Origin of the sequence: Enterococcus florum, assembly GCF_004309355.1 — a bacterium.
Taxonomy (GTDB): Bacteria; Bacillota; Bacilli; order Lactobacillales; family Enterococcaceae; genus Enterococcus_A; species Enterococcus_A florum.
Map to the genome: position 1 here is coordinate 1 of NZ_BJCC01000024.1, position 56801 is coordinate 56801.

62 protein-coding genes and 1 pseudogene (1 of these 63 running past the window's edge) are annotated in these 56801 nt (G+C 44.4%); 46 read left to right on the plus strand and 17 right to left on the minus strand.

Annotated features, from left to right (window positions below; genetic code table 11):
* From NRIC_RS13410 to NRIC_RS13430, 5 genes are all read right to left on the minus strand, one after another.
* Nucleotides 1–390 (minus strand): hypothetical protein (locus NRIC_RS13410; protein WP_146623215.1); only part of this gene is annotated, 390 nt, incomplete at its 3' end.
* 7 nt (nt 391–397) lie between these two features.
* Nucleotides 398–1390 (minus strand): DUF58 domain-containing protein, encoded by a 993-nt coding sequence (locus NRIC_RS13415; protein ID WP_146623216.1) that lies wholly within the window; start codon nt 1388–1390, stop codon nt 398–400.
* A 4-nt stretch (nt 1391–1394) separates the two neighbouring features.
* Nucleotides 1395–2321, minus strand: a complete 927-nt coding sequence (locus tag NRIC_RS13420; RefSeq protein ID WP_146623217.1) for an AAA family ATPase — start codon at nt 2319–2321, stop codon at nt 1395–1397.
* A gap of 131 nt (nt 2322–2452) precedes the next feature.
* A complete protein-coding gene (locus NRIC_RS13425; RefSeq protein ID WP_146623218.1) occupies nt 2453–2761 on the minus strand; it encodes an AzlD domain-containing protein in 309 nt (102 codons plus the stop codon).
* Nucleotides 2751–3512 (minus strand): AzlC family ABC transporter permease, encoded by a 762-nt coding sequence (locus tag NRIC_RS13430; protein WP_373862083.1) that lies wholly within the window; start codon nt 3510–3512, stop codon nt 2751–2753. Before NRIC_RS13430 ends, NRIC_RS13425 begins: the two co-directional genes overlap by 11 nt.
* 95 nt (nt 3513–3607) lie before the next feature.
* Here NRIC_RS13430 and NRIC_RS13435 point away from each other — a divergent pair, with 95 nt between their 5' ends.
* Both NRIC_RS13435 and NRIC_RS13440 read left to right on the plus strand, forming a co-directional pair.
* The gene (locus tag NRIC_RS13435; protein WP_146623219.1) at nt 3608–4525 is read left to right on the plus strand and encodes a LysR family transcriptional regulator; all 918 of its coding nucleotides are present in this window, start codon (nt 3608–3610) and stop codon (nt 4523–4525) included.
* Between the two features lies 1 nt (nt 4526).
* Nucleotides 4527–5072: a GNAT family N-acetyltransferase gene (locus NRIC_RS13440; RefSeq protein ID WP_146623220.1), complete on the plus strand. Its 546-nt coding sequence runs from the start codon at nt 4527–4529 to the stop codon at nt 5070–5072.
* A gap of 21 nt (nt 5073–5093) precedes the next feature.
* On the opposite strand, the gene NRIC_RS13445 is transcribed toward NRIC_RS13440, so the two are convergent.
* Entirely contained in the window at nt 5094–5528 is a 435-nt protein-coding gene (locus NRIC_RS13445) for a GNAT family N-acetyltransferase (RefSeq protein WP_227873806.1), read from the minus strand.
* Nucleotides 5529–5732: 204 nt separating this feature from the next.
* On the opposite strand from NRIC_RS13445, the gene NRIC_RS13450 reads away from it, so the two are divergent.
* From NRIC_RS13450 to NRIC_RS13475, 8 genes are all read left to right on the plus strand, one after another.
* Nucleotides 5733–6248, plus strand: coding sequence for a cyclophilin-like fold protein (locus NRIC_RS13450; protein ID WP_227873807.1), 516 nt, complete (start codon nt 5733–5735; stop codon nt 6246–6248).
* Nucleotides 6249–6318: 70 nt separating this feature from the next.
* Nucleotides 6319–7515, plus strand: coding sequence for a MalY/PatB family protein (locus NRIC_RS13455; protein ID WP_146623222.1), 1197 nt, complete (start codon nt 6319–6321; stop codon nt 7513–7515).
* Between the two features lie 24 nt (nt 7516–7539).
* Nucleotides 7540–7944, plus strand: coding sequence for a MerR family transcriptional regulator (locus tag NRIC_RS13460; RefSeq protein WP_146623223.1), 405 nt, complete (start codon nt 7540–7542; stop codon nt 7942–7944).
* 158 nt (nt 7945–8102) lie between these two features.
* Nucleotides 8103–8423 (plus strand): hypothetical protein, encoded by a 321-nt coding sequence (locus NRIC_RS13465; RefSeq protein ID WP_146623224.1) that lies wholly within the window; start codon nt 8103–8105, stop codon nt 8421–8423.
* Nucleotides 8424–8435: 12 nt separating this feature from the next.
* A complete protein-coding gene (locus NRIC_RS19735; RefSeq protein WP_265416116.1) occupies nt 8436–8561 on the plus strand; it encodes a hypothetical protein in 126 nt (41 codons plus the stop codon).
* A gap of 24 nt (nt 8562–8585) precedes the next feature.
* Nucleotides 8586–8765, plus strand: a complete 180-nt coding sequence (locus NRIC_RS19585; protein ID WP_227873808.1) for a hypothetical protein — start codon at nt 8586–8588, stop codon at nt 8763–8765.
* 384 nt (nt 8766–9149) lie between these two features.
* A complete protein-coding gene (locus NRIC_RS19325) occupies nt 9150–9320 on the plus strand; it encodes a hypothetical protein (protein ID WP_175580100.1) in 171 nt (56 codons plus the stop codon).
* A 156-nt stretch (nt 9321–9476) separates the two neighbouring features.
* Nucleotides 9477–10316 (plus strand): aldo/keto reductase, encoded by an 840-nt coding sequence (locus NRIC_RS13475; protein WP_146623225.1) that lies wholly within the window; start codon nt 9477–9479, stop codon nt 10314–10316.
* Nucleotides 10317–10357: 41 nt separating this feature from the next.
* Here NRIC_RS13475 and NRIC_RS13480 read toward each other — a convergent pair whose 3' ends face one another.
* Nucleotides 10358–11623: an acetylornithine deacetylase gene (locus NRIC_RS13480; protein WP_146623226.1), complete on the minus strand. Its 1266-nt coding sequence runs from the start codon at nt 11621–11623 to the stop codon at nt 10358–10360.
* A 269-nt stretch (nt 11624–11892) separates the two neighbouring features.
* Here NRIC_RS13480 and NRIC_RS13485 point away from each other — a divergent pair, with 269 nt between their 5' ends.
* Nucleotides 11893–12450, plus strand: coding sequence for a DUF3267 domain-containing protein (locus tag NRIC_RS13485; protein WP_146623227.1), 558 nt, complete (start codon nt 11893–11895; stop codon nt 12448–12450).
* A gap of 77 nt (nt 12451–12527) precedes the next feature.
* Here NRIC_RS13485 and NRIC_RS13490 read toward each other — a convergent pair whose 3' ends face one another.
* Nucleotides 12528–12950 (minus strand): hypothetical protein, encoded by a 423-nt coding sequence (locus NRIC_RS13490; protein WP_146623228.1) that lies wholly within the window; start codon nt 12948–12950, stop codon nt 12528–12530.
* Between the two features lie 394 nt (nt 12951–13344).
* Between NRIC_RS13490 and NRIC_RS13495 the strand changes: the two genes are divergently transcribed.
* The 5 genes from NRIC_RS13495 (at nt 13345) to NRIC_RS13515 (ending at nt 17858) form a co-directional block, all read left to right on the plus strand.
* A complete protein-coding gene (locus tag NRIC_RS13495; protein WP_146623229.1) occupies nt 13345–14010 on the plus strand; it encodes a response regulator transcription factor in 666 nt (221 codons plus the stop codon).
* 88 nt (nt 14011–14098) lie between these two features.
* Entirely contained in the window at nt 14099–15013 is a 915-nt protein-coding gene (locus NRIC_RS13500; RefSeq protein ID WP_146623230.1) for an ATP-binding cassette domain-containing protein, read from the plus strand.
* Nucleotides 15006–15752, plus strand: a complete 747-nt coding sequence (locus NRIC_RS13505) for an ABC transporter permease subunit (RefSeq protein ID WP_146623231.1) — start codon at nt 15006–15008, stop codon at nt 15750–15752. The genes NRIC_RS13500 and NRIC_RS13505 overlap by 8 nt, the downstream gene beginning before the upstream one ends.
* 14 nt (nt 15753–15766) lie before the next feature.
* The gene (locus NRIC_RS13510; protein ID WP_146623232.1) at nt 15767–16654 is read left to right on the plus strand and encodes a sensor histidine kinase; all 888 of its coding nucleotides are present in this window, start codon (nt 15767–15769) and stop codon (nt 16652–16654) included.
* A 208-nt stretch (nt 16655–16862) separates the two neighbouring features.
* A complete protein-coding gene (locus NRIC_RS13515) occupies nt 16863–17858 on the plus strand; it encodes a phosphotransferase enzyme family protein (protein WP_146623233.1) in 996 nt (331 codons plus the stop codon).
* Nucleotides 17859–17911: 53 nt separating this feature from the next.
* On the opposite strand, the gene NRIC_RS13520 is transcribed toward NRIC_RS13515, so the two are convergent.
* Nucleotides 17912–19090 (minus strand): MFS transporter, encoded by a 1179-nt coding sequence (locus tag NRIC_RS13520; RefSeq protein WP_146623234.1) that lies wholly within the window; start codon nt 19088–19090, stop codon nt 17912–17914.
* Between the two features lie 267 nt (nt 19091–19357).
* On the opposite strand from NRIC_RS13520, the gene NRIC_RS13525 reads away from it, so the two are divergent.
* The 4 genes and pseudogenes from NRIC_RS13525 to NRIC_RS13540 all read left to right on the plus strand — a co-directional run.
* Nucleotides 19358–20137: a transporter substrate-binding domain-containing protein gene (locus NRIC_RS13525; RefSeq protein WP_146623235.1), complete on the plus strand. Its 780-nt coding sequence runs from the start codon at nt 19358–19360 to the stop codon at nt 20135–20137.
* A gap of 15 nt (nt 20138–20152) precedes the next feature.
* A complete protein-coding gene (locus tag NRIC_RS13530; protein ID WP_146623236.1) occupies nt 20153–20812 on the plus strand; it encodes an amino acid ABC transporter permease in 660 nt (219 codons plus the stop codon).
* 10 nt (nt 20813–20822) lie between these two features.
* Nucleotides 20823–21554 carry an amino acid ABC transporter ATP-binding protein gene (locus tag NRIC_RS13535; protein WP_146623237.1) on the plus strand — a complete coding sequence of 244 codons (732 nt, stop codon included), beginning with the start codon at nt 20823–20825 and terminating at the stop codon, nt 21552–21554.
* A gap of 266 nt (nt 21555–21820) precedes the next feature.
* Nucleotides 21821–22144, plus strand: a pseudogene (locus NRIC_RS13540) (family 1 glycosylhydrolase); the annotation flags it as partial.
* Here the strand turns inward: NRIC_RS13540 and NRIC_RS13545 are convergent.
* Both NRIC_RS13545 and NRIC_RS13550 read right to left on the minus strand, forming a co-directional pair.
* Nucleotides 22119–22748, minus strand: a complete 630-nt coding sequence (locus tag NRIC_RS13545) for a GyrI-like domain-containing protein (protein WP_146623238.1) — start codon at nt 22746–22748, stop codon at nt 22119–22121. The pseudogene NRIC_RS13540 and the gene NRIC_RS13545 overlap by 26 nt on opposite strands.
* 64 nt (nt 22749–22812) lie before the next feature.
* Nucleotides 22813–23700 carry a helix-turn-helix transcriptional regulator gene (locus tag NRIC_RS13550; protein WP_146623239.1) on the minus strand — a complete coding sequence of 296 codons (888 nt, stop codon included), beginning with the start codon at nt 23698–23700 and terminating at the stop codon, nt 22813–22815.
* A gap of 262 nt (nt 23701–23962) precedes the next feature.
* Here NRIC_RS13550 and NRIC_RS13555 point away from each other — a divergent pair, with 262 nt between their 5' ends.
* The 4 genes from NRIC_RS13555 (at nt 23963) to NRIC_RS13570 (ending at nt 26073) form a co-directional block, all read left to right on the plus strand.
* A complete protein-coding gene (locus NRIC_RS13555; protein WP_146623240.1) occupies nt 23963–24313 on the plus strand; it encodes an HIRAN domain-containing protein in 351 nt (116 codons plus the stop codon).
* 181 nt (nt 24314–24494) lie between these two features.
* Nucleotides 24495–25331, plus strand: a complete 837-nt coding sequence (locus tag NRIC_RS13560) for an HAD family hydrolase (protein WP_146623241.1) — start codon at nt 24495–24497, stop codon at nt 25329–25331.
* A gap of 277 nt (nt 25332–25608) precedes the next feature.
* Nucleotides 25609–25797, plus strand: coding sequence for a DeoR/GlpR family DNA-binding transcription regulator (locus NRIC_RS19900; RefSeq protein ID WP_146623242.1), 189 nt, complete (start codon nt 25609–25611; stop codon nt 25795–25797).
* A 24-nt stretch (nt 25798–25821) separates the two neighbouring features.
* Entirely contained in the window at nt 25822–26073 is a 252-nt protein-coding gene (locus NRIC_RS13570) for a DeoR/GlpR family DNA-binding transcription regulator (RefSeq protein ID WP_146623243.1), read from the plus strand.
* A gap of 50 nt (nt 26074–26123) precedes the next feature.
* Here NRIC_RS13570 and NRIC_RS13575 read toward each other — a convergent pair whose 3' ends face one another.
* A complete protein-coding gene (locus NRIC_RS13575; RefSeq protein WP_146623244.1) occupies nt 26124–26888 on the minus strand; it encodes a MurR/RpiR family transcriptional regulator in 765 nt (254 codons plus the stop codon).
* A gap of 120 nt (nt 26889–27008) precedes the next feature.
* Here NRIC_RS13575 and NRIC_RS13580 point away from each other — a divergent pair, with 120 nt between their 5' ends.
* The 12 genes from NRIC_RS13580 (at nt 27009) to NRIC_RS13635 (ending at nt 41297) form a co-directional block, all read left to right on the plus strand.
* Nucleotides 27009–27884, plus strand: a complete 876-nt coding sequence (locus NRIC_RS13580; RefSeq protein ID WP_146623245.1) for an aldose 1-epimerase family protein — start codon at nt 27009–27011, stop codon at nt 27882–27884.
* Between the two features lie 24 nt (nt 27885–27908).
* Nucleotides 27909–29294, plus strand: a complete 1386-nt coding sequence (locus NRIC_RS13585) for a 6-phospho-beta-glucosidase (protein ID WP_146623246.1) — start codon at nt 27909–27911, stop codon at nt 29292–29294.
* A 3-nt stretch (nt 29295–29297) separates the two neighbouring features.
* Nucleotides 29298–30917, plus strand: a complete 1620-nt coding sequence (locus tag NRIC_RS13590; protein WP_146623247.1) for a PTS transporter subunit EIIC — start codon at nt 29298–29300, stop codon at nt 30915–30917.
* A gap of 233 nt (nt 30918–31150) precedes the next feature.
* Nucleotides 31151–31645, plus strand: coding sequence for a PTS sugar transporter subunit IIA (locus NRIC_RS13595; protein WP_227873809.1), 495 nt, complete (start codon nt 31151–31153; stop codon nt 31643–31645).
* Between the two features lie 20 nt (nt 31646–31665).
* The gene (locus NRIC_RS13600) at nt 31666–32499 is read left to right on the plus strand and encodes a PRD domain-containing protein (RefSeq protein ID WP_146623248.1); all 834 of its coding nucleotides are present in this window, start codon (nt 31666–31668) and stop codon (nt 32497–32499) included.
* 127 nt (nt 32500–32626) lie between these two features.
* Nucleotides 32627–34006: a PTS transporter subunit EIIC gene (locus NRIC_RS13605; protein WP_146623249.1), complete on the plus strand. Its 1380-nt coding sequence runs from the start codon at nt 32627–32629 to the stop codon at nt 34004–34006.
* Nucleotides 34006–35433, plus strand: a complete 1428-nt coding sequence (locus NRIC_RS13610) for a 6-phospho-beta-glucosidase (RefSeq protein ID WP_146623325.1) — start codon at nt 34006–34008, stop codon at nt 35431–35433. Before NRIC_RS13605 ends, NRIC_RS13610 begins: the two co-directional genes overlap by 1 nt.
* 90 nt (nt 35434–35523) lie before the next feature.
* Nucleotides 35524–36414: a MurR/RpiR family transcriptional regulator gene (locus NRIC_RS13615; protein WP_146623250.1), complete on the plus strand. Its 891-nt coding sequence runs from the start codon at nt 35524–35526 to the stop codon at nt 36412–36414.
* 171 nt (nt 36415–36585) lie between these two features.
* Nucleotides 36586–38439 (plus strand): beta-glucoside-specific PTS transporter subunit IIABC, encoded by a 1854-nt coding sequence (locus NRIC_RS13620; protein WP_146623251.1) that lies wholly within the window; start codon nt 36586–36588, stop codon nt 38437–38439.
* Between the two features lie 14 nt (nt 38440–38453).
* Entirely contained in the window at nt 38454–39896 is a 1443-nt protein-coding gene (locus NRIC_RS13625) for a glycoside hydrolase family 1 protein (RefSeq protein ID WP_146623252.1), read from the plus strand.
* Nucleotides 39877–40521 carry a cytidylate kinase-like family protein gene (locus tag NRIC_RS13630; protein WP_146623253.1) on the plus strand — a complete coding sequence of 215 codons (645 nt, stop codon included), beginning with the start codon at nt 39877–39879 and terminating at the stop codon, nt 40519–40521. The genes NRIC_RS13625 and NRIC_RS13630 overlap by 20 nt, the downstream gene beginning before the upstream one ends.
* Nucleotides 40521–41297 (plus strand): sulfite exporter TauE/SafE family protein, encoded by a 777-nt coding sequence (locus tag NRIC_RS13635; protein WP_146623254.1) that lies wholly within the window; start codon nt 40521–40523, stop codon nt 41295–41297. The genes NRIC_RS13630 and NRIC_RS13635 overlap by 1 nt, the downstream gene beginning before the upstream one ends.
* A 327-nt stretch (nt 41298–41624) precedes the next feature.
* On the opposite strand, the gene NRIC_RS13640 is transcribed toward NRIC_RS13635, so the two are convergent.
* Nucleotides 41625–42182 carry a sugar O-acetyltransferase gene (locus tag NRIC_RS13640; protein ID WP_146623255.1) on the minus strand — a complete coding sequence of 186 codons (558 nt, stop codon included), beginning with the start codon at nt 42180–42182 and terminating at the stop codon, nt 41625–41627.
* 205 nt (nt 42183–42387) lie between these two features.
* Here NRIC_RS13640 and NRIC_RS13645 point away from each other — a divergent pair, with 205 nt between their 5' ends.
* From NRIC_RS13645 to NRIC_RS13665, 5 genes are all read left to right on the plus strand, one after another.
* Nucleotides 42388–43680, plus strand: coding sequence for a Y-family DNA polymerase (locus NRIC_RS13645; protein ID WP_146623256.1), 1293 nt, complete (start codon nt 42388–42390; stop codon nt 43678–43680).
* Nucleotides 43681–43740: 60 nt separating this feature from the next.
* The gene (locus NRIC_RS13650) at nt 43741–44163 is read left to right on the plus strand and encodes a hypothetical protein (protein ID WP_146623257.1); all 423 of its coding nucleotides are present in this window, start codon (nt 43741–43743) and stop codon (nt 44161–44163) included.
* Nucleotides 44156–44422 carry a DUF5960 family protein gene (locus NRIC_RS13655; protein ID WP_146623258.1) on the plus strand — a complete coding sequence of 89 codons (267 nt, stop codon included), beginning with the start codon at nt 44156–44158 and terminating at the stop codon, nt 44420–44422. Before NRIC_RS13650 ends, NRIC_RS13655 begins: the two co-directional genes overlap by 8 nt.
* 880 nt (nt 44423–45302) lie before the next feature.
* Nucleotides 45303–46046, plus strand: coding sequence for a hypothetical protein (locus NRIC_RS13660; protein ID WP_146623326.1), 744 nt, complete (start codon nt 45303–45305; stop codon nt 46044–46046).
* Nucleotides 46047–46485: 439 nt separating this feature from the next.
* The gene (locus NRIC_RS13665) at nt 46486–47499 is read left to right on the plus strand and encodes a LacI family DNA-binding transcriptional regulator (protein ID WP_146623259.1); all 1014 of its coding nucleotides are present in this window, start codon (nt 46486–46488) and stop codon (nt 47497–47499) included.
* Between the two features lie 449 nt (nt 47500–47948).
* Here NRIC_RS13665 and NRIC_RS13670 read toward each other — a convergent pair whose 3' ends face one another.
* Nucleotides 47949–48536, minus strand: a complete 588-nt coding sequence (locus NRIC_RS13670) for a sugar O-acetyltransferase (protein WP_146623260.1) — start codon at nt 48534–48536, stop codon at nt 47949–47951.
* A 185-nt stretch (nt 48537–48721) separates the two neighbouring features.
* Between NRIC_RS13670 and NRIC_RS13675 the strand changes: the two genes are divergently transcribed.
* The 4 genes from NRIC_RS13675 to NRIC_RS13690 all read left to right on the plus strand — a co-directional run bounded on the left by NRIC_RS13675 (nt 48722) and on the right by NRIC_RS13690 (nt 53298).
* Nucleotides 48722–50926, plus strand: a complete 2205-nt coding sequence (locus NRIC_RS13675; RefSeq protein ID WP_146623261.1) for an alpha-galactosidase — start codon at nt 48722–48724, stop codon at nt 50924–50926.
* A gap of 12 nt (nt 50927–50938) precedes the next feature.
* Entirely contained in the window at nt 50939–52132 is a 1194-nt protein-coding gene (locus NRIC_RS13680; RefSeq protein ID WP_146623262.1) for an MFS transporter, read from the plus strand.
* A 113-nt stretch (nt 52133–52245) separates the two neighbouring features.
* Complete coding sequence (locus NRIC_RS13685) at nt 52246–52620, plus strand: DUF2255 family protein (protein ID WP_175580103.1); 375 nt, start codon at nt 52246–52248, stop codon at nt 52618–52620.
* Nucleotides 52621–52638: 18 nt separating this feature from the next.
* On the plus strand, nt 52639–53298 hold the full coding sequence (locus tag NRIC_RS13690) for an SDR family oxidoreductase (RefSeq protein WP_146623264.1): 660 nt from the start codon (nt 52639–52641) through the stop codon (nt 53296–53298).
* 370 nt (nt 53299–53668) lie between these two features.
* Here NRIC_RS13690 and NRIC_RS13695 read toward each other — a convergent pair whose 3' ends face one another.
* The 3 genes from NRIC_RS13695 to NRIC_RS13705 are packed head-to-tail and all read right to left on the minus strand — an operon-like array spanning nt 53669 to nt 55303.
* Nucleotides 53669–53893, minus strand: a complete 225-nt coding sequence (locus NRIC_RS13695) for a hypothetical protein (protein ID WP_146623265.1) — start codon at nt 53891–53893, stop codon at nt 53669–53671.
* A gap of 5 nt (nt 53894–53898) precedes the next feature.
* Nucleotides 53899–54534, minus strand: a complete 636-nt coding sequence (locus NRIC_RS13700) for an HAD family hydrolase (RefSeq protein ID WP_146623266.1) — start codon at nt 54532–54534, stop codon at nt 53899–53901.
* Nucleotides 54527–55303 (minus strand): DeoR/GlpR family DNA-binding transcription regulator, encoded by a 777-nt coding sequence (locus tag NRIC_RS13705; RefSeq protein WP_146623267.1) that lies wholly within the window; start codon nt 55301–55303, stop codon nt 54527–54529. Before NRIC_RS13705 ends, NRIC_RS13700 begins: the two co-directional genes overlap by 8 nt.
* Before the next feature lie 226 nt (nt 55304–55529).
* Here NRIC_RS13705 and NRIC_RS13710 point away from each other — a divergent pair, with 226 nt between their 5' ends.
* Nucleotides 55530–56801: the 5' portion of a 6-phospho-alpha-glucosidase gene (locus tag NRIC_RS13710; protein WP_146623268.1), read on the plus strand. Its footprint extends 60 nt past the window's final position; the window shows 1272 of its 1332 coding nt (coding positions 1–1272); the start codon lies at nt 55530–55532; the stop codon falls past the right edge of the window.

Genomic DNA, 56801 nt, shown 5'->3' on the forward strand with positions numbered 1-56801 from the left:
AGAGGAGTGGATTTCTCCACTCCAAAAAAAGTCTAACTTTTTGGGGTCACTACAGATCTCGGATACGAACTGGTTGAATCCGCTGAAAAATTGCTGGTACTCCAAAAGCATTCGCTGCCAAAGGGTCAGAAGCCAATCGACTGACAGTGGGCGATTCAAGGGAAGCAGGGCATAAAGTCCTAGGATGTAACCGAGGACGCAAACGATCACTTTGAGTCCATTTGCTTGAAAAAAGCCTAGACTCAAACAAAGCAGGGCGATTATTCCCCAGACCAATGACGGTGTTGTCAGATCATAAGCATGCAGGGCTTGAGGAAACACCACACTCAAGCTGATAAAACTAAATAACAAAAACGGCCATTTTTCTTTTAAACGTTGAATGGGGTTCACCTTCCTTTTACATGTTTTGCCATTGAGTCAATGTCAGATGATCGAAGACACTGACCTGATTATTTTCCTGAAGTCGTCGGATTTCCTGTTGTACGAGGGCATCCTTTTTGACAACCACTAAGACGATTTGTTTTTCCTTGAAAGCCGGCAGTTTCGGCGGGTCAGTAAAGGGTTGAAGCTCTGCGAACGCTTGCTCGGTAGGCTGAGCATAAAGTTGACTCCCCAACAAATATTGTTCAAAGAAATCGACGCCTTTGTACCAATCCTGCAAGGAATAATACAAGCTCAAAGTTTCCTCAAACAAAGGAGAAGCAGCGCCATAAAATAACCAAACCATCGTAGTGGTCCGCTGGGTCTCATGTTCTCGATACATTAGCTCCGACTGCTTGCTGGAGAGCTTCCAATCAATATTTTTTGGAATGTCGCCGCTGCGGTAAGGCCGGTAATTTTTGATCGTGAAGGTGGATTCCCCGAAAAGCGATCGCTGGGAAAGCTGCTGCAGGGTCATTTTTTTGTTGAAACGCTGGTATTCTGGCAATACCACCAATTTGGTTTTCAAGCTGGTATTATAGGTTTTACGAAAGAGCAGATCACTGCTGCTGTATTGGACAGGCAGTGAATGAAAAACTCCACGTTGTCTTGCTGGCCAATCGAAGGTGGCTGACCGTGTTCCGCGTAAAAACAGGAACGTAGACACTGGGAGCGCCGAGTCTGCCAAAAGCGCCAGCTGAAACTGAAAGAAGGGCAGAAACAGCGGCTGTACAACTGTTACCGGCAGCTTGATTGTCTTACCAACATTGGTTGTCAGGCGCTCAGTCGTTTTCACTTGGACTCTTTTTGAAGGTGTCAAGAAATGGACGAGGCTGGATAATAGAAGAAAGCTCATCAGAAAAAACAGTGTCCAGCCAATATTAGTATTAAAGACTGCCCCATACAGTAAAACCGCTGCGTAAATAAGCAGGAAGATAAAAATTTTAAAAAAAATTTTGCTAAAACGCATAGGTCTATCTCCTCACTGGAACAGGGACACTATCAATGATCTCATGCAATACTTCTGACATCTCCGCACCGCCTGTGAGAATCAAGCGATGAGAAAAAACGAACGGCAGTAATTTTTGCAGATCTCCCGGGGTGACGAATGAGCGATTTTCCGTAAGGGCATAGGCTTTTGCCCCCTGGAGAAAGGCCATCGCGCCGCGAGGGCTGACACCTAATTCGACAGAAGGATGCTGGCGAGAAGTCGTTACCAGCTGCAGGGCATAGCGAGCCACCACCTCATCTACATAGACCTTGTCCACTTGCTTTTTCAATGCAGTTAGCTCTTCCAAAGAAAGAAACGAATGGATCAGCTTCAACGACTGCTCTCGTTCACCAGTCAGCAGCTCCAGCTCATCCGCAAAATCTGGGTAGCCAATATGTAAGCGAAACAAGAAGCGATCCAGCTGAGCTTCCGGAAGTGGATAGGTTCCTGCGTAGCTGACCGGATTTTGGGTCGCAAGGACAAAAAAATGAGGGTTTAGGGCATACGTGTGGTTGTCGATGGTGACATGGCGTTCTGACATTGCCTCCAGCAAGGCGGCTTGGGTTCTTGGTGTGGTTCGGTTGATCTCATCTGCCAGTAAAATCGTTGTGAAGATCGGGCCAGAACGAAATTCAAACTGATTGGCTTGGGCATTAAAAATCGATACCCCTAAAATATCGCTGGGCAGCAGGTCAGGTGTGAATTGGATACGGGAAAAGTCACTATGGATCGCTTTTGCCAATGATTTGACCAGCATAGTTTTTCCGACTCCTGGAATGTCTTCAAATAAAACATGGCCCCCGGCAAGTAAGGCCGTAACTGTTAATTGGATGACGTCTTTTTTTCCCAAAATCACTTTTTCGATCTCTTGGATCAGTGCGGTGATTTTAGCGGTATTCGGCTCAGGCATAGCATCGTGCTCCTTTGGTTGGTTTTCTTTATTGTAATAGAATAACAGAACAAATGGCAGTTATACGCATTTTTCTTCAAAAAAAAGAAAAAAGCCGTGAGCCAAATTGGTATCACAGCTTCAACTACTATCTAAAAAGGGAACCTTTCCACCAAAAATACCACTACACAGCAGATTGTCGAAACCTTGAACAAATTTGCGCCGTTCCAGGCCGCTGTCATTCCAACAGCTAGTGCCAGCAAGCCGGAAAATGGAGAGCGGGTAGCTTCTACGATTGCCGGAAAAGTCATCACTGCCAATGTCACATAAGGAACGTAGTACAAAAAGGATTGAATGAACGAATTGTTAATGGGATTTCGGATCAAAGTCAGCGGGAGTACCCGAATGCCGTAGGTCACCAGCGACATGATTGCGATATATACATAGATGTTAGACTTCATGATACCCCTCCTCCTGATCGATTGGGAAAAGGACCGCAGCAGCCAAAGAAAGGATAATTGTCAACACAATGGTTTGCGTTCCGCTAGAAAAGATATGCAGCTGTTGAACGGCAAAGCTGGCTAGAAAACTAATGACCACTAACCCGCGAATGACTTTGCTTTGTCTCATCGGTGGAACGATCACCGCTAGAAACATGCCATAAAGCGCGACACTTAAGGCGTTAACAATACTGGTAGGCAAAAGATTTCCAGCCGTGATCCCAATCGCAGTTCCGACCGCCCAGCAAGGAGCAGCCATCAAAATCGCGCCATACGTATAAAATGGATTAATGTAACCCGCTTGTGCGATTGTAATGCCAAACAGTTCGTCTGCCACATCATAGCCTAAAAGCAGACGGTGGTAGAAGGGTGTATCCGGAGAAAGCCGCTGACTCAAGGCACAGCTCATCAGCATGTAGCGAGCATTGGCAACTAGTGTGACAATCGCAAGCTCTAGATAGCTGGCCTGAGCAGAGATTGACATCAGTGCGGCATATTGACCGGCCGAGGCGTTATTCAGAATACTTTGTAAAAAGCCTTGAAACGGAGTCAATCCAGCTTTTCGTGCGGCGATCCCCAAGGAAAAGGAAACTGCGAAATACCCCAAGCCGATGGGAATTCCATCCCGCATGCCGCGGGCAAATACTTCTTTTGAAAAAAGACCGCTTTTGGTCGATGCATTGATCCATTTTTCTTTTTCCAACAGCCTCACGCCTCCTCTTTTTGAAATTATTATAGCAATCCTCTATACTAAGTAAAACGAATGATCGTGATGGATCCATAAGAAAAACTAATGGAGGTGAACGCATGTTATCAAAATACGGTATTTTTTGCCGTGTGGTAGAGCTTGGCAGCTTCACACAGGTTGCTCGAGAGATCGGGTATTCGCAAAGTGCGGTCAGCCAAATTGTCAAATCATTAGAGAGCGAATTGGCGGTCACTCTGGTCAACCGCAGGAAAGAAGGACTGACCTTAACAAAGGACGGAGAACAATTTTTCCCTTACCTGCAGGCGATTCAGATTGCCGAAGAGGAACTGAAACAAAAGCAAAAAGAAGTTCACGGTTTAGAAAAAAGCACGATCCGCATCGGGACCTTTACCAGCATCAGCCAAAATTTTTTGCCACCTTTGATGAAAAGCTTTAAGGAGCGCTATCCGAAAGTAAATTTTGAACTGCTGCAAGGCGAGTACACCAGTATTACAAACTGGATCGAGACCAATGTCGTTGATTTTGGTTTTACTTACAACCAGAATTTGCGAATGGAGGGCAAAGATCTGTACACTGACAAAATGCTGGCGATCTTGCCCAAAGAGCATCCGCTGACTGAACAGAAGGTCGTCAGTTTGGCTGATTTGGCTAAGGAACCGTTGATTTTGCTGGACGAAGGGGAGTTCAGTGTTGCATTAAAGGCTTTCGAACAAGCCCAGCTGCAGCCTAAGGTCGAGTACAAAATTTACGACGATTATTCCATTTTAGCGATGGTCCAGCAAAATTTAGGAGTGTCGCTGATGTACAGTTTGGTTTTGTCCGGCCACGAGGACCAGGTCGAGATTCGGCCGATTAAGGAGAATCCGGAACGAACCGTGACTCTGGCCTGGCGCAATTGGCAAACCATGTCGCTAGCTTCGCGGCGATTTGCCGAGTTCATCATTGATCACATTGCGGAGACACGAAAAGACGACCCCAAGATCGTCGCCGGATTAAGATTTACGAAGGAGAATTAGGATGGAAAAGAATGAAGACAGGCCGCTTATCATCCGTCAAGCCCAAAAGGCAGATGAGCAGAGAATCGCAGAATTTTACCAGCGAGTCATCCCCAGCATTGACCAGGAGCTGACCAGCTGGATTCCCGGGGTTTACCCATCTATCAAGAGCGCGCTCGAAGCGATCGGGGAAGGAACATTTTATCTGGCGGCAATAGGGGAGTACGTCGCAGGTACTGTGATCTTGAATCATATCTTTGATGAAGAATATTCACTGATCCAATGGCAAGATCCTCAGCTAAAAACACCAGAAATTATGATCATCCACACGTTGGTGACGGATCCAGCCATTCGCAAAAAGGGAATCGCTCAGCAGCTGTTGGATTTCACAGTGGAACTGGCAAAAGAACAAAAAGTCAAAGTGATTCGCCTCGATGTATTGGAACGAAACATCCCAGCAAAAACGCTGTATGAAAAGAAAGGCTTCGTGTATCGAGGAACCACAGATTTGGTGGCCTGGGACGGAGAAGGAGCCGATCGCTGCGATTTTTATGAACGAACGATTTAAACGCTTGGCGGGATTATCTCGCTAAGCGTTTTTCAACATATCAAGATGGGGAATACCGTCCTCCAGATAAATTTCAGAGGTTGCTTTAAAGCCGAAACGGCTATAAAAATCCTGCAAATACGATTGTGCCGAGATCTTGATCGGCATTTTAGGAAACCGTTGCCGAATATCAGCTAATACCGCCTGAACCAGCTGTTCTCCCAATCCCTGCCTGCGAAATTTATCGACCACCAGCACTCGGCCGAATGTCACATGATCCTCTCGAAGCATCACCCGTGCATAAGCCTTCAGTTGATCATTCTCACACAGTGAAACATGCCAAGCGTCTCGATCGTCTGCATCCACTTCCTGATACGGACACTGCTGCTCTACTACAAACACTGCAACACGCTCTTGAAAAATCGTGAGTAGTTCTGATACGGAGAGTTCATTTGTTTTTTTGATACGGATTTCCACTGGAATACCTCCATTTTCTTGAAATAGGTAGTTTTACTATACGCTTAGCTGCAGGAAAAAGAAAGAGGCTATCTATTCTAGAAAAATCAGGTTGAATGATTTAACTTCGATGTATTGAAAGAAGTCCGGAAGAACATAGAATTCCTACTTGACTTAACCTCAGGGTGAAGGCGTATTGTAGAGAAAAGACGGGAGGATGGAGGAATGAAACCCAGTGTTAGTCTTATATTCCTGCTGATCCTACTGACAGGCTGCAACTCGGGTTTCAGTGAGCCCGCTCAAACAAGTCTCAATTCAGACAGCTCCCATGTCAGGACGATCCCAGAAACCAATCAGCATCCCTTTGAAAGTGAGGAAAATCAATCCATGAATCGATTAACGATCACCATCGGAAGGCAAACATTTTATGCAACTTTCGCAGAGAACATGACTGCAGAGGCCTTCAAGGAACGGTTACCAATGACAGTATCTATGGATGAATTGAACGGCAATGAAAAATATTATTATTTGCCTGAGCGCTATCCTAGCAACAGTGAGCGAGTAGGAGCAATCAATAATGGTGATTTGATGTTGTATGGCTCGGATTGCTTGGTTCTCTTTTACAAAAGCTTTTCGACTTCATTTTCTTACAGCCGTATCGCAAAAATCGATGATCCAAACGGATTTGCTGAGGCGGTGGGACGACGCGGGGTGGAAGTGGCGTTTGCTTTGGCAGAATGATAAAGGATTTCCTTGACTTAACGTTAAGGTGGAGGTCTATACTCCAAGAAAACGAACCGAGGAGACGAGTATGGAACATTTTGATCAAGAAACTCAGCGATTTCACACGAACGCTTACAAGTGGGGTATTTCTGAGGGGGAGCTGCCGATGTGGGTGGCGGATATGGATTTTCAGACAGCTCCTGCAATTATTGAAGCGATTGAGACACGGACCGCACATGGTGTTTTTGGGTATAACGGTATTCCGCAGGCTTTTTATCAGGCTGTAGCGGAGTGGTGGAACCGTCGTCATGGATTGGATCTTGAAGAAGAGTGGGTCCTCTTTTGCACCGGAGTAGTTCCAGCGATTTCGTCGATCGTTCGCAAGGTGACTAAGGTTGGAGACAAGGTAGTGATCTTTTCGCCCGTGTACAATATTTTCTACAACTCGATCGTGAATAACCATCGCAATGTTCTCTCCAGTGATTTGGTGCATCAAGAAGGACACTATGCGATCGACTTTGAAGATCTGGAAAAGAAATTGGCAGATGCACATACCTCGCTGCTGGTTTTCTGCAATCCTCATAATCCGATCGGTAAGATCTGGGAGACAGATACATTGGAAAAAATTGGTCGTTTGTGCTTAAAATACCAGGTGACGATCGTTAGTGATGAAATTCATTGTGATCTGACATTCCCTGGAATACGGTATAATTCCTTTTACTCAGTTTCTGACGAAGTACGGGAAAACGTGATTCTGTGCTGTGCACCTACTAAAGCCTTCAACATTGCTGGTCTGCAGACAGCAGCAATCGTCGTCAAAAATCAGCGGCTGCGCAGTTTAGTCAATCGCGGGATCAACACTGACGAAGTGGCGGAACCGAACAGCTTCGCGATCCAAGCTGCCATTGCCGCGTTTACCAAAGGCGAAAGCTGGCTGGAGGAGTTGAATCACTACCTGTATCAAAACCGTGAATACATCAGCTTTTTCCTTGATCACCGACTTCCGGAAATTCATCTAGTGGCGAGTCAAGCAACTTATTTAGCCTGGCTGGATTGTTCGCAGCTGACTGAAGACGCGGATGAATTGTGCCGATTTATTCGTAAACAGACTGGATTGTATTTAACCGCAGGCTCGATTTTTGGAGAGAATGCTCAAGATTTTATCCGCTTGAATTATGCAACCAATCGTGCAAGAGTAGAGGATGGACTGCGGCGTCTGGAAAAAGGCGTTCAACTGTATAAAGAGACAGAAGGATTTATGAAAAGACATTCAGACATGGTATAGTAAAACTAGAAAGAGGTTGAGGATATGAATATTTCAGAAGCCGCAAAATTAATGGACGTGACTGCAGTGACGCTGCGTTACTACGAACGGGTAGGGCTGATTCCCCCAGTTACTCGAAAAAACGGAGGTGTCAGAGATTTTCAGCAGGAGGATCTAAACTGGATCGAATTTATCAAATGCATGCGCAGTGCCGGACTCTCTGTAGAATCGTTGATCGAATACACCAGCCTGTATCAGCAAGGCGATGCCACATTGGAAGAACGCAAAAGCTTGTTGCAGGAAGAAAGAGACCAACTGGCTGCGAAGTATGAAGAAATCGGGGCTACGTTAAGACGCTTGGACAGCAAGATCGAAGATTACGAAAACGGAAAATTTCAAGCAGCTGAGAAACGTTTGCCGGACTGGACACCAAAGGAAGGAATAAATTGATCGTCATTGTGTAAAGCAGTATAGGTGTTGGATTATTCCACTCTATACTGTTTTTTTGTTGAATCCACTGGACTTATCCAATGAACAGCTTTGATTGTTTTTACTGTTGATTTTGTAAATTATCAAGAGGATAATAGTTGAAAAAGGGATGATAAAAAATGAGCAAAAAAGTGATTTGGATTTGGTCACTCAACAGTCACCAGCAAACAGTCACCTCTCTTGCTGGGATGAATGTAACGATGCGACCCTATAAATTTCAAAGAGAATTGAAAGAAGCACTGGCTCCCGAATGGACCATTGACTTTATCAGCGATGATCTTTCAAAGGAGCTGCCAACAGCAGACGTAGTCGTTATTCCTAGAACAGGCAAAGCACTTTACGCCGAGCGCGCAAAACAAGCGAAGGTCATATGGGTCTCAGGAAATGAGGTCTTGGAGAACGACTACGAAGGAATTAAGAAAAAAATAGCAGAGGCTTAAAGAAAGCCGGGAATGACCGTGATTACATTAGAACACTTTGATGAAGTGGAGATGCGCGTGGGTACAGTGACCAATGCCTCGCTGAATAAGCGAGCAAGAAAGCCCGCATACAAGGTAATGGTGGATTTAGGAGAATAGGGCACGAAGCACAGCTCTGCCCAATTGGCCAATTATACTCCAGAAGAATTGATCGGAAAACAGGTTGTCTGTGTCTGTAATTTTGACCCGATCCGCATCGGTGATGTTAAAAGTGAAGTGCGCATTTTAGGCAGTGACACGGAAGCAGGCTGTATTTTGTTAACTTCATTGAGTCCGGTTGAAAATGGAGCTAAAGTATTTTGAAACGGAGATGCTGTAAGAATAAGATCATTCATTTCAAACTATTATGATGGCAGCTTCTGCAGGATTTGATAAAAAAACCCATTGATCTCTTAACGAAATAAGAGCGCAGTGGGTTATTCGTTTTATGTCAAAAGCCGAAATTAAATCGTTAGCAGTTTTGCGTCCGTGTGGCCTTTGTATTTCAGACTTTCTTGAACGGGCTCTGGCAGACGGTTTGGCTGGAGCAAGTCGATTAAAAACATATTCAAACCTTCAAATTCCACATCAACACTCGAAAAGCTTCAGTGGAAAATGATGGTTGGGAGATGACGGTCAGACAGAGGATGGCTGGGGTTATACTTCTTCAGCCGATGAAGGGAATATGAAGAGGAATACCGACGAGTCGTGGAAACGATCTACCAATCCAGTGTGTTGCACGGCTATTGCTATACTCAGCTGGCAGGTGTTGAGCAAGAAATCACCGTTCTGTTGACTTATGATCAGAAACCAAAATGTGAGTTGTCGCTTATCAAGGCGGTCAATAATCAAGCGGTAAATCCGGTCATAGTTTCTTAACTAAACTGGTTAAGGCAAAAACTGAAAACTTCTTCCAAAACAACAAACTTAACGAATCCCTCCAACCGTGATACAGTAAAAGAGACGGCAGATCGTCCGAATAAGTGCACGCTATTTGAGACCTTGCCAATTCGTATATCAAGGAGGAATTCGAGTATGACAGCACCAAAATTAGTTTTGAATGATGGGCATTATTTACCGGCACTAGGATTTGGCACGGTAGGGATTCGTGGAAATCATGGGATGAATCAAATGATCGCAGCGATTCAAAGCGGCTATCGGTTGATCGATTCTTCGACCAACTACGACAACGAAGGCGTCGTAGGTGAAGCGATTCGTCGTTCAGGTGTTCCTCGGGCTGAGCTTTTTGTAACATCAAAATTGCCTGGAAAGTATCACCATTATGATGATGCCTTGATGATGATCCAAGAATCATTGTGTCGCATGGGATTGGATTATTTTGACCTGTATCTGATCCACTGGCCGTTGCCAAAACGGGATCATTATGTGGAAGCATGGAAAGCTTTGGTTACAGCACAGAAAATGGGTTTGATCCGTTCAATCGGTGTCTCCAATTTCGAATCTGAGCATTTGGATCGAATTATCGATGCAACAGGTGTAACTCCTGCAGTCAATCAAATCGAAATCCATCCTTACTGGGTACAAGAACGGATGCTGGAAGAAAATCGAAAGCGTGGAATCGTCACTGAGGCTTGGAGCCCGCTGGGACGAGGCAGTGAATCTTTGAAGGAAGAAACGATTAAAGAACTCGCTGATAAATATAGTAAATCTACAGGTCAAATCATTTTGCGTTGGCATTTGGAGCGCGGTATTTTACCAGTGGTTCGTTCGGGCAATCCTGCGCATCAACGAGACAATCTGAATGTGTTTGATTTCCATTTGAACGAAGAAGAAGTTGCAGCAATCAATCAGCTGAACAAACCAGACGGACGGGTAGACGGACAGGATCCAAATGAATATGAAGAATTTGAATAAAGCAAAAGAACCGGCATTGAAGTGTGATGTCGGTTCTTTCTTTAGCTGCACCAATCGAATAGAAAGCCACCGATAACTTTGCAGTAATCCAACAGCTGCTTGGCGGAAACCCCTTCATTGGTACTGTGGGCTTGGATCAATTCTCCCGGTCCGTAAATGACTGCCGGTATGCCGTAGTAATCGAACCAGCCGCCATCTGTTACAGTCGTGGACATATTGACTACCGGGGCTTGCTGGAGCTGTGCTTCATGATTTTTTGCTAAAAGTTTCATTGCCGGATGTGTTGTATCCAAAGACAGCGGAGGAAAAACTTCGCCTTTTTCCTCGAGCATGGAATCGCCGCCCCATTTGAAGGCTGGCAGGTTGTTTTTCAACCACGGATCTGCCTTAGCCGTCGCGAGAATATGTTCTTCGATCTCAGCGATCACTTCATCAACCGTTTCATTTGGATAAAAATGAACAGTGATCCACAACCGTGCTTGATTGGCGACAAAAGCGGGGTGGATGCCGCCTTCTACATAGGCCGGATTGATCGTATTGGTGCCTGGAGGAAACCCCTCGCAGGTTTTAGTAATGCCCCAATAGCGCTCTAGCTTTTGCAGCGCATCAATGATCACTGCCATCTTTTCGACCATACTTGCGGCTTTCAATCCGCCGCCGGTATGGACCATCGAAATTCGATTGCCATCGTGATAGGTTTTTGGACTTTCCAAGGTGATCCAACCTGTGATGACACCGCCTTGGCCTTGAAAGCTTAGATTAGAGGTATCACCCACGATGGCAAAGTCAGCCTCATGATGCTCCTGCAATAATTGCTTCGTACCGGCTTCGCCAGCTTCTTCCCCGACGACTGATTGAAAGCAAATCTCGCCTGAAAACTCGAGCTTCAAACGGGAAACCAACCGGAATAAATACAAGAAGCAGGCAACTGCCCCTTTCATATCACTGACACCACGACCTACCAGCCAGTCTCCCTGTTGCACCAATTCAAAAGGATCTGTCTGCCACTTCTCTTGATCCTCTACCGTGGCAACATCCACGTGCCCATTTAAAATTAAGCGGTTCCGTTCCGCAGGCTTCGCTCCTTTAAGTGAGCCATATACCAGCAGATCCTTTTCGTAAAATGGTTTCTGATGAACATCAAAGTTTGCTTGTTCCAGTTCTTGGCTGATAAATTCCTGCAAAGGTATGGTATTGCGGGCAGGAGGCGAAACGGTATTGAAGGCAACCAGTTTGCCAAGCAGCTCGATCAATTCCTCCTGATGCTGGTCGATGGCTTCGATGAGTCTGATTTTTTGCTGATTCATGGGTGTCCTCTTTTCTTGGGTTATTGTGTGAATGACAAGTTTTTTAGCAAAATAGGTGAGCTTATTTTTTCTAACGATAGATGATTTTTCTATTTTATCATACATTTTGCTTGATTTATGTGTTATCTTCGATGAAAAGGATCCCTTTCATCGAAGCTGGTTGAGCATTTTGTCTCAGAAACGGTTTCATTGTTTCCAGCAGAGTAGACAAATCCTTCGCCACCGTTTTCTCTACATGTTACGATGGTTCAAACAGGAAGGAGACTAGAATGAAACTTCTTAAATCAATCGATCTATTGAATGACCAGCAAGCTGCTTTACGTCTGAACCTTGCTGCAATCCCCTTGATGCTGGTCTTTTATTTTGCCTTCAATGCCCTGACCAACGCGATTTCTGTTGATGGACCTGAACGAAATCGTTCGCTCGCCGGCTTTTTGTTGGAATTTCTGGTGTTTTTGTTCCTGATCGTACTTCATGAGCTGATCCACGGTTTGTTTTTTAAAGTCTTTGCACCGAATCAGAAAGTCAAGTTCGGTTTCAAAAACGGGTTAGCCTATGCTACGGCACCAGGATCGATTTACTCCAAAGGAACATTCGCCTGGATTTCACTTGCGCCTTTCGTATTGATCACCCTCGGCTTATTTGGAGCTTACCTAGCCAGCGGATTATCAAGAGGGGCATTTGTGCTGATTGCCGCCATCCATGCCGGTGCCTGTGTCGGGGATTTTTATTGGATTTATTTGCTGCTCAAAGCCCCAGCCAAAACGTTGGTGAAGGATACTGAAGTTGGGTTGAATTTATATAAAAAGGAAACAACTTCTGAATAAGAGTATTAAAGAGCTGCCACAAAATACCAAAACGGTATTTGTGACAGCTCCTTTTCATTGAATCATAGATACTCACTCTAAAACTTTTTAAACGTCAACACAGAAATGACGGTTTCCTTCGCCAACTGTTTCGCACTGTCGATCACTTGGTCACTGTCATTATTTCTAAGGCCCTTTACTGCATGATTCACTTGTTTAGTTGCAAATTCCACCGTATTTAAGACACTGTGTTTGGTTTGATCGGCGGCCTCTGCCAACTGATCGATTCCGTCATTGACTTTATCCTCTTGGCAGTCGATCGTGCCGACGACTGCTTCGATGCAGCCATCCAAGGTTTGACCAACCAACTTCCCCACGGTTTTATTGCGTTTCAACACCTCGGGACCCACTTGCCGTAATGCATCATTGTCGATCAATTCTGCCGCAAAATTCGTCACCCCGCTGATCAATCCGCCGCGAACGGCACCAATTCCTTGCCCAATTTCTTTAAAAATCGCCATACGAACACCTTCCTTTTTTCTTAGTATACCACGAGGTGACGCTGATGAAATCTCATCTCGGAGGCAAATCAGAAGAGGCAGCGAAGTAAGTATTTTCTTAATTTCACTAACAACGTTTAATTCAAGACCTTCCAGAAGCAGCAAAGACTTCGCAGGTGAGAGTTATCAACAAATGAAGCCGCAAAAAAACGCATCATTCACCATTTTTAACGCCAGAAGTGACATCTGTAAGAATATATTTTCATTTGCAATAAAACCATTCACAACGTATAAAATAAGCAACTGGCTCTACTGCATCAACGAACACAGAAATAATTGCAGGTCTCGAGAACATAACTAGAAAAGTCTGATATAATTTTAATGATTCAGTTCACAAAGAAAGGCGGGAAAACGCTTGAAACAGATTTTAATCATTGATGACGATGTGCACATCGGCAATCTTTTAGAAGAAGCGCTTGAGAGAGAAGGGTATCGTACGTTGCGTGCTTACTCGGGAACTGAAGCTCTGCTGGTATTAAGGCAAAGCCGACCGGATCTAGTGTTATTGGATTTGATGCTGCCAGGTTTAAATGGGGAAGACCTCCTGCCACAAATAAAGGGAATTCCAGTGATTGTTTTAAGCGCTAAAGTGGATATAGAGAATAAGGTGGCGTTGCTGCTGAATGGGGCAGTAGATTATGTAATGAAGCCCTTCAGCATCCAGGAGCTTTTGGCAAGAATTACTGTTCAATTTCGTCAACAGGCTGGAAAAACGACCACTGAGGTGTTAATTTTTGATCAGATTAGGCTTGATTTGGCTCAGCATCAGGTGACCGTCGCTGATCAATTCGTCAAACTAACTCGGACCGAATTTGCAATTTTGAAACTGCTGCTGCAACATGACTCACAGGTCCTCACTAAGTCGGTTTTGCTGGACCGTATCAGTGTAGATACCCCAGACTGCACCGAAGCTTCTTTAAAGATGCACATTAGTAATTTAAGGAAAAAGCTGAGGACAGCCAGCGGTCGCGAATACATCGAGGCCGTTTGGGGCATCGGCTTTAAATTAAAGAGTGAATAAATCTTTACTGGATCTTTACGGTTTCCTTTACCGGTTTCTAGCCTTTTTACCGGTAGGATAGCTGTAACAAGTAAAGGAGACGATGATCATGAATAATGTTCTTGAAACCAAGGGGCTGTCTAAAAGTTATGGGTCTTTCAAAGCGCTGAATCGGTTGAGTATGACGGTGCCGAAGGGGGCTATTTACGGTTTTGTCGGAAAAAATGGTTCGGGAAAAACCACCTTGATTCGCTTAATATGCGGGCTGCAATACCCGACTGCTGGAGAATTTACTCTATATGGTAAGAAAAGCAGTGATCAAGAAATTGCACGAGCACGTCGCCGAATCGGCGCAGTGGTGGAGACGCCATCGATTTATTTAAACATGACTGCCAAAAATAATTTGAAGCAGCAATACCGTATTTTAGGCTTGCCGTCTTATGAGGGGCTGGAGGATATTCTGCGTCTGGTAGGGCTGGAAAATACTGGCAAGCGCAAGGCGAAAAACTTCTCGTTAGGTATGCGCCAGCGGCTGGGCATTGCTTTGGCTTTAGTGGGTGATCCGGACTTTTTGGTGCTGGATGAGCCGGTGAATGGACTGGATCCGCAGGGAATTATCGAAATCCGAGAGTTGATTTTGAAACTTAATCGGGAAAATCAGATCACCGTACTAATTTCCAGTCATATGCTGGATGAGCTGTCTAAACTGGCTACTCATTATGGCTTTATTGATAGTGGACGGATTGTTAAGGAAATGAGCGCGGCCGAATTGGAGGCGGCCTGCCGCAAATGTATGCGGCTTGAGGTGACCAATATGGGCGGGCTGATTCAGGTGCTGGAGGAGCAGAATTTGGATTACACTGTTTTGTCGGATACACAGGTGGATTTGTTTGCCAAGGTAAATGTCACCCAACTGGTGCTGTCGCTGGCTGAAGTGAATTCTGAGGTGCTGTCGCTGCAGGAGAGGGATGAAAGTTTGGAAAGCTACTATGTCAGCTTGGTAGGAGGTGGCCCTCATGCGTAAATTATTGTACGCGAATCTGCAGCGTCTTTGGCTGGACAGCACGTTCTGGCTGATGGTTTTGGCCGTGATTGGGCTGGAAAGTGTTTTCTGCATCAATCTGCGGCGTCAGGGCACGTTGCCGATGGATCTGGTGTTGTTCGTATTTCTACAGTGCATGGGAATTTTGATCGCCATCTTGTTGAGTTTGTATTATGGAACCGATTATCAGGAGGGAACGATAAGAAATAAATTAGTGGTAGGTCACAAACGCAGTAGCATTTATTTAGCCAATCTGCTGGCTGGCTTCATTGCAGTGACAGTTCTTTTTCTGATCGGCGTCTTGGTCGGCGGGGTGCTGGGGGCAGTGATGTATGAACCGCTGGAAAACGACCTGTTGCAAATCATTTTGGTAGGTGTGGTGGGCTGGCTGGCTTGTTTAAGCTTCGCGGCAATTTTCAATCTGGTGGGGATGCTTTCCAACAGTAAGTCGGTCTCGGCCATTGTCTGTATTTTAGGAGCGTTTGGCTTGTTGTTCACTTCCTTGTACATTTATCAGCGGCTAGCACAGCCAGGGAGATTAACTGGAACGACACGAACCCTTTATGAATTCTTATTTGAAGTCAATCCTAATGGTCAAATTCTGCAGGCGATGTCCTACAACATCGATTCGTCGATTCAGATGATGCTTTACTCATTCGGGTTAATCATGGTTTTCAGCTTGGTAGGACTGTTTTTCTTCAAACGCAAAGATTTAAAATAAACGAGGTGAATAAGATGCTGTCTTGGCTTCTGTGTCTGGTTTTGCTGGCGGTGGTTGCAGGGTTGGTCATAAAAATCGGATTCTTGAAAAAGAGCATAGCAGAACTCCGTCAGGAGCTGACAGAGCATTTTGCTGAAGAAACCAATACGCTGCTGGTTACGTCTTCTGGTGATAAGCACGTTCGTCAGCTGACGGCGGAACTGAATGTGCAGTTGCGCCTGCTGCGCCATCAGCGGCAGCGCTATTTGGCCGGCAATCAGGAACTCCACGCAGCAGTGACCAATATTTCCCATGATTTACGTACACCACTGACGGCTGTATTGGGCTATTTGGATTTGTTGGAGCAGGAAGAAAAATCGGAAACCGTCGCACGCTATCTGGCAGTGATCAGCAATCGAGCAGAATTGCTAAAAGAGCTAACGGAAGAATTCTTCCGTTATTCCGTGGTTCTTTCACCGGAGCAGCAAATCGATATTGAACCAATCGTATTGAATCAACTGCTGGAGGAAAGCTTAGCTGATGCTTATGTAGAGCTGAGTGGCCGCAGGATTACCCCGACTGTTCAGCTGCCGACAGAAAAAGTAATACGCAAGCTTCATCGAGCTCAGGTCGTTCGGATTTTTTCTAATTTGATCAACAATGCGATCAAATACAGCGATGGTGACTTAATGGTCACCCTCACGACGGAAGGAACCGTTACGTTTGTGAACACAGCTGCCGGTCTGAATGAGATTCAAGCCGGAAAGCTGTTGGACCGTTTTTATACTGTAGAAACGGGAGCGAAATCGACAGGTCTTGGGTTGACAATCGCTAAAGGATTAATGGAACAAATCGGTGGTGAAATCACTGTGAATTACCAAAAGCCGCTCTTGTCTATTCAGATCAAGTTTCCACCAAGCTGAAAGGATGCTCAGGAAAGCTTGTAGATGAAGAAAACAGTATTGTTGTTGAGAGGATTCAGACTGGCCTGTAGTTGAAGTGAATAGAATGCAGAAATTATTTTTCGATTTTTCACCGGCAGGTAAAGCTTTCTGAACAAGGAGAGACCTGTTCTATAAATCAGGATGACGGATACACAACGTTCGTCAGAACGCAAAGGAGAATACATCCATGAATAACATTTTGACACAGGCAGCACAACTTTATGGTATCAGAGTAGTGAAAGAAATAACTCGTGGAAACTCTGGAAGCAGAGTGTTTGAGGTACAGTCCGATGAGCAGTCTTACATAATGAAAATCATAGAAGGAACAAGAGAGAACCAAAAGCATCTTGATTTTGAAACACGATGGACAGAATACTTAACCGATCGAATGAGGGGAATCGCCAAACCAATGCGAAGCAAACACTATCGACTTTATGAGATCGTTGAAACCGACAAGCGAAGCGTCTTGCTGCATTTGCAGGAAAAAGCACCGGGGAATACCATCGATGGTCCTCACTCAACGCATTTTAATGCAACGCTCTTTTCTAGGCTTGGTGTGTTGATGGGACAAATGCATCGTTTGACGATCGATTATCCTGAGAATATCATCCGTCATGAGTTTGAATGGAATGGACCGAATACTTGGCGCAGCTCGATTGCTATTTTAGATGAAGAAGTCCGTCGAAGCGAGGAACAATTGCTCGATCGCTTGAATGAACTGCCGAAAGAAAAAGACAATTATGGCATCGTTCATTTCGATATTCATACTGACAATTTTTTAGTTGAGCGCGATCAGATTACGCTGATCGATTTTGATGCTTGTCAGTTTAATTGGTATGCTGCCGATATCGCCAGTGCCTTGTTTTTTATGGCCCAAGCAGCAGCCAATCCGTTCGACCGACTCCATGAAACACAGCGTTCTGAATTTGCGGAGATGTATCTGACTGCTTTTTTGAAGGGGTATCTTCAAACGAATGGATTAATGAAAGACTGGTTCGATCAGATAGACCTGTTCATGCGCTATCAAATGATTGATGAATATGTTTCTGCTGAATATTTTTGGACAGAAGAAGAGTATCCTGAGCGTCAATGGTATCTGACCTGGTTCAAAGACCGAATCTGCACAGATCAGCCGTATGTTTCAATTAATTATGAAAATGTGTGGAACAATCGAATAAACTGAAAAATAGACCGTAACGAGACTCGTTGCGGTCTATTGCATAGAACTGAAAGTTATTATTCCTTCACAGCAACTGCTTGCTCGATTGTTTTTCCCAGTGAATTTCTGAGAATGATTGAACCAATACATAATAGTAAGAAGGCAATCGCCCCAATCAAAGTAAAACGTGTGTCAAAGGCAGTGATCAGCACGCCGCAGATAAAAGGTCCGAAAGTAGTACCCAGATTGGCTGCCGTTAAGAATAATCCATTAGAAAAATCGGGAGCCTCAGAGCCAAATTCCGTAATCAAGTATTGGTTGACATTGGCTGCAATCCCGGCCAAGATCCCTAGAACGTTGATTAAAACAGTCGCCGCAATCGTCATATTGCCTAAGAAAAACAGCAGGATATAGGTGGTGATCAAAGCAAAAGGTAAAGCGAAAATCGTTTTTTTCGCATGGGTTGTCAAGACTTTCCCTGCAATCACATTTCCGACAATATTAGTTAGCCCGTAAACCAGCAAAATCAAGCTAATACTTCGGCTGGACAGCTGAGTAATGGTTTCCAGAAAATCAGACAAGTAGCTGTAAAAACCGAAAATTGCGCCGTTTAGCAAAATAACCGTAAGAATTGAAACCAGCATTTGCGGCCTCTTCAGCACGCCGATTTGCTTTCCGTAAGACAGGCGGGTCGTCACTGGAATCGATGGGACAAAGAATAAGGTTGCCAGCAGAACTAGTCCGTTGACTGCCGCAAAGAATACCATCGACAGGGCGAAGGAAACTTCTGTGGCAATAAAGCTGGTGACTGGAACACCCAGTACAATGCCAGCAGAAACACCGATAAAGACTCTCGACACAGCTTTAGCCGATTCATTAGCTGAGACTGAGGTTCCCGCGACGGTTAAGGCCATTGATACATAGATGGGATGAAAGGCCGCAGGGACCACCCGAGCCAGCAGCAGGATAGTAAAGTTTGGTGCGAAAACCGACACGATGTTGCTGACGGTAAAAATACCTAAAGCCAGTACCATGACCGTTTTACGATTGACCTTGGAGAACACCAGCGGCATCGTAGGACCCGCAATCGCCACAATCAAGGCAAAGGCACTCACCAGCAAGCTGGCAGTTGGCACGCTGACACTGAATTCTTCCGCAATCAAAGGCAAAATACCAATAATCCCCATTTCCGTGTTCATAATCCCAAACACCCCGATTGTCAAAATCAGGATTAATAAACGTTGATTCTTTTTCAAATAGATCGCCCCTTTAAAAGTTGTAGTCTGAGCATAAGCCTTCACCTTGAGATCAAGTCAAGCTGAAAAAGCAAAAAAAGTTTTTCTTTCCCAAACGAATTCGGCCGTAGCTTTGGCGCAAAATTAGATTCATATATAGAAGAAAAATATTTGAGGAGTCTGATAATCGGTAAATAAAAAGATTTTTCTGCAATATGTTGAAAAAAATCCCTTGACTTAAAGTGCAGGTGAAGGAATAGAATCAATGCAAGAAGTGGAGGAATCAAAATGAAAAAAATAAGTGCAGCAATTGCCTTGCTGGCGACCCTCTTTTTAGTCGGCTGCAGCAATGGAGCAGATAATCAAAGCGCCTCCTCCAATCGTGAGGAGCGCAAGGTTTTACGGGTAGGAACGGAAGGTTCGTATCGGCCCTTTTCTTATCACAATGATCAAGACGAATTGGTCGGTTACGATGTGGAGGTGGCTCAAGCAGTCGCTGAAAGAATGGGGTACGAGGTGGAATTTCATGAAGCGGCTTGGGATGCGATGCTGGCGGCCTTTGATGCAAATCGCACCGATGCCATCTTCAATCAAGTAAGTATCACGGAGGAGCGTCAGGAAAAATACGACTTCAGCGAGCCTTACAGCGTGGCTCACATTGCTCTGATTGTACATGAGGACAACAACGAGATCCAAGCTTTTTCGGATTTAGCCGGTAAAGGCGTCGCTCAAACCATCACTAGCAATTTCGCCCTCATGTCAGAAGAAGAGTATGGTGCCGAGGTAGTCAGTGTTGAAACCTTTAACAATTCCTTTGACCTGGTAATGAATGAGCGGGCCGATGCCACCTTGAATGACGATGTGATCTTTTACGATTATTTGAATCAACAGCCGGATACACCGTTAAAAATTGCGGCAACGCTAGACGAAGGAGTTTCAGCAGCTGTGTTGCTGCATAAGGATGCCGTCTTGGTGGAAGAAATTAATGCAGCTTTAGCTGAACTGCACGAGGACGGTACTTTGACAGAAATTTCCGAGAAATATTTTAACCGCGACATCACCCAATAACAGAGGAGGGATTTGATGGAACGATCTATTGAAATTGTGCAAAGCTCGCTGCTGCCGTTGCTGTGGGCCTTCCTGGAGGCAACGATCCCCCTGACCATTATTTCTTTTGTGTTGGGCGTACTGATTGCGGTTATTACAGCCCTGGCCCGAATTTCAAAAAAACGGCTGCTGAACAGTGTGTTCTATCTGTATGTTTGGATTTTCCGCGGGACGCCGTTATTGGTGCAGCTGTTTATTATATTTTTCGGTTTGCCATCGGTGGGCATTCAGCTGGAGGCTTGGAGCGCAGCGGTCATTGCGTTTTCCTTAAACACCGGGGCTTACGCTTCGGAAACGATTCGTTCCGCAATCCTGGCAATTTCGACTGGACAATATGAATCGGCGGCTTCCTTAGGGATGAGCCAGCGGCAGATTTTTACCCGAATCATTGCCCCCCAGGCTTTGAAAATTGCGCTGCCACCCTTGTCCAATAACTTTGTCAGCTTAGTCAAGGATACTTCACTAGCAGCCAGTATTACGATTGTTGAGGTGTTTCTAACGGCGCAACGAATCGCTGCGCGCACCTATGAGCCACTGCTACTGTATTGTTTAGTGGCAGTGTACTATTTAGTTTTTTGTACCTTGTTGAATTATTTGCAGTCGGTGTTGGAACATCGCATGGCTCTTTATGAATAGGAGGCAAAACATGTTAACCATTCAAAATTTAACCAAGTCTTTTGCTGGCCAACCGGTATTGAAGAATATCCATGCCATCTTTCGCGATGGAGAAACTACCGCCATTTTAGGTCCTTCGGGCTCCGGCAAAAGCACCTTGTTGCGTTCCATTGATCTGCTGGAACTGCCGGAGACCGGTCAGATCGTCATAAATGACATTCGTTTGACCTTTCCCAGCAATCCCAGCTTCAAGGAAAAGAAGAATTATCGCCGTTATTTCAGTATCGTTTTCCAGTCGTATAATTTATTTCCTCATTTTACGGTCCTGCAAAATATTATGGAGGGACCGATGCAGGTAAAGGGCGAAAGCAAGACACAAGCCAAGCAGAAAGCTTTGGAGCTCCTGACTAGAATCGGTTTGGCTGACAAACAAACGGCTTATCCGGCTCAGCTTTCCGGTGGTCAGCAGCAGCGGGTGGCAATTGCTCGCGCGTTGGCGATGGAACCAGCTTTTATTTTATATGACGAACCTACCAGTGCTTTGGATCCCGAACTGTCTAATGAAGTTTTATTGACGATTCAACAACTGGCAGACGCCGGCAACTCGCAAATTGTGGTGACTCATAACTTGGAGTTTGCCCGCAAAGCAGCTGATCGCGTGTTATTTATGGATCAAGGAAAAATTTTATTTGACGGTTCTACTCAGATGTTTTTCCGCAACAAGGACGATCGAATCCAACAATTTATTCAACAAATTGCTTAGGGGGCAGGTAATGCAAGGTTGTTCTTTCATATTAGTGATGGTCATCGGGATGAAAAAAATCAGTATGCTTCACAGTTAAAACAACGAGCGTTTGACTATTTCACCATGATGTACAAGTCAGAGGCTATTCTCCATCTTACCTAAAGCAATTATTGAAGGAGTAAGACGCCCGAGCGCTAAGATGACAAAGGGGATTTAAAACTGCTGAAGCAAACTACTGCCGACTATTTTGGGTTCAGTTATTCGATGAGTATGCTGATCAACAAGGTCAAATCATAGATGATTACCGGATCGACTATATGCAAAAACATATTGCGGCGATGCATGATGCAGTTGAGAATGGGGTTGATCTAATGGGTAACACACCTTGACGGTGCATTGATCTAGCAGCCTCAGCAGGAGAAATGAGCAAATGCTGCGGCTTTATTTACGTTGATCTAGAGGATGTCGGCAATGGAACTTTGAAGCGCAGCAAGGAAAAATTATTTGAAGAAATTAAGCAAAGACCAATGACAACGAGCACTTGGCTTTCAATAAGCCAAGTGCTCGTTGTCATCTTATCGTTTATTCTACTTGGTAGCGCAAAATAGTTCGGCGTTTTTCCGGTGCTGTTTTTCGCGCGTCGTTAAGATAGATCTCCCGGTGGTTATGGCAGTAGCGAGTCAGCCCATTGGCTTCAACGTATTGATCCATCTTTTGGAAAGAGGAAGGTTCGTCATCGAAGGAACCAAGGTGCATGATCTGTACACACTTGCCGTCCTCGATCGTTTCGAAGTGGATGTTCTGCAGCAGCTCGTTTGGCTCTTTTTTAGCCACAGCGGCAAGAGAAGCATCCACCATTTCCTGTGTGATCCAGTCCGGCTGGCGCAGCATGATCGTATACTCAAAGCTGTCTTTGTCTGTTGTATCTGCCGTGTTCTTTGTCGTCCAGATGCCCTCTAAAGGAAAAATCGCAAATTCAGAATAGTCGAAGTCCGCCTGCAGTTCAGGATGGGCGTTGTAGAATTTCTTAAAGCCCATTTTGATACTCCAAGCGACGGAGTACAGAATACCTACACGGTCTGAAAAGTCCTGATTGTTTGGATTTCCTTCGCCGCTAAGGGTAATAAATTTTTGCGCAGGGACTGACACGAGCTGCGGGTCCTTTTTCGCTCCGTATAAATGCGTTTCTTGTTTCTTCCAATCAAATTTCATTGTTTTTCCTCCTCACTTAGTGGACTTCATTGTAGCAGGAGAAACCTACAACCTCGTGTCAGGTTTAATAAATAATTTGCATTTGTGCTATTTTTTCTTTGATTTTGTTTCGGATGTGTTCGGGAGCCAACACTTCCACTTGACCGCCAAAGGATAAAAGAAAGCTATACAAACTGTCATTCTCTGGATATTCAGCTGTGACCAGCAGGCGTCCATCTTGGCTTTTTTCAACGCTGTCAAAATTTTCGTAAACACGATAAGCCAATTCAGGCGCAAAGGCCATTTTAACAGAGTACCGCTTTGTCGTGTAGAGTTTTTCTGGCGCTAGTACTTTCTCAAGTGCTTCTCGCTTAAATACTTCCTCAGTCATTTGAACATCACTGATTCGTTTTAATTTGAACAGACGGTAAGCTTGTCTTTCACAGCAATAGGCATGTAAATACCATTCTCTGGCTTTAAAAACCAATTTGAGCGGTTCCACCTTGCGATCGGTCGCTGTTTTTTCTCGGCTAAAATAGTGAAAAAGCATCCGCTTTTTTTGAAAAATAGCTGACTTCAGTGTTTGAAACAGCTCTTCATGTTGTGGATGCCAATCTGAAAAATCAATTTCGATCCAGTTGGTGGTTTGCTTTTGAAAGACGCTGCCCATTTTTTTCAACAGCGCACGATTTCGTTCTTCATCTACCCCAGTTAAACTTTGCAAAGCTGTCAATATCTGCTGCTGCTCTTCTTCAGAGATCAATGAGCGATTCAATACGAAATTTCTAGGCAGGAAAATGCCACCGCCTTTTCCTTGTGTCGTATAGACGGGGATGCCTACTGAGCTCAAAATGTCGATATCCCGATAAATCGTACGAATGGACACCTCAAATTCTTCTGCCAGTTCTGGTGCTGTCGTGCTTCCTTTATCCATCAAATAATAAACCATTCGAAACAAACGATATTCTACCATCTTTTTCACCTCTCCTTAACAGTATAGCACCTAAAACATGAAACTTGATGTCAGGTTAGGGAAATAGACAGCAGTCTTTTATTCATAGGTGATTGACTCACTGCGCGAAAAACGCACTCTCTAGAAGGAACAAAGATAAAGATAGGTAAGTCAGAAAATAGAATTTTTAGTACATCTTTTGAAATTCAGTTACTTCATTTATCTAGTCACCGCCAATAGGTATTGTTAAAATAGAGGTATCAAACAAAAAGGAGGGGATACCATGGCAGCACAAAGACACACCTTTGAAAGAAGTCGGCATTTAGTCGATTTCCATTTGGCAGGCTTTGCCTACCATGACGGACTGGAGGTAATTGAGAAATTGACATTAGGAAAATCCGTTACTTTGGCAGCCGAACCAGATAATCCTCATGATCCTTATGCGGTCGCTGTTTTCTTCCGAGGATATAAATTGGGCTATGTGCCAAGTGGGAAAAATGAACATTTAAGTCAGTTGCTTTATTTTGGCTATGACGATATCTTTGAAGCTCGAATTCAATCCGTGAATATGGAGAACCATCCTGAACGACAGTTTCGAGTCGTGGTAAGGCTCAAGGACAGGCGGGAGATGTAACGATTAAGACTAATTTTACGGGACAATCATGATAAACAGAATTCCTAAAGCATGAAATGGATGTTTTTGACCTTTCATGTTTTTTGTTTAAGTAACAAAAAAATGTTATTAGGCACACATTAAACAAAAAAAATTGGGTTATAATTGGTTTTGTGTTAGTTGAGACTCGAGGGGGGATTGCATGACAATCAAAATGGTGGTATGTGATTTAGACAATACATTGCTGAATGAGGAGGGACGTGTATCGAAGGAAAATTTGGCTGCGATTCATTCATTGATGACGCAAGGTGGTCACTTTGTGGCTGCCAGTGGACGAACGATCAACCAGATGGAACAAGTGCTGGTCAATCTGGGCACGATCAATCGAGAAAACTGCTATTCGATTACTATGAATGGGGGCGTCGTGATCGAAAACAAAAAGAATCGAAAATTGGCTCACTCCTATTTTACTTATCGAGAACTCTATCAGTTGTTTGCGTTTGCGCAACGTGAAGGGGTGTGTTTGCATTTTCAAACGGATGAATTGATTTATTTATTCCACCCGTCTGCTGCCGAATTGAAGTATCTCGACACGCAGCAATTGGATTATGTAGTTATTGAAGAGGATCAATTGACCTATCTAAAGAATGAAAAAGTTGGCAAAGTGCTTTACCAACATGATGACATTGACTATCTGAAAGATTTGTCCGTGATATTAAAGGATTACTGCGAAGGAGACTTAACGATCAGCTATTCGGCCAATCGATATATGGAGATCAACTGCGGCCGCGACATCAGCAAAGCACAGGGAATCAAGCTTTTGGCAGGTCATTTAAAAATCTCATTGACTGAAGTATTAGCGATCGGAGATAACTACAACGACCTTGAGATGGTTGAGCTGGCAGGATTTTCCGCTTGCCCCAGCAATGCGATCGCCGAATTGCGTCAGCATTGTGATTACATCAGTAAAAAATCCTGCAATCAACATGCTGTTGCCGATATTTTGTCCCATTATCGACAAATCAATCAGCTGAAATGAGGGACATGATGTGAAGAAAAACAGCAAAACACGCCAAAAGGAAATGCTGTTCTATGTCATGAAAAAAGAAGAAATGGCCATCAGTGAACGAGCCAAACAATTTTAAGCAACGATGGAAACGGTTCGTAAAGATGTCAACATGCTAGAAGTAAAAAATCTTTTGACTAAAAACACGACTTTTTCTTGGGACCAAGCCCTATGATGAAGCGCGAAGAAAACAAGAAGTAAAAAATCAAGATTGCTGAATATGCCTTGTAGCTGATCCTCCGAAAAAGCGTTGATCGTTTTGGGTGCAGGCTCAACAACGCTGCATTTAGCTAGATTACTGTTGAGTCAAAAGGATTTGATTATTTTTACCAACTCCATCCCGATCGTTGAAGCCCTAACACCTTCAGAAAATAGAATCTTTATGCTTGATGGTTCACTGCGAAATCCTTCATTGGTACGTGGACCGAGGAGCTCCTGAAGCAAATTTCGGTGGGCATTGCCTTTGTCAGCTGCAATGGTTTTTCTAAAGAAGGCTAAGATTCATTTTCAAGGCGAACTGGGTGTTAAACGGCGGATGGTGGAAAAAGCTGTAAAGACGGTTTTACTATCGGATACCAGCAAACTGTCTCGATCAGGGGGTTATGGTTATGCGGATTTTTCAGCGATTGATGTCATGGTCACCGAACGGCCATTGACAGAAACTGAAAGACAGCAGTTGTCGGAGGATTTGCTGCTGGCTTATCCGGAAGAATAGAAGATAAGAAAAGAAGCGGATCGATCATAATAAAGTCGATCCGCTTTTGCTTATTGCAAATTTTTATGTTCTAAATAACCAAAAACCAAAGCTTCGATCACAACATAAAATAATGAATTAGATTGCAACGAATACTCAGAAAGCTTGGTATTGTTTAAACTAGCTGCGTAAAGACGATGGTCGACTCTTTGAGATAAAAGATTGTCGGAATGGCCGGTCAATGAAATGATCTTGACTCTTTTCAACGAGAGTAGATTCAAAATATCATTTAGATTTTGGTTATTGCCAGACAGGGAAACGATAAAGATCAAGTCCTTTGGTTTCAACACATTAAAGAAATGTTTGAATTCGTAGGATTCTTTGTCTGCTGGGATGGAAAGGACAGGCTTTCCAATGAAAAGAAACAGGCGCTCCATTTCCATAGTTTGATTTTTTTGTGACACACCTGTATACATCACGTATATTTTTTCACTTTCATCGATCAATTGATAAATGTCATCCCACTTTGTGTTATTTAAATAATCGATCGTCTGTTGCAGGGAAGTCACGATACTGGCTTTAGAAGTATACGTTAGTTTTTCTGGTATATTTTTGTCTCCCCACATGAAAAAACTTTTTAGTTCAGTAAACCCCTTAAAGCCCAGCTTTTGCGACAAACGAACAATGGATGCCTTCGAAGAGGTGGTTTTTTCTGCTAGTTTGGTGATCGACAAGGTTTTCAGCTCGTCTTTGTGGTTTGCGATATATTCTGCGATCGATCGTTCGGTGGGGCTTAAATACTGGTATTGTTCGTTGATCATCTCTTCAATATTCATTGGTTACCTCTTTTTGTTTATTTTACTGAAACCAGTTTCAGAAACTGGAACCATCTATTTTGATTTACATGCTAGTATTGCTGTAACGAATCGATTCTAAAAAAATAGAAAGGAGGAGCAATGATCATTCAACTAGCAAATGCTTGGTGCAACGTTAGGATTTCACCGCATGGGGCAGAATTAAAAAGTTTGCAGTCGGTTGCAGCAAAACAGGAATACATCTGGCAAGCAGATCCGGCTATCTGGGAGCGCAGTGCACCGTTTTTGTTTCCTAATGTCGGTCGACTGAAAGAGAATACCTACTTCTATCAAAACAAAAAGTATCACTTAGGTCAACATGGATTTTTACGGGATCAGGATTTTCAGCTGGTAGAGCATACGGAAAATCAAGCAGTTTTACAATTTGAAAGCACGGAGGAGACGCAAAAGAACTATCCTTTTACGTTTCGAACGACCGTCACTTATACCCTGCGCGACAATACATTAGTTGTGGCATTTACTGTGAAAAATCTTGGTGATAAGAAAATGTATTTTTCTTACGGGAATCATGCCGGCTTTTGTGCACCAATTAATCCTGATCTGACCTTTGAGGATTATGCCATTGAACTGCTTCCGCACCAGCGCAGGAAGCGGATCCGCTTAACCAAAGAAAAGCAGTCCGATCTAGAGCATCCGCTTTTAGAGGAGTCTAATCGCATTGCATTGACACATGAAAAGTTCAAAAAAGATGCACTGATCTATCAAACGGAAGGGGAAACACAGATCCGGCTGTATTCGGACAAAGACCCGCGACAATTGATTGTGTCTTACGAGGGATTTTCCTATGTTGGTATCTGGTCGCCTTATCCTACCACAGGAGATTTTGTTTGTATCCAGCCTTGGTGCGGGATTGCTGATCCAATCGCTGCGACACAGCAGTGGACACAGAAACCAGCGAGCCAAGAGTTAGCGGCGAATCAGGAGTTTACTCGGGAATTTCGTTTGACGATTGATTAAAGTGAAGAAAGAGGCGTTTTCAAAATGGTAAAAATTGCAACGATTGGTGGCGGCAGCAGCTATACACCAGAATTGATGGAAGGCTTTATCAAACGGTATGAACAGCTTCCTATCAAAGAAATTTGGTTTACAGATATTCAAGCAGGTAAAGAAAAACTTGAGATTATCGGTGAGATGGCCCAAAGAATGTGGGATGCCTCCCCTTATGAGGTTAAAATCCACACTACGTTAGACCGCGCAGAAGCTCTGACGAATGCTGATTTTGTCACGACACAGTTTCGTGTGGGATTTCTAAATGCGCGCATCAAGGATGAACGGATTCCTTTATCCTATGGGATGCTGGGTCAAGAAACCAATGGCGCTGGTGGAATTTTGAAAGCCTTCAGAACAATCCCAGTGATGTTGGATATTGTGGAGGACATGAAAAAATATTGTCCTCGCGCATGGTTGATCAATTTTACCAATCCTAGTGGGATGGTCACCGAAGCGGTTGTTCGTTATGGCAAATGGGAGAAAGTTATTGGCTTATGCAATATTCCATTAATTGCTACGATGGAGGAGCCTGGATTGATTGACAAGCAGCAAAAAGAGTTGGTCTATCAATTTGCTGGATTGAACCATTTCCATTGGCATAAGGTTTTTGATCTGCAAGGAAACAATGTGACCAGAAGAATACTTAAGGAAATGATGGAAAAAGATGCTGGATTGCCTAAAAATATTTTCAGCGTCCCATTTTTTGAGGAACAGCTGGACAATATCAATATGATCCCTTGTGGATACCACCGTTACTATTATCGTCAAGAGGAGATGCTGTCTCACAGCTTAAAAGAGTATCAAACCATTGGAACAAGGGGAGAACAGGTCAAAGAAACCGAGTCTCAGCTATTCGAACTATATAAGAATCCTGAGCTACATGTGAAGCCGGAGCAACTGGCCAAGCGTGGAGGCGCCTATTATTCTGATGCAGCCTGTGCTACGATTGCGGCTATTCACTCCAATAGTCAAACCCAGATAGTGGTCTCTACCATTAATCGAGGAGCGGTGCCGGATTTGCCGGCGGATTGCGTCGTTGAAGTATCTGCGAATATCGGCTCTACTGGGGCCATCCCTCAGGCATTTGGGTGTTTTAACGCACCAGAAAAAGGCTGGCTGCAATTGATGAAAAATATGGAATTGGCCATTTGTGAGGCTGCAGTCACAGGAAATTACGGATTAGCTTTGCAATCATTTATTATGAATCCGTTAATTCCTTCAGGCGCAACAGCCAAGCGTGTTTTAGATGAGTTATTGATTGCTCATCAATCGTATTTGCCACAATTTGAAGCTACGATTCGAGAACTAGAGGCACAAGGTGTAGAGGTAAAAGATGAGGTATCTAGACAGATAATGCTTGAAGAACAGGGAGGATGACAGATGAAAAATAAAGGTGAAAGTGTTGTTTTTGCAACGATTCAGAAGGTTGGGCGTTCGTTTTTCCTGCCGGTTTCCATTTTACCGATCGCGGGTTTATTACTAGGGATAGGCGCTTCATTGACCAACCAGGGAACGATCGAAGCCTATAATCTCGAAGGTCTTTTAGGGAATGGCACAGCACTGCACGTATTATTTTCGATTTTTTCTCAAGTAGGGACGGTCATTTTTGGCAATTTACCGATTATCTTTGCGATTTCGGTGGCGATCGGGATGGCCAAGCAAGAGAAGGCTGTAGCTGCTTTGTCGGCTGCGATTTCATTTTTTGTGATGCATACAACGATCAATGCTTTGCTGAAAGCCGATGGAAGCATTTTGCCAGATGGTAGTTTCGGTGAAGGAATTCTGGATGGTGCATTAACCAGTGTCGTTGGGATTACTTCGTTGGAAATGGGAGTATTCGGCGGGATCGTTGTGGGATTAGGTGTCGCCGCGCTGCACAATCGATTCTACAAACAGCAGCTGCCTAATGCCTTGTCTTTCTTTGCTGGTGTCCGGTTTGTTCCGATTATTTCTGTGTTGGTCTATATTTTTGTAGGGATCGCTTTTTACTTTGTATGGCCAGTAATTCAGTCAGCGATTTTCTCCGCGGGCGGTCTGGTAATGAAATCAGGTTATTTTGGAACATTTATTTTTGGTTTCATGGAACGAGCGCTGATTCCGTTCGGGCTGCACCATGTTTTCTATATTCCATTCTGGCAAACAGGATTGGGTGGTACGGCGATCATCGATGGTGTAACTGTAGCAGGTGCACAAAATATTTATTTCGCCGAATTGGCTTCAGCTAGTACAACAAGATTTAGTGTGGAGGCTTGCCGTTTCATGACTGGGAAATATCCGTTCATGATGGCTGGTTTGCCTGCAGCGGCGTATGCGATGTATAAAACGGCGAAACCTGAAAACCGTAAATTGGTTGGAGGCCTGCTTTTCTCAGCTGCTTTAACCTCTTTCTTAACCGGAATCACGGAACCGATCGAATTTACGTTCCTGTTCGTTGCACCGTTCTTATTCCTGCTGCATTGTGCCTTCGCCGGTCTTTCTTTTGTCCTTATGCACTTATTGCAGATTTGTATTGGAACGACTTTCTCCTGCGGACTGATCGATTTCTTATTGTATGGGCCGCTGCAAGGAAATGCGAAAACCAATTGGCTCATGATTCTGCCTGTTTTCGTTGGCTATGCGGTATTGTACTTCTTTGTTTTCAAGTTTTTGATTCAAACATTTAATATTCCAACACCTGGAAGAGAAGATGGAGAAGCCAAGTTGTATACGAAAGACGATTTCCAAAAGAAATCTAGTGGCGAAAACCAAGCTGATGACGAGTTGTCTGACGTGATTCTGACAGCTATTGGCGGGTTGACTAATTTAGTTGATATCGATGCTTGTGCGACTCGACTGCGCCTGACGGTCAATGATCCAGAGGCGGTAGATGATGAGCTGCTGAAACAGCACGGCGCAAAAGGCGTGATCAAAAAAGGTAGTGGACTTCAAATCATTTATGGTCCGCAGGTGAGTATTATTAAAAGTAATTTTGAAGAATATGTCGAAGGATTGACGGTATAAAAAGATCTATTTTAGGGTAGACAGGTGATCACAACACACCTGTCTATCTTTGAGTAAAATGAAAACGGTTGTTGACAGTCAGAAACCAAGATGCTATTATTTGTCTATAAATATGAATAGGATTGTTACTTCTTCCGAAGGCATTACCTATAAAGCTGACTCGTTGTCCGTTTTTTAGAGGGTTTGTTTTGGGATTTTTTTGTGTCCTGTTTGCTAGAGGAGGAGTAGATAGAGTGTTTTCATTTTTGAAAAAGAAAAAAGAACCTGGTTTACAAGACATGGTGCTGTATGCACCAGTTAGTGGAGAAGCAGTCGAGTTGGGTCAGGTACCTGATCAAGTTTTTGCCAGCAAAATGATGGGAGAAGGAGTTGCTTTTGAATTCTCAGGGCAAACCATTGCAGCTCCCTGTGATGCTGAAGTTACTTTAATTGCCAATACTCTGCATGCAGTCGGACTACTGGCAGATAATGGGGCGGAAATTTTGATTCACATTGGACTTGATACGACAGAATTGAATGGAGAAGGGTTTGAAGCTAGGGTTTCAGTTGGGCAAAGGGTAAAAAGGGGCGACCGATTGATAACTTTTGATCGTTCCTTTATTGAGGGGAAAGGCTATAGTTTGATCACACCTATGGTCATCACAAACAGCAGTGATTTTTCAGTCGAAGTGTTAAAAACTGCAGCGACTTTCGAAGAAGCGCAATCTCCTATCATCAAGCTTGGATAACGTCTGGAGGTGTTTGATTCATGTTGGTCATTAAAAAAATCAATAACAATGTGGCAATTTGCCGAGACAGCAAACAGCATGAGTTGATTGCCTTTGGAAAAGGGATTGGTTTCCCTGAAATTCCTTACGAGCTAGAGGATCTGAGCATCATTCGGCGAACCTATTACGGAGTAGATGACAATTATTTGAATCTGATTCACTCTGTGCCGGAAGAAATTTTCGAAGTAGCTTCTGAGGTCGTTGATCTGGCAATCGCGAAAATCGATTCGGAGCTGAGTCCGAATATCGTCTTTACCTTGGCCGATCACATTCATTTTGCAGTGGAGAGAATCCGAAAGAATATCAACATCAGCAATCCACTGCAATATGAGGTTCAACATATGTATGAAACAGAGTACGAAATCGGTATGCAAGCAATCCAACTGATGAAAAAAAGACTGAATGTATTTTTTCCAAAAGCGGAGGCAACCAATCTTGCGCTGCATCTAGTCAACGCTCAGGAGAAGCTGATGACGTCTGCAGACCAAGTCAACAGTGAGGAAATCCTTCATGACATCACAGATTTGATAAGTCAACATTTCAATATGTATATCGACAAAAACAGCTTCAATTATGCAAGATTTGTTTCGCATATTCAGTACTTGCTGAAGCGGAAGGAAGCAAAGCAATCTATTGATACCTTGAACAAGAAAATGTTTGAATCAATGATTGAAGAGTACCCGAAGACATATACTTGTGTTGGAAAAATCAGCGATTATTTGGCCGACAGTATTGATTGGACGCTTAGTCAAGAAGAAGAATTGTATTTGATGCTGCATGTAAATCGGCTTTGTGTCAGAGAAGATGCTGAATAACTGAATAACTCTTTGTGCTTGTGAGGCTTGTTACGAGAAAATCGGCATTACCCACCGCAAAAAACATGGATCAACATGTTTTTGTGGTGGGTATTTTTGCGAAAAAATTAGAAAAGGAGTTTTTAAGATGGGAAAATACGATGAACTAGCAGATAAGATCATGAATTTGATCGGCGGGAAAGAAAATGTGAGCTTTTTCACGCATTGTGTGACTCGATTGCGTTTTAACTTGAAGGACCAAAGTGTTGTAGATTTAAAAGAAATTGAGCAGCTTAAAGGGGTCATCGGGGCTCAGTGGTCAAATGGCCAGCTGCAGATCATTATTGGTCAAACTGTGCCTGATGCTTATCGAGCTATTTCAGAACGAACGGGTTTGGGAGCCCAAGAAGGAACGGCAGCGACCGCAGGGAAAGACGAAAAGAAAAAATTTCATCCTAGTATGATTTTAGATGGCATCATCGGCTGCTTAACCCCATTAATCCCTGTCATGATTACAGCTGGTATGCTGAAGGTGGTTGTTCTCTTAGGAGAAATGAGTGGATTACTATCGACGGAGAGTCCCACTCATTTGATTTTCAGCTTTGTGGCGGATGCCGGATTCTACTTCCTACCGGTCTTTATTGGAGCAACAGCAGCTAGAAAATTTGGAGCCAATATGGGTTTAGGGATGATGATGGGGGCAAGTCTTTTGCATCCTAACTTCATGCAAGCGATTGCCGATGGCACAGCATTGAATCTTTTTGGCCTGCCAGTCTATCCAGCCAGCTATGCCAGCTCCATTTTCCCAGCAATCTTGACCGTGTATATTATGTCGAAGGTGGAAAAATTCTTCGGAAACTATACTCCAGCTGCTTTACGAACTTTCTTGCAGCCATTGTTGACGATCATTGTGATGATTCCTTTGTCCCTGATTGTTTTAAGTCCGGCTGGAGCGATCGTTGGCGAGTATTTTGCCAAAGTGATGACTTGGCTGTATGAAACAACGGGATTTTTGGGAATCGGTGTTTTGACGAGTATTTTACCGTTTGTAATCATGACTGGCATGCATTTAGCGTTGAATCCTGGCTCATTCCAGATGTTGGCAACCTTAGGATATGATTCCATCGTCATGCCGACAATGGTACTTTCCAATCTGAATCAAGGAGCTGCGGCATTGGCTGTGGCAGTGAAAACAAAGAACAAAGAAGTCCGCTCTTTAGCAATTTCTAGTGCGATCACGGTGATCGTTGGTGGAGTCAGCGAACCGGTAATGTTTGGAATCAATTTAAAATATAAACGACCAATGATAGCAGCGATGGTCGGCAGCTTCTGCGGCGGGTGTGTAGCTGGATTGTTTAAAGCACATGCCTACGCTTTTGCATCAATGGGTGTTTTTGGCTTCCCGGCTTTTATTGGAGATAATAGTCTGTCTGCGCTGTATGCGATTTTAGCAGGAGTAGCAGTGGGAATGATCGTCACTTTTCTAACAGGCTTATTCATTATTAAAGCAGAGGAGTTAGTTCAATGATGGGATTTCCTGAAAAGTTTTTATGGGGCGGCGCTACCGCAGCAAATCAATGTGAAGGGGCTTGGAATGTTGATGGGCGTGGATTAGCGAATGTTGATTTGGCTCCAACAGGGAAAGATCGCCGGGCCGTCTTGACTGGCGAACAGAAAATGCTGGATTTTGATGAGGCCCATTATTACCCGGCTAAAGAAGGCATCGACATGTATCATCGCTACAAGGAGGACATTCGTCTATTCGGTGAAATGGGCTTCAAGGTTTATCGGATGAGTATCGCTTGGACGCGCATTTTTCCGCGAGGTGATGAGGAAGAACCCAATGAACAGGGGCTGGAATTTTATGAGAATTTATTTAGTGAATGCCACAAATATGGTATCGAACCATTGGTCACTATTTCCCATTTCGATTGCCCAATGCATTTGGTCAATACGTATGGTGGTTGGAAAAATCGTCAAATGATCAGCTTCTTTGAGAAGTACAGCCGAGTGCTTTTTGAACGATTCAACGGGTTAGTCAAGTACTGGCTGACCTTTAACGAGATCAATATGATTTTGCATGCCCCATTTATGGGGGCAGGGGTCTATTTCGAACCCGAAGACGATCAGGAAAAAATCAAGTATCAAGCGGCTCATCATGAATTGGTAGCCAGTGCTTTGGTCACCAAATTGGCCCATGAAATCAACCCTGAGTATCAAATTGGGTGTATGCTTGCTGGCGGAGACACGTACCCGATGACCTGTGATCCAAAAGATGTTTGGCAGGCTAAAATCGAAGATCGCAGCAATTACTTCTTCACTGATGTTCACGTTCGCGGGTATTATCCTGCTTATGCTGTAAAAGAATTGGAACGAAAGGGTATTTTTCCAGAGACTCAGCCGGAGGATATGGAATTGTTGAACAAGTATCCTGTCGACTTTATTTCATTCTCTTATTACGCCAGCCGCTGTGCCAGTGCTGATCCAGAGATAAGCAAACTAACTGACGGAAATGTTCTAGCGTCGCTAAAGAATCCTTATTTGAAAGCCAGTGAATGGGGCTGGCAAATCGATCCTTTGGGGTTTCGAATTACGCTGAACACGCTATACGATCGCTATCAAAAACCGTTGTTTGTCGTTGAAAATGGATTAGGAGCCTTGGACGTTCCAGATGAGAAAGGCTGCGTGATGGATGATTATCGAATCGACTATCTGCGTGCCCATATTCAGGCCATGAAAGAGGCGGTCGTTTTGGATGGTGTAGATCTTTTAGGCTACACAACCTGGGGACCGATCGATCTTGTCTCGGCTGGAACTGGTGAAATGAGTAAGCGGTACGGGTTCATTTATGTCGATCGTGACGATCAAGGGAACGGGACTTTGAATCGCAGCAAAAAGAAATCCTTTGACTGGTACAAAAAGGTCATTGCCAGCAATGGTGAGGATTTGGATTGATGGATTGTGAGCCCTCAATTGCTATTAAATAGCTCTATGCGCTTTCAGGCTCATCCCTTATAATGGAGAAAAAGGGAGGGATTTAATGTAATGTTAATTACTGAAAAGTTGAAAGAGCCAAAGCATTCAGAAATGGACCAAGCTTTATCGGTATTCTTCCTCGAAAATAGTGAACAGCTAGAAGAGCTGAGCGCTCGGATGATTGCCCAGCAGATCTACACGGCACCATCTACAGTTGTGCGCTTTTGCCAGCGGCTGGGATTTAAAGGGTTTAATGATTTCAAGAAAGCATATTTAGATGAACAAAATTATTTAAATGCACATTTTAAGGATATCGATCCGAATGCTCCCTTCAGCAGTCGAGACCGCTATGTCACGATTGCCAGTAAACTGAGTGCGCTGTATCATGAAACAGCAGTAGATACCTTATCTCTACTGAATCATGATATTTTGCAGCAAGTTACCCAAATGCTCCATCAAAGCGACACGATTTATATATGCTCTGCTGGAGACTCTCTGGAAGCAGGACGGACCTTTAAAAACCGGATGATCAAAATCGGGAAACAAGTCATCGTTGAAGAACGAACTGATAACATGTTTTATCAGGCCTGTTACGCCACCACAAAGGCATGTTTTATCGTTATTTCCTATTCAGGAGAAACCGAACGCATTCTACGGACCGCCAAAAAATTAGCGGAACGAAGGATTCCGACGATTGCGATCACTTCTTATGGTGAGAACACACTAAGTGACTTGATTTCTTGTGTTATCTATATCTCCACTCGCGAAAAATTAATTGATAATCTAGGTAATTTTAGTGCAATGCTGTCGATCTCGTATATCTTAGATACGGTATATGCCTGTATGTTCAATGAAAATTACCAAACGAACCGAGAGAATAAGCAGAATTTTTCGTTGGAAAATGAACTGTATCGAAAATCAAACAATCCGATCATTGCGGACAAATTCAGAAACATGTAGCCTTGCCTGCATGTTTCTTTTTGTAGTCTGCAACACTGTTGCGCAAAAAAATGATTTATGCGGTACAATTTCGCAACAGTGAATAAACCGCTTTCGGTTTTATTGTTCGGACCGATGTCTGGTTATATAGTGAAGATACCAAAAGGGAGTACATCAAGTAGGAGGGGTATTATGGATTACCAAAGTTTGGCAAAGGACATCTTAAAAAATGTTGGGGGAAATGAAAACGTTAACGGTTTGGCACACTGTGCAACCCGTTTGCGTTTTAATTTGAAGGATGATCGCAAGGCGAACGAAGCAGCACTAAAAAATTTAATCGGGGTGGTTGGGGTTGTCAATAAAGGCGGTCAATACCAAGTCATTATTGGCAATGAAGTAAAAGAAGTTTATCAGGCTTTAAATCGATTGGGAAAGTTTTCCGAAGGCTCTTCTTCCGAGAAAGCCGAAAATAAAGGGATCATTTCGAAGGTTTTAGATGTGATTGCTGGAATTTTTGTTCCCATCGTACCTGCATTAACTGGTGCAGGGATGCTGAAGGCGTTACTGGCGCTTTTATCGATGCTGGGCTGGGTCAGTGTCGAATCACAAACCTATCAAATTTTGAACTTTATTGGCGATGCTGCATTTTACTTCTTACCGGTCTTATTAGCTAGTTCCGCCGCCAAAAAGTTTAACTGCAATCAGTATATTGCCATAACACTCGGAGGCATTCTGCTCCATCCAACATTTACGACTATGATTGCTGGTGCCAGAGAAGCTGGTAGTTCTTTAGAATTATTCGGCCTGCCAGTGACCTTGGCAAATTATGGCTCATCGGTTATCCCGATTATCCTAGCGATATGGTTTATGTCTTATATTGAGCCTATTGCTGATCGCGTCATGCCAAAAGCGATTCGCTTGTTCATGTCGCCGTTGACGACCTTAATTATTGTGGCACCAGTGACCTTAATCGTCATTGGACCTCTGGGTACCTTGCTGGGCACAGGTTTAGGGAACTTCATTAACTTTGTTGAACAATATGCAAGTTGGTTAGTGCCAACTTTGGTGGGGACCTTTACACCGTTGCTGGTTATGACCGGGATGCATTATGGGTTGATCCCCATCGGTATTAATTTGTTAGCAACGACCGGTTATGATACAGTCGCAGGTCCAGGGATGATGGTATCCAATATTGCACAAGGAGGCGCTGCTTTGGCGGTCGCGTTCAAAACAAAAAATCTCTCGATTCGCCAACTGTCTATCTCAACAGGGATTTCTGCGATAGCTGGGATCACCGAACCGGCTTTGTACGGGATCAATCTACGTTTTAAGAAACCATTGATTGCAGCGATGATCGGTGGCGGAGTGGCTGGATTATTTTTAGGTATTATGAATGTTGGTCGATACGCACAAGTAGCACCTGGACTTTTTGCCTTGCCAAGCTTCTTTGGAGAAAGAGGATTCGCCAATTTTCTATATGCGGTAATCGGCTGTGTGATTGCCTTTGTAGTTGCCTTTGCAGCGGAACTGATTTTAGGGATTGAAGAGTCCGATGAATCAGTTTCAAAGGAACAAAAAGCAGATAAACACATAGGTCCTGATCAATTAACGGCACCGATAGCGGGGAAAGTTATTCCGTTAACCGATGTCAATGACCCTGTTTTTTCTAGTGGTGCCTTAGGCAAAGGCTTCGGCATTATCCCTAGTGAAGGAAAAATTTACGCTCCAGTTGACGGCACGATTTCGGCTGTTTTTGACAGCAATCATGCGATCGGAATTGAAAGTGAACAAGGAGCTGAAATTCTGATTCATGTAGGAATCGATACGGTTTCTTTAAACGGAGAGGGCTTTACTTCTCACGTGGCAATGGGACAAAAGGTAAAAAAAGGTGAACTGCTTTTAGAGGTGGACTTAGCTAAAATTGCAGAAAAACAGCTAGATAATGTCACTATGCTGGTAGTGACCAATTCGGATGCTTACCAAAATATTACTATTGAAAAATCAGGATCAGTAACAGTTGGCGAAGAGCTGCTGATTATTGAGTAAGAGGAGCTTAAATTATGGGATTTCCAGATCATTTTTTATGGGGCGGTGCGACTGCTGCCAATCAAATTGAGGGGGCCTATTTAGAGGATGGCAAGGGACTGAGCACAGCTGACCTAATGGTGCTCAGTGAACATGGGAAAAAAAGAGAAATCAGTTCAACGGTTGAAGCGGGGAAATATTATCCTACTCATCAAGCGATCGATTACTACCATCGCTATGAAGAGGACATTGCGCTGTTCGCAGAGATGGGCTTTAAATGTTATCGCCTGTCCTTTGCTTGGTCACGGATCTTTCCAAATGGGGATGATCGAGTGCCAAATCAAAAAGGCTTAGATTTCTATGATCGAGTTATTGATTTGTGCTTGTCCTACGGTATTGAACCTTTAGTCACCTTGTCACATTTTGAAACGCCTATAGGTTTAAGCAAGTATGGCTATTGGAACAATCGAAAAGTCGTTGATTTTTTTGTCCATTATGCCAAAACAGTCTTTGAACATTTCCGAGGCCGGGTAAATTACTGGCTTACCTTTAATGAAATCAATGTCATGTCAACGATGCCTTGGAATGCAGGAGGTATTTCGCTGGAGGCAAGTGAAGAAACTAAAATGACCGCAGCTTATCATCAGCTGCTGGCTAGTGCCAAAGCCGTTGCAATCGGGCATCAGATTGATCCTGAGAATCAAATTGGCCTGATGTACGCCGGACACTTTTCGTATCCTAACAGCTGTGATCCAGAAGACATACAGGGAAACGAAGATTTTCAAAAGAAGATGTTGTTTTATGTCGATGTTCAGTGTCGTGGGAAGTATCCGAACTACAAGCTGAAGGAGTTGGAGCGTCAAAACATTGTTCTACCGATTCAAGAAGGAGACGCTGAGAGTTTGCTCGCCGGAACAGTAGACTACATATCCTACAGTTATTACTTGACTCATGTTTGCGGCAAGAAAACCAGAGGAATTTTTAAAGGCTTGAATGGTTTGGAAACGGGCTACAAAAACCCGCATATTCAAAAATCTGAGTGGGGATGGGGCATTGATCCTAAAGGGTTGCGTTATTCCTTGAATTTTCTATACGATCGATATCAGTTGCCTGTAATGGTGGTAGAAAATGGGTTGGGTGCCGTGGATGTTGTCGAAGCGGACGGTTCGATTCAGGATGATTATCGAATTGATTATTTACGGGCACATTTGCTGGAAATGGAAAAAGCGATCGAGCTGGACGGCGTACCAGTGATGGGCTATACCGCCTGGGGACCAATTGATTTGATCGCAGCCAGCACTGGTGAAATGAAGAAACGTTATGGATTTATCTATGTAGATTTAGATGACGAGGGACAAGGAACCAAAGAACGCAGCAGGAAAAAATCGTTTTACTGGTACAAAGAAGTCATCGCTACAAACGGAGAAAGTCTTATGAGGGAAAGGAGTGGCATAAAAGGTGAAGCAGTTGTTTTTTGATAGTGAATTTTGCAGTATGGGACGTTGGATCGCTTTAGTGGCGGCGGAAAAATTAGGGCTGGCTTTTTATGATGATCAGGAGTTATTTAAGCTGGCTGATCCAGAGGACTTAAATGCCAAACAAGCAGCTGAATTAACAGAATGGCTGAAAGTAACTGAAAACGATTATCAAGCTGTTTCTCAAAATCTGAAGTTCCGCCAAACAGAACAAGCTTTTCGGCAAGCGGTTCAGCAGGCTTTGGCTAAAGGGCCTTGTGCTATCCATGAACGAGGAAGCGTGGATTTAAAAAGCGAGGACACACTGGCGATTATGATCTACAACTCGGATGTGAAGGACAAGAGCCAACGGGTTGGTTTTGAAAAAAAGTATAGCCAAGAAGAGTTGAGCGAGCAACAGCGCTTGTTGCTGTTGAAGCAAGAAGATCAAGCTCGTCGCCTTTACAAGAATGCAGCGGCTGGACAAGAAATATGGGGGAAAAAGGAGTACTACGATCTTTGTATTGATACAGCTGCCTTCTCCAAGGAAAAGTGTGTCGATATTCTGGTGAATGCGTTAAGTGAATCGGCCATCAGTAACGAGGATTTTACCAAAATCGTGATCGAAAAATACGGAGTCGTTGAGTAATGCGCAGCGTGGTATATGCAGTGATCGTCTTTGTAGCAACAGCTACGGGGGCCATCACCGGACTGGGGGGCGGCGTCATTATCAAACCGCTCTTTGATTTGATCGGTGGAAATACAGCCGCGGCGATCAGCTTTTACTCTTCGATTTCAGTTTTCACTATGAGCATCGTCTCAATCTATAAGCAAGTAAAAAGAGGTTTTGAGTTTGATGTAAAAAGGCTTTTGTCGATTTCAGGCGGCTCAGTGGTTGGCGGTTTTCTTGGAGAAAGTATCTTTTCCATGGCCGCTAGCCAGTTCACTAATCAGACCATTAAACTGATCCAATCGATTTTACTGCTGCTAACGTTAGTGTTCATTCTGATCTATACCTTTAACAAGCAACGATTTAAACATTATCAGATCCGAAATTATGCTGCTTCTACAATGGTGGGTTCGTTTTTAGGAACGATCTCAGTGTTTTTAGGGATTGGCGGTGGCCCGCTGAATGTTGCCCTCTTGTTGATTCTTTTCTCTTATACGATGAAGCAAGCAGTCATTTATTCCATTGCGACGATTTTCTTTTCACAAGTGTCGAAGCTGTTAATGGTGACTGTGACTGGACAATTAGCTGATTTTCACCTTTCAATCGTTCCTGTGCTGATGATCACCGCAATTTTCGGCGGCTATTTAGGAACTTGTATCAATCAGCGCTTAAATGACAGAAAGATCGAAAGACTGTATAGCTTGTTGATGTTTTTCCTCTTGATAATAACGTTGATCAATATTGTTAGAAATTAAGAATGAATCATCTTTGGATGGTTCTTTTTTGTTTGATTCGAAGTAAATGAAAGAAAAAGAATTGTTTAACACAGGTCAAACCAATTAAGTAAGTTTTGTCTCGATTGTGAGATAAACGAAAGAATTCCAAAGGAGCTAGTCCAATTGCTAGATGCTGGAGATGGGACGTTTGCGCACCACCATTCGATTATGAAAATTATGGAGGTGAGATGTAATCTGAGTAATATAAGAATATATTTGGATACGAATTTAGAATTAGTGATCGGCAATAAAAATGTTTATCCAGACAAAAAGTCCTCAGGAGAGATTTACCTGAGGTTTTCTTATTTAAATCGATTTTATCACTCGACAAGGACTGCCGTAAGCTAAGACATTCTCAGGCACATCCTTCGTCACAATACTCCCTGCACCAATGACGGAATTTTTACCGATGGTCACACCAGGCAAAACGATGGTGGAAGTGCCGATCCAGACATTTTCTTCGATCACGATCGGGCTGTTGAACTGTGCGCGTTTTTTACGCAGGGCTGGTTCCAGCGGGTGAGTCCCTGTACAAAGGGTGACGTTTGGTCCAATCATCACGTCGTCCTTGATCGTGATTCTTGCATCATCCACCAATGAAAGATTGAAATTCGCATAGACATTTTTCCCAATATAGGTATTTTTCCCCCAGTTGGCAGAAAAAGGGCCTTCAATGTAAGAATCCTCGCCAAAACTGCCAAGCAACTGCTGCAGCAAAGCGTGTTTTTCTGCAGTTTTACTGGGCAAAGTATGGTTGAAACGAAATAGCAGGTCGCGATAGATTGCCTGCTCCTTGCCGATGCTGTCGTCTTCGTAATAAATCTCTCCACTGTTTAAGAGGGTTTCCCATTTGCTGCTAATCATTGAAATGCGCTCCTTTTTGATATAATCATGCTTGGTTTTCTGACGGTCCACAAGGTTTGAAGGGGAAAAAATCACAAAAGGTTGAAAGATTCCAACAAAGAGAATAATAAAAGTAAAATGAGTCGACCTGTCCTCTCCATTGACAACCCTATATAAAAAATGATTTAATAAATACGAACATATGTTTGTTTGCGAGGTGGGGAAAATGAATCTTTACGAAGGGGAACCAGTTCGGGATGTGTTTTGTATGGATTCAAAAAGTTTTTATGCCAGTGTCGAGTGTGTGGAGCGGGGCCTGAACCCCATTCACACGCTGTTGGTGGTTATGAGCGGCGACCGTGAAGGAGGAGGATTGATCTTAGCCGCGAGTCCGAAGGCGAAGAAAGTTTTAGGGATCAGCAATGTCAGTCGGGGATTTGAGGTGCCGAATCACCCAGATTTGTTGATCGTGCCGCCGCGGATGACCTTGTATATGCAGTATCATATGGAGATTTTGACTATTTTTCGTCAGTATATGGCCGATGAAGACATCCATACGTACAGCATTGATGAGCAGTTCGGCGATCTGACCCGCAGCTGGCATTTATTTGGCAGAAGCGCAGAGGAGGTCGTTCGACGAATTCAAAAAGAGATTCGTGAGCGTGTGCATATTTTTACCAGTGTTGGACTTTCGGTTAATCCTTTGCTGGCGAAAGTGGCGATGGATGTGGAAGCGAAGCATTCGCAATACCTTTTTACCAAATGGGGCTATGAGGATGTGCAGGAGAAGGTCTGGCCGATCAAGTTAGGCGATTTTTGGGGGATTGGCAGACGAATGGAAAAACGCTACAACCGCATGGGAATGAAGACCATGGGAGATCTGGCCCACGCCAATCCCTACATTTTGAAAAATTATTATGGGGTGATCAGCATGCAGCATTACATGCATGCGTGGGGAATCGACCGTTCGGTGCTGTCGCAAAAGGACAATTATCCGCAAAAAGAGAAATCTATCGGCAATTCGCAAGTACTGCCGAAAAATTATGCTCGCAAAGAAGAGATCGAAGCAGTATTGTCGGAAATCTGCGAGCAGGTGGCGCAACGCTTACGCAAAGCGGGTGTTCTGGGCGGCACACTGCACTTAGGCATCGGCTATGCCCACAACGGGACCGGAAAAGGCGGCTTCCATCACCAAACTAAGATCACGCCGACTAATCAAGGCAAGCAGCTGGCTAAGAATGCGCTGTTTTTGTTCGAAAAGTTTTGGGACCGCTCTGAAGTCCGCAATATTTCGGTTAATCTCTCTTCTTTTCAAGCGGCAGAGGGACTGCAGCTGAATCTGTTTGAGGATCCGAAAAATACCATTAAGGAAGACCGTATTGATGATGTGATCAGCCAGATCCGTCAAAGGTATCCGCTGCGTTCTATCGTTCGCGCGCATTCGCTGGTAGAGGGCGCCACTGCGATCAATCGAGCCGGATTAGTAGGCGGGCATGCAGGTGGAATGGAAGGTCTGTAAGAAAAAGGCAGAACGTTAGGTTCGTTTTAAAATACTTTTGAACGAAGGGGAGTCGTAGAAATGTATGATGATGAATCTGCGCGTGAGATTTTTTTGGAAGCGAAACGGGAATACAAAGACCGAGGCATGATGAAATGGATCGGTTTTTATTTGTCAGACCATACAGCACTGCTGGCTAAGGACAATCAGGAACGCTACAAGCACAATCCGCAAAAAGAGCAGCAGGACCTCGAGACCATCAGCGACTATTTAAGTCAGTCTTATCTGAATGACTTGCGAGTCGCGATTCAGCTAGAGGTGTTGGATAGCGAGCATCGTTATTTAGATGATCTGATCGGCAAGGTGATTGGTCAAAAAGAAACTAGAATTTATCTGCAAACGGAGGATGCTGAAATTCTTCACATTGAGCTGGATCAAATTCGCAATGTCACTTTTTTAGCCGCCAATAAGCTGTGGCCAAAGGATGTGCAGAGAGATGCTTGATACACAAGGAGCTGTTTTCGAGTTTAAAACCATTTCTGATGACCAGTTTCTTCACGACTATCATCGGCTGATCGACGTTGATATCCCATTGATGATGATTGAAAGTGAGCTGCTGTTTATGATGGAGCTGCGCAAGGTGCCGCAGTTCACGATGCCTGGTTCGATCACGATCGACGGCAAAGCCCATACTTTTTATTTTGAAGTGGTGACCCATGAAAATTCGCGAACCAAGGAGTATCGGTATTTGCGGTATGAGTGATAGATAAAAGATTTTAAAGGGGAGAAAACAGATTAAAATAGAATCAAGCAATTGATTCATATCGGTAGTCAGCTTATCGCGCCTATTATCTAGATTTTTTTAGTAGTCTTTTTAAGCGTTCATTGGTGTCCAGTAAGTAAAACGAATAGAGTACTTTTCTCTGCTCGTTTTACTTACTGGACTATTTTTTGAAATAGACAACAAATAGGTCATCTAAGGCAATGCAATGACTTCTTCCGTAATTCGATTAATTGTTGTTTCTAATGAACAGCCCTGTTCAAAACGTTTCTGTTGAGTTGAGCTATGGGCTAGGCGATGAAGTGTATGATGGGTTTTATTACTTTCTGACCTTTGAAAATGGGTAAAAGCCATTGTAGAAAATTGCACTCAATTACCTCGCTGGTTCCTTAAAGGGACCAGTGGGACTGCTAAAATCGAGGATTGGGATTTGTCGGGGGAACGAATTGCTGCAACTAAGTGTGAGTAGATTTCCGCTCTCAAACAGATTTTAGTGGGTGTAGGATTGAACAAGACCATGGTTCCGCCTTCTGAGGAGGCAACTAGGAAGAGTGCTTTTCCAGAACTAGATGCAAAACAAGTATCTTTTTGTCAAATTTTTTTGAGGTGACTCAATCTCAGGCTGAGCCGATCGTCAAAAACAGGAGGTTTGGAAATTGTCGTGATTTTGAACGCTTTGAGAAGGTTAAAATCACTAAAAAATGAAGGTTGCAGAATCAAGAGACAGCCGCACTATCGTTGCTTCTGTTTTTTGCGCAACCTTCAGTTGAGTAGATATTTTGACAAGTGAATGAGCAGTCTGGGTATAATAAAAGAAACGGACTTTGTGAACGAAAGTGACAAAAAAAGGAGAACGACAATGATTGCCATTTTGGAAAACAACTGGATGAACCTGTTGGTGATCGCCGGCTTCATTTTTATTCATCTCAGCTCCAAGTATTTTCTGTTGGAGAAGCTCAACATCCATTTTATGATGTCCTTTGCGGCAGGGGTTGGCGTCTCTTATGCCATCATTCATTTACTGCCACAATTGGCATATTCCCAATCGGTTCTGATCGATCAATTCGGGTGGGATTCTGGCGTTCGTCATACTCATAGTATTTACGCGATCGTATTATTGGGGCTGGTGGCATCACACGTGGTTTATAAATTGGATGAACGCAACTTCAGCATTGTCGAAAAAAAGGATCTCGCCAGTGCGGAGCTGGCCTATTTTTGGTCAGATATCTCCTTTTATATGGCTTACAATCTGATGATCGGGTACCTAGTCATCGCCAACACCTTTTCTGAACATTTTTATATCGCTACTTACTTTGTGGCGTTTGGACTGCATTTCCTGATGAATGATTGGACGTTGAGCCATGATCATGGAAAACTGTACAACAATATCGGACGTTACATGCTTTCGTTGAGTATTTTTGCTGGAGCAGTGTTGTCTCTGGTTGTTCAACTGCCTTATTTTATCGTGGTCTCGATTGAGGCGTTTATTACAGGGGCTTTGCTGATGAACATTATCAAGTTTGAATTACCGGATGGAAATGAAGGCAGTATCAAATCCTTTTTGATTGGCACGATTTGTTCCAGTGTATTGTTTTTGTTTATTTAGAAAAGTAGGAAGGCCACCTTTTTTTAGTGTGTAGTGACCCCCAAAAGGTAGAATTTTTTCGGAGTGGTGGAAAAAGTGTGATCGTAATATAGACAAAAAGGAAACGGACGATCTTGACATTAAAAGCATCATTTTTATCGAGACGATTGAGACACCGATCTTTGATCAAACAGAAGAGTAGAACGAAATCGTGCGAGAGGAAGCAGGAGAGTTTCCTGTACCATCCAGCTAGCATTGGCGGTGATGTGTCTGAAGCCGGGCTGATGTAGATTAGTTAAAGCGCATGGGGACGGCTCCGAAGATCGCTAGTTTGAGGCGCAGGCGAAAGCGGCTGTTAGACCGTCTGAAAAAGCGGCGCGGCTGGAGGTTTAAGTAAAAAATGATTGACGAGCGGCAAGCTTTCTTGTATTGTTTACTAAACAATTAAAGGAGAACAGTGATGGTAGGAATTAGAGATGTTGCCAGAAGAGCCAGTGTCAGTCCAGGGACGGTCTCTCGTGTGCTGAACAATGATCCGACACTTTCGGTCTCGCCGGCCACCAAAGAACGGATCTTTGCTGCGATCGAGGAGCTGGATTACGATATCCATAAGCGGAAATATGTCAAAAAGCGGCTGCCGTCGATCGGCGTGATTTCCACCACTAGCCAGCAAAGGGAAGTGGACGATCCATATTTTAACGAGCTGCGTTTAGGCATGGAGGCAGAAGCCAAGCGCCTGCATTTAGGGATGAATCGGGTCTATAATTTGGAAGATAATCCCAAGGCGTGGCGGGATTTTGACAAGCTGGGGGCGATCATTATCGTGGGCACGGTCAATGAAAGCTCCGTCAAGCGCTTGGCCCAACAAAACGGCAACATCGTGGTGATCGACAATCCAGACATCAATCAAGAAGTCGATATGGTCTATGCGGATTTCGAGCGGATGACGAAACGAGTCCTGCAGCTGTTTATCGAGCAGGGTCACCAGAGGATCGGTTATATCGGCGGCTTCAATATCGACATGGATGAGCATGGTGAACAAATTTTGAACGAAAACGAGAAACGGCTGCGGACATACAAAGCTTTTATGGTCGAGCATGGATTGCCTGCGGTCTACAAACTAGGTCTTTGGGAACCGTTAGAAGGCAAGCGAATGATGGATGAGTGGCTGGTCGAGCTTGAAGAAGTACCTTCTGCGATTCTGGTCGGCAGCGACCCATTGTCTGTCGGAGTCTACCGTTCGCTGCAAACTGCCAAGATTGCCATCGGTGAAGAAGTAGTGATCGCCAGCTTTGACGACATTGAGATCGCGAATTTTCTGACCCCCAGCTTGACCACGGTCCACATCAGTGCAGGCGAGATCGGTAAAGCGGCGGTGCGTTTGGCCAAGGAGCGGATTGACGGCGAGCGCAAGGACCCTGTGATCATGACCTTTCCATCTAAATTGGTGGTGCGGGAAAGCTTTGTTCCTTAAGCTGTCAACAAATGAACCCAACCGGCTGACCGGATTTTTTCGAACGTTGCGTCAGCTTTTTTTACGTTGCTCTGACGCTTAAACATATACCAGAGGGAAAAATTTTGGGTAGAAGACGATTGCGAAACAGACACTTGTAAAGCGATCCATTATGAGCTTGGATGCATGATTAATTCAGCATTTCAAATCGGCAGTGTGATCACCACATGTTCGAACGATCCTCTATATCTGCTGCCACACCCTATGATGGCAGCAATCGTGGCGATGTAGCGGTGTTATTGGTTTACGAATGTTCATTGCAAGGGGTGTTCCCACAGTTAGTTGAAAACTTGCTTTGATCGCAAAGCATTTCATCTGGTCATTATATCGATGTGTATAAGAAGTAATTTAAATATCGGTTTAATAGAGCCAAAAATGCGTTCCCCAAAAAAAGGGAGCGCATTTTTGCGTCAAGGGTGATACCCTGTCCTATCCTCCTCAGTAATTGCCCGAAGAACCTTGCATGGAACCCCTGCTGCAATCACATTGGCTGGAATGCTTTTCGTAACCACACTTCCTGAGCCGATGATTGTATTGGCACCGATCTCCACGCCTTGGTTCACCGTTACATTCGCCCCCAGCCAGACATGATCGCCGATTTTTACGAACTTGGCATAGCAGCCGCCTGCTGCGCGCTCCACGGCATCAATCGCATGATTGGAGGTGTAGATCCCAACTCTTGGACCAAATAAGACATGGTTGCCTATGTCGATCCCGCCGCCATCTAAAAGGATACAATCAAAATTGGCGTAAAAATGGCTGCCAATCGAAATGTTGCTGCCGAATTCACAACGGAAATTAGGTTCAAAATAAACGCCTTTGCCAACAGATTTCAACAAACATTTCAAAATTGCTTCTCTGACTTCTGCAGATTTCCCGTAGCTTTGATTGTATTCATTGGTCAACAAGACCGCATTTTCTCGGGCTTGGATCAGTTCTTCTGTGAGATCATTGTACATGACACCGCTCAACATCTGCTTTCTTTGCTCCTCCATCATCTCGTGACATGCTCCTTTAGTCTTGATTTTTCCATTATAACAGAGGTAGACGAAGGGACTTGCTTTTTACTCAAATTAATAAAATTTTCTCTTTTTTCTTGACAAATATGTTTAGTAAACATTATAAGGTAAACATCAAGAGAATATCGTGGTGACACTTCACTCAGCGATTAGGAGGAAAAGCAATGAAAAAAGCATACGCAGCATTTGATCAGACAACGAAAGTGTTTCATTTGAGAAATGAAGAAATCTCTTACATGATCCAATTGGAAGAAGACGGGATTCTCAGCCATTTGTATTTTGGTAAAGCGGTGAAGCACTATAGCGGCAATAAGCAATATCCTCGCAGAGACCGCGGGTTCTCCGGAAATGTACCCGGGCATGAAGAGCGAGCCTACTCCAAGGACACAGTACCTCAGGAATATTCCAGTCACGGATCGATGGATTATCGAATCCCCGCATCGATTTTTCGTCGGGAAAACGGATCAAACTTGCATGACCTGCGTTATGCAGACTATCGCATCGAAGCAGGCAAACCAGTGCTTGCGGGACTGCCTCAATCCTATGTACAATCAGAAGAAGAAGCGACTACGCTAGTATTGATCTTAAAAGACCGTGATCAGGAGATTTTTGTAGAGCTGTCTTACACGATCTATCATGATAGGGCGGTGATCACACGGTCAGTCAAAGTGTTGAATCAAACAGCTGAATGTCTTTCTGTCGAAAAATTAGCTTCTTTGCAATTGGATCTGACCAACGATCTGACATTCGATCAGGTGATCTCTTTGCCCGGTGCGCATATTCGGGAACGTCAGATCAACCGGGAAACGATCAGCGCGGGGATCAAGCGGTTCGAGAGCCGCCGAGGCACCTCAAGCCATCACATGAACAGCTTTATCGCGTTGGTCAATCAGGATACCAATGAAAATGAAGGACCTGCGTTGGGGATTCACTTGGTCTATTCTGGCAACCATGCGTTTGAGCTGGAGAAAGACCAGATCGATCAGGTTCGGATAGTCGCAGGAATCAATGACTATAATTTTTCTTGGGAAGTCAAAGCGGGCGAAAGCTTTCAAACGCCGGAAGTCTTACTGGTGTATTCGGATCAGGGCTTGAACCAGATGAGCGACACGTTCCATCACCTGCTTCGGGAGCGAGTGGCGCGAGGGGAGCATCAATTTAAGGAGCGGCCGATCTTGGTAAATAATTGGGAAGCGACCTATTTCGATTTTACCAGTAAGAAGATCGAGCAGATCGTAGATGAAGCGGCGGCAGTGGGGATTGAAATGTTTGTCTTGGACGACGGCTGGTTCGGTCACCGCAGTTCGGACAATTCTTCACTGGGAGATTGGTTTGAATTTGAAGGCAAGTTGGCAGACGGTCTGAAGGGAATCGCGGACTATGTTCACCAGAAGGGCTTGAAATTCGGCCTGTGGTTTGAACCAGAAATGATCTCGATTGACTCTGAGCTGTACCAAAATCATCCGGATTACTTGATGCAGGAGCCCGGCCGATGTCCATCCTCTTCACGGGATCAGCACCTACTAGACATGGGACGCAAAGAGGTTCGTCAGGCGATTGAGAAACAGATCATTCAGGTGTTAGATCAAGTGGAGATCGATTATATTAAATGGGATATGAACCGCAGCATGTCGGATGCTTATTCCATCGCTTTAGACGCAAAAAATCAAGGCGAAACGACTCACCGCTACATGCTGGGAGTGTATGAATTATTGGAACATTTGACCAATCGTTATCCGTCAATCTTGTGGGAAGGCTGTTCCGGCGGCGGTGGTCGATTTGATGCCGGTTTCTTGTATTACATGCCACAATCTTGGACTAGCGACAATACCGATGCAGTGGAACGCTTAAAGATTCAGTATGGGACCAGCTTGGGCTATCCGATTTCTGCTATGACAGCTCATGTTTCTGCGGTGCCGAATCATCAGACTGGTCGAGTGACTTCTCTGAAAACCCGTGGGGAGATTGCCATGAGCGGCGTGTTCGGATATGAGCTGGATCTGACCTTGATGGAAGCAGCGGAAAAAGCCATTGTCAAAGAACAGGTCGCATGGTATCAGGAGGTACGTGCGTTGATTCAATTTGGTAATTTTCTCCGTCTGGCCAGCCCGTTTGAAGGCAATTTGACAGCTTGGATGTTTGTTGATCCGAAACAAGAAGAGGCACTGGTATTTATGGCAAGAACTCTGGCTTCCGCACAACCGGTTTTCCATGAGGTCATACTGCAAGGATTACAAGCTGATTATCAGTATCAGGATCAAGCGACGAAGACGACGTACTTTGGCGATGAACTGATGACTCTGGGGGTCTATGCGCCCGATTTTTATGGCGATTTCCAGACCCAAATGATCCATTTGAAGAAAGTGTAGGAGGAGAAAGCGATGATTAATCGAAAAAGTCTGATGACCCGTCTGTCAATCTTGGCAATTTCTTTACTGCTGACCAGCGCCACCTCGATCAATGGTGCGCTGCCGCAAATGCGCCGCAGTCTTTCCATGACCACGACACAAGGGGAGCTGGTGGCGACCTTGCCGGCATTGGCCGTTGTCATGTTTGTGATCCTTTCCAGTTTTTTGGCGGATCGGATCGGGACCAAGCGGACCGTGCAGCTTGGCCTGATCTTAGTTGGGATCGGCGGAGCAGTTCCTTTAGTCTTGAATGACTATGCTCTGATTTTGATCAGTCGTTTTATTTTGGGCGCTGGTTTTGGACTGTTCAATTCATTAGCTGTTTCCATCATCAATCTGCTGTATCGTGAAGAACCGCAGGAACGTGCGTCCTTGCTGGGATATCGCGGAGCGGCAGAAAACATCGGGAATGCCGCGTTGACGCTGACGGCGGGGGCATTGTTGAGCCTTGGCTGGCGGTTTTCCTTTGGGATCTATCTGTTGGCTTTTCCGATCCTGCTCTTGTTCACGTTGTTTGTTCCGGAAATCACTCCGCAAACAGAGCAGACCGAGCAGACCGAAACGACGGAATCAGACACGGGGGATTTGAAGCCTTCAGTGTATGTGCTGGCACTGTTTGCCTTGTTTCTCGTGATGACCTTCATCGCGATTGGCGTACGGTTCCCAACAATGGTGACTGATATCAAGGGGGCAGAGTACAATGCCTCGAATTTCTTGGCAGTGATGCCGATCATTGGGATCGTGACGGGATCGATGTTTGGCTTCTTCAACCGTTTGCTGGGGGAGAAATGCTTGTATCTTGGACTAATCCTGCTGGCGCTGGCGACCTTTTTGATCTCGATCTCTGAAAATAATTTTTCGCTGCTGCTGATTGGGTATTTTATCAGCGGTGTTCCCGGCAGCTTGATTTTCCCATTCATCTACAATTCCTTAAATCTGTACGCTTCACCGTCAAAAATGAATGCGGCGACTTCGATCATTTTGATCGGCTGCAACTTAGGCAATTTTGTTGCACCTTTTGGCTTGAGCACACTGCAGGCTGCTTCAGGGAGCAGTGATGTGTTCGCCCCATTTAAACTGTTGAGCATTTTACTGCTGGTCGTTCTCGTCGGGATCGTGGTAAAAAAGCAGTTCGCTAGTCGGCGGGTTCAGGTGAAGCAGGGGTGATAAAATAGGAAACAATGCGGTCTCTAGACTTTTAGAGATCGTTTTTTTAAGCAAAATAGTTGACTTGATGCGGACATAAAAGGGTAAGATGGAGAATGAAAGGGGGAGGCAACATGGAACAATGGACACAAGCAGAATTAGAAGCAATCGCGAAGGACCCTGACCTGTATCTATCGATCCCGAATTTGAATGGGATGATTCACGAATCCTTATGGATATGGATCGTGCAGGCAGGAAATGAATTGTACGCACGTGGGTACAGCGGTACCAAAGCCCGCTGGTATCAAGCAGCCAAACGCGAAGGCCGTGGACATATCACAGTCGGTGGGGTAGAAAAGGATGTTCGTTTCGAATTTCCCGATGATCCAGAGACGATCGATCTTGTGGATGAAGGATACAGAAAAAAGTATGCCGACAGTCCGCGCTTGGAGCCGGTCATCCGTTCGCAGGCAAGAGAAGCAACGGTACGGCTGGTCCCGGTGGGTTAAACAGAAAAGAGGAAAACGATGAAAGTATTTGTAATCGGTGCCAATGGACAAATCGGCAAGCACGTTGTGAAGCAGCTGCACGAATCCTCACAGCATGAAGTCGTCGCCATGGTCAGAAAATCAGAACAAGCCGAGGCCTTGGAGCAGCAAGGGATCGAGGTTAGAGTAGTGGACTTAGAAGGTCCAATTGGAAAAATTGCTGAAGCAGCGCAAGACGCTGATGCGATCGTCTTTACTGCTGGTTCAGGCGGGGCGACAGGGGCGGACAAAACTATGCTGATCGATTTGGATGGGGCGATCAAATCGATTAAAGCGGCAGAACAGGCCCAGGTGGATCGTTTTGTCATGGTCAGTGCCATCGGCAGCCAGCAGGTCCATGCGGAAAATCCTCCTGAATGGATCAATCAATTGTCCTATTACAATGTTGCCAAATTTTATGCTGATCAGTGGCTTATGGCCAGCGATCTTGAGTACACGATTATCCGCCCCGGCGGGTTGACCAACGATTCGCCGACAGGCAAGGTCAAGATTGGCGAGACGCTTGAATTTGCCAGAATTTCTCGCGAGGATGTGGCCACAGCGATCGTCGCCTCTCTGGAGACAGCGCAGACCATTCGCAAAGCCTTTGACATAGTCAACGGCGAGACTCCGATCAAGGTAGCTCTGACCGGTTTGTAACATCAACTGAAACACGCCAGACAACGGGAGCCTGAAATGCAACCTGTCAAGCTGACAGCTAAAAAAATACTCTTATACAGGAATCGGATTGCCCGATTCCTGTTTTTATGCAGCATGCTTTCTAAACTCGTTTAGTGAGAACGCATTCGTTGTATTTACGAATCAATCTTTTATTGTGCTCATGGAAGGGAAGACTTCTTAGCAATACGGTTCACGCTACGACGTTCATCCATCACTTCTGAAATGACTTGACATTTTTCTTCTGGAGAATAAAAGCTCTTCTTAAACATACAGGAACTCCCTACAAAGTAGATTTGGGAATGTTTTTTTGTCTACTCTTTAGGGAGCATTCATTGTCTCGGGTGTCTTTTTATAGCAGACATAATTCGTATCGTACCAATAGTTTTAATACTTCTTCATAGCTCAACTGCGACAAGGAACAAAGTGCAGTAAACAGCTTCAATGGCAATTCATTGATAGGAATCTTGGTGTCTTTCCACTGGTGGTATTCCTGTGGACGAATCGTCGTTTGCGTGAACAGCAGCTCGGGCGACCGACCAAGATAATCGGTCAAAAACCACTCGATGGCCTCCATAGACTTTACCTGCCTTTCAAATACGGCAGCAAATCTGCCGGGGTTTCCAGCTGATAAGCAGCCCGTGAGAATTCCGGCTTTTCTTTCGCTCCCCAACGAGCCAGCAGAAAATCGACTCCGCTGCTCTCTGCACATAGCATGTCATAAAGTGAATCGCCGATATAAAGCGAGGCTTGGTTGTCTGCATTTAACTCCTCTAAAGCCTTCAGCAACGGTTCCGGATTGGGTTTATGCAGGGGGGTATCATCAGCAGTGATGATTACATCAAAAAAAGTGTTCAAACCGAATGCGGCAAATTCCACGACTGCATCGCTCCTTAATTTTGAAGTTACCACCCCTAAGCGATACCCCAGCTGTTTCAACTCTTGCAGCAATTCAAGGATTCCGTTAAACAATCGTGCATGATGAGTATACTCTCGCATCCGCTTCATCCAGCTGGCCAGCAACTGTTCGATCTCCTCAGGGGAGTCCGTAAAACGTTCCAACGCTCGAGCCCCCGGAATGCCTAAAGAAAATTCTAGCTCTTTGTCGGATAACGTTAAGTTTCGTTCCTCTTTCAAAGTTTCCTTCAAGGATTGGACACTGACATATTCAGTATCGATCAAGGTTCCGTCTACATCAAATAAAATTGTTTTAATCATGTGATGCCTCCTTTGTATAAATCACGTCCACATGGGCCTCCGCTAGTTTTCGGCTGAGTGTTTCTGGCAGTTTTCCGTTGGTCACTAAGCTGTCGATCTCCTCCAAGGAGAAAACATTGAAATGGTGGGAACGGCCCAGCTTAGACTGATCCGCCACCAGCACCAGTCGACGCGTTTGCTGGCGAATTTTTTTCTTCATGTCGATATCGTCTTCATAGGCGTAGTGGACACCTGCTTCATCGATTCCCACCACACTTAAAAAGGCCAGATCAAAATTGTAATCCTCCAGCTCCGCTAGCGGACGCGTCCCCAAGACACAGCGCTTTTCTGCATCCAGATTGCCGCCTAGCATTCGAGCGGTCCCAGAAGGATTGCGTAGCAGCTGATCTGCAATGTCGATCGAGTTCGTCACTGAAAACAGCTGGGAAAAGGGCCGTAAATAGGTTGGGATGAAGCGGATAGTTGTGGAAACATCCAAAAAGACTACATCCTCTTCTTCAATCAATCGACTCGCAGCAGCTGCTAGCTGTTGTTTCACGTGGGCGCCTTCTTCGCTGCGTTTCAGATAGTCGTCCAAACGTTTAAAGGAACGGGGCAGAGAAATGCCGCCATAGGTTCGTTCAATTAAGTTATTCTCAGCCAGCTTGACGATATCTCGGCGAGCCGTATCGCGAGAAGACTGGGTTAGCTCGATGACTTCCTTTAAACTCAATGCTTTCTTTTCTTCCAACGTCGACAGAATCAATGCTAGTCGTTCTTTTTGGAGCATGCGATCACCTCATTTAAGCTAGTTTAGTTTATATGGATATAATAAACTAAACTAGCTTAAAAAGGAAGAGAAATTATCTTTTTGCTTTTCGAATGGGAAATTTTTCCAGCTGATGACACTTCTATCCAACCTTTAGGAAAGGATTTCTAAACCTGCTCCTTCTATTGAATGTGCTTTCATGGCTTGTTATAACTAGGTATACCGAAATAAGAAGGAGCGTTTTACCATGGAAAAATCGTCAATCGTGATCGCTGGAGGCGGCAGCACCTTCACCCCTGGAATCGTCTTAATGCTGCTGGACAATTTGGATCGATTTCCGATTCGTCAGATCAAATTTTATGATAATCTAGAAGAACGACAAAAACAGATCGCAGATGCTTGCGAAATCATTATTCATGAGAAAGATCCAGACATCTCCGTACTAGCAACGACAGACCCTGAAGAAGCCTTTACAGATGTCGACTTCGTGATGGCCCACATCCGAGTTGGTCTTTATGCGATGCGGGAAAAGGATGAAAAAATTCCATTAAAATACGGGGTCGTTGGACAAGAAACCTGCGGACCTGGCGGGATTGCTTATGGCATGCGCTCAATTGGCGGCGTTATCGAGCTGGTTGATTATATGGAACGATACTCACCGGATGCTTGGATGCTGAATTATTCAAACCCGGCAGCGATTGTGGCTGAAGCGACACGTCGATTAAGACCAGACGCCAAGATCATCAATATTTGCGACATGCCAATCGGGATCGAGGACCGCATGGCGAAGGCTGCAGGATTGAAGTCGCGCAAAGAAATGGTCATTCGCTACTACGGGCTAAATCATTTTGGCTGGTGGACGGATATCCGCGACAAGGAAGGCAATGACTTGATGCCGAAGATTCGCGAGCACGTCAAGGAGCATGGCTATTTGACCGATGCAGAAATGGAAAGTTCACAGCACGGAGACGAGAGCTGGATGCAGACCTTCAGTAAGGCCAAGGAAGTTTACGCGTTAGATCCAGACACGATGCCGAATACTTATTTAAAATATTACCTTTACCCACAGGATGAAGTGGCCCACACTAACCCTGAGTACACCAGGGCAAATCAGGTGATGGCAGGTCGTGAGAAAGAAATCTTCTCGGAATGCAACCAAATCACAGCCAACGGGACTGCGAAAAACATGGGCTTGGAGATTGACGAGCATGCGTCGTATATCGTTGATTTAGCTCGTGCCATCAAACTAAATACCCATGAACGGATGCTGCTGATCGTCGAAAACAACGGCGCGGTCAAAAACATCGATCCAACCGCGATGGTGGAGGTGCCTTGTATCGTTGGGGTCAATGGGCCAGAGCCCTTAGTCATGGGTGAGATTCCACAATTCCAAAAAGGACTGATCGAACAGCAGGTTTCCGTTGAAAAGTTGGTGGTCGAGGCTTGGATCGAAGGCTCGTATCAAAAGCTGTGGCAAGCATTGACCTTGTCCAGAATCGTGCCAAATGCCAAGGTCGCC

Bases quoted from the DNA above. Each gene is read 5' to 3' on its own strand.
- NRIC_RS13415 (WP_146623216.1), bottom strand. From the start codon at position 1,390: ATGCGTTTTAGCAAAATTTTTTTTAAAATTTTTATCTTCCTGCTTATT.
- NRIC_RS13420 (WP_146623217.1), bottom strand. From the start codon at position 2,321: ATGCCTGAGCCGAATACCGCTAAAATCACCGCACTGATCCAAGAGATC.
- NRIC_RS13425 (WP_146623218.1), bottom strand. From the start codon at position 2,761: ATGAAGTCTAACATCTATGTATATATCGCAATCATGTCGCTGGTGACC.
- NRIC_RS13435 (WP_146623219.1), top strand. From the start codon at position 3,608: ATGTTATCAAAATACGGTATTTTTTGCCGTGTGGTAGAGCTTGGCAGC.
- NRIC_RS13440 (WP_146623220.1), top strand. From the start codon at position 4,527: ATGGAAAAGAATGAAGACAGGCCGCTTATCATCCGTCAAGCCCAAAAG.
- NRIC_RS13450 (WP_227873807.1), top strand. From the start codon at position 5,733: ATGAAACCCAGTGTTAGTCTTATATTCCTGCTGATCCTACTGACAGGC.
- NRIC_RS13455 (WP_146623222.1), top strand. From the start codon at position 6,319: ATGGAACATTTTGATCAAGAAACTCAGCGATTTCACACGAACGCTTAC.
- NRIC_RS13460 (WP_146623223.1), top strand. From the start codon at position 7,540: ATGAATATTTCAGAAGCCGCAAAATTAATGGACGTGACTGCAGTGACG.
- NRIC_RS13465 (WP_146623224.1), top strand. From the start codon at position 8,103: ATGAGCAAAAAAGTGATTTGGATTTGGTCACTCAACAGTCACCAGCAA.
- NRIC_RS19735 (WP_265416116.1), top strand. From the start codon at position 8,436: ATGACCGTGATTACATTAGAACACTTTGATGAAGTGGAGATGCGCGTG.
- NRIC_RS13475 (WP_146623225.1), top strand. From the start codon at position 9,477: ATGACAGCACCAAAATTAGTTTTGAATGATGGGCATTATTTACCGGCA.
- NRIC_RS13480 (WP_146623226.1), bottom strand. From the start codon at position 11,623: ATGAATCAGCAAAAAATCAGACTCATCGAAGCCATCGACCAGCATCAG.
- NRIC_RS13485 (WP_146623227.1), top strand. From the start codon at position 11,893: ATGAAACTTCTTAAATCAATCGATCTATTGAATGACCAGCAAGCTGCT.
- NRIC_RS13490 (WP_146623228.1), bottom strand. From the start codon at position 12,950: ATGGCGATTTTTAAAGAAATTGGGCAAGGAATTGGTGCCGTTCGCGGC.
- NRIC_RS13500 (WP_146623230.1), top strand. From the start codon at position 14,099: ATGAATAATGTTCTTGAAACCAAGGGGCTGTCTAAAAGTTATGGGTCT.
- NRIC_RS13505 (WP_146623231.1), top strand. From the start codon at position 15,006: ATGCGTAAATTATTGTACGCGAATCTGCAGCGTCTTTGGCTGGACAGC.
- NRIC_RS13510 (WP_146623232.1), top strand. From the start codon at position 15,767: ATGCTGTCTTGGCTTCTGTGTCTGGTTTTGCTGGCGGTGGTTGCAGGG.
- NRIC_RS13515 (WP_146623233.1), top strand. From the start codon at position 16,863: ATGAATAACATTTTGACACAGGCAGCACAACTTTATGGTATCAGAGTA.
- NRIC_RS13525 (WP_146623235.1), top strand. From the start codon at position 19,358: ATGAAAAAAATAAGTGCAGCAATTGCCTTGCTGGCGACCCTCTTTTTA.
- NRIC_RS13530 (WP_146623236.1), top strand. From the start codon at position 20,153: ATGGAACGATCTATTGAAATTGTGCAAAGCTCGCTGCTGCCGTTGCTG.
- NRIC_RS13535 (WP_146623237.1), top strand. From the start codon at position 20,823: ATGTTAACCATTCAAAATTTAACCAAGTCTTTTGCTGGCCAACCGGTA.
- NRIC_RS13545 (WP_146623238.1), bottom strand. From the start codon at position 22,748: ATGAAATTTGATTGGAAGAAACAAGAAACGCATTTATACGGAGCGAAA.
- NRIC_RS13550 (WP_146623239.1), bottom strand. From the start codon at position 23,700: ATGGTAGAATATCGTTTGTTTCGAATGGTTTATTATTTGATGGATAAA.
- NRIC_RS13555 (WP_146623240.1), top strand. From the start codon at position 23,963: ATGGCAGCACAAAGACACACCTTTGAAAGAAGTCGGCATTTAGTCGAT.
- NRIC_RS13560 (WP_146623241.1), top strand. From the start codon at position 24,495: ATGACAATCAAAATGGTGGTATGTGATTTAGACAATACATTGCTGAAT.
- NRIC_RS13575 (WP_146623244.1), bottom strand. From the start codon at position 26,888: ATGAATATTGAAGAGATGATCAACGAACAATACCAGTATTTAAGCCCC.
- NRIC_RS13580 (WP_146623245.1), top strand. From the start codon at position 27,009: ATGATCATTCAACTAGCAAATGCTTGGTGCAACGTTAGGATTTCACCG.
- NRIC_RS13585 (WP_146623246.1), top strand. From the start codon at position 27,909: ATGGTAAAAATTGCAACGATTGGTGGCGGCAGCAGCTATACACCAGAA.
- NRIC_RS13590 (WP_146623247.1), top strand. From the start codon at position 29,298: ATGAAAAATAAAGGTGAAAGTGTTGTTTTTGCAACGATTCAGAAGGTT.
- NRIC_RS13600 (WP_146623248.1), top strand. From the start codon at position 31,666: ATGTTGGTCATTAAAAAAATCAATAACAATGTGGCAATTTGCCGAGAC.
- NRIC_RS13605 (WP_146623249.1), top strand. From the start codon at position 32,627: ATGGGAAAATACGATGAACTAGCAGATAAGATCATGAATTTGATCGGC.
- NRIC_RS13610 (WP_146623325.1), top strand. From the start codon at position 34,006: ATGGGATTTCCTGAAAAGTTTTTATGGGGCGGCGCTACCGCAGCAAAT.
- NRIC_RS13615 (WP_146623250.1), top strand. From the start codon at position 35,524: ATGTTAATTACTGAAAAGTTGAAAGAGCCAAAGCATTCAGAAATGGAC.
- NRIC_RS13620 (WP_146623251.1), top strand. From the start codon at position 36,586: ATGGATTACCAAAGTTTGGCAAAGGACATCTTAAAAAATGTTGGGGGA.
- NRIC_RS13625 (WP_146623252.1), top strand. From the start codon at position 38,454: ATGGGATTTCCAGATCATTTTTTATGGGGCGGTGCGACTGCTGCCAAT.
- NRIC_RS13635 (WP_146623254.1), top strand. From the start codon at position 40,521: ATGCGCAGCGTGGTATATGCAGTGATCGTCTTTGTAGCAACAGCTACG.
- NRIC_RS13640 (WP_146623255.1), bottom strand. From the start codon at position 42,182: ATGATTAGCAGCAAATGGGAAACCCTCTTAAACAGTGGAGAGATTTAT.
- NRIC_RS13645 (WP_146623256.1), top strand. From the start codon at position 42,388: ATGAATCTTTACGAAGGGGAACCAGTTCGGGATGTGTTTTGTATGGAT.
- NRIC_RS13650 (WP_146623257.1), top strand. From the start codon at position 43,741: ATGTATGATGATGAATCTGCGCGTGAGATTTTTTTGGAAGCGAAACGG.
- NRIC_RS13655 (WP_146623258.1), top strand. From the start codon at position 44,156: ATGCTTGATACACAAGGAGCTGTTTTCGAGTTTAAAACCATTTCTGAT.
- NRIC_RS13665 (WP_146623259.1), top strand. From the start codon at position 46,486: ATGGTAGGAATTAGAGATGTTGCCAGAAGAGCCAGTGTCAGTCCAGGG.
- NRIC_RS13670 (WP_146623260.1), bottom strand. From the start codon at position 48,536: ATGATGGAGGAGCAAAGAAAGCAGATGTTGAGCGGTGTCATGTACAAT.
- NRIC_RS13675 (WP_146623261.1), top strand. From the start codon at position 48,722: ATGAAAAAAGCATACGCAGCATTTGATCAGACAACGAAAGTGTTTCAT.
- NRIC_RS13680 (WP_146623262.1), top strand. From the start codon at position 50,939: ATGATTAATCGAAAAAGTCTGATGACCCGTCTGTCAATCTTGGCAATT.
- NRIC_RS13685 (WP_175580103.1), top strand. From the start codon at position 52,246: ATGGAACAATGGACACAAGCAGAATTAGAAGCAATCGCGAAGGACCCT.
- NRIC_RS13690 (WP_146623264.1), top strand. From the start codon at position 52,639: ATGAAAGTATTTGTAATCGGTGCCAATGGACAAATCGGCAAGCACGTT.
- NRIC_RS13695 (WP_146623265.1), bottom strand. From the start codon at position 53,893: ATGGAGGCCATCGAGTGGTTTTTGACCGATTATCTTGGTCGGTCGCCC.
- NRIC_RS13700 (WP_146623266.1), bottom strand. From the start codon at position 54,534: ATGATTAAAACAATTTTATTTGATGTAGACGGAACCTTGATCGATACT.
- NRIC_RS13705 (WP_146623267.1), bottom strand. From the start codon at position 55,303: ATGCTCCAAAAAGAACGACTAGCATTGATTCTGTCGACGTTGGAAGAA.